The organism is Pseudovibrio ascidiaceicola, assembly GCF_900114245.1.
Taxonomy (GTDB): Bacteria; Pseudomonadota; Alphaproteobacteria; order Rhizobiales; family Stappiaceae; genus Pseudovibrio; species Pseudovibrio ascidiaceicola.
In genome coordinates this window covers 1-57,671 of the sequence record NZ_FOSK01000010.1, presented here as the reverse complement: position 1 = coordinate 57,671, position 57,671 = coordinate 1, and the positions used below count along the sequence as shown (strand labels likewise).

Sequence of the window (57,671 nt, the reverse complement as noted above, 5' to 3'; positions counted from 1 at the left end):
CCATGTTCGCCTGAAACTCAGTCCATTCACTCAATCAAAGGGCATGTCTCAGAGTTCAGCTCGCACAGGTATCCAGCCTTAAGATACGGCTGTATCTTGTCCCACTCCTCCAAAACCTCAGCTGCAAACTCTGGATGAGCAGGCCAGCCTGTCACGTCCACCGGGTACTTATTTGCAGGCGCAATCATCTTGATCACCTCTGGCCAATGCCGCTCCAACGTCATCAGATAGCGACGCGACGCACTCGCGCTACCAACGGCAATCACAGAACCAATGGCATCATAAAGCCCAAGCCCCTTCAAACGCTCAATTGAGAACTTCACATTTTCGCCCGTGTTGGTCGCACAGGTCTCCAAAATTATATGGCGCCTTGGCACACTGCCAGCAACAAGCGCCTCACACATCTCATGCGCCTCAAGCTGCCCTGACGCTGTGTACTCACCACCAGTAACCAAAACACGCCCAACAAGCCCATCACGCCATAGCCTCACCGTGACCTGAACCCGAGCCACAGCACTTCTGTGGGACCCAAACAGCAAACACAGATCAGCCTTTCGGATTTCAGTTCTGACAAGCAGGTAACGATTGATCTCGGCGATCAACTGAGGCGTAAGCTTTAAATGCGAATTGGCTGGACAAGTCATGACACAACCAGACTAACGGCCAAAACAACAACCAGCAACGCTGCACCGGGCGACACTCCTTCATTTCTTGCCCAAACAGGAAAGCTGGAAGACTGCACATAAAGCGAGTGAGTACGGCAAAGGTCCGCCCACCAACAAAAAAAGCCCCACTCATCCAAGCGGGGCTTTCCTGTATTCATCAGATCGGCGAAGCTAATCAGATCGGTGAGTAACCACCGTCGTCATCCTCATCACCGTCTTCTGAAGTCGGCTCCTCAGCCAGCTCCAGCCCGGTCACGAAGTACTTCGCGAAACGCTCACGCACGCGAGAGCGGTGAGCGTCTGGGACGCGGACAGACAAGCGGATGCCGTCCTCTGTATCGTCGCGCGAAAGGATCTCACAGTTCTGGTAGAGCCATGCATGGCCCTGCCCGTCACTATGTGGCAGAACCATCGTCACGGTATCCAGCTGCTCAGCCAGACGCGTCTCTATGCGAGCAATCAGATCGTCGATCCCGTCACCACTCAGCGCAGAAACCGCAACCGGCCCCTCATCAACCGAATTACTTTCCAGCAATTTGGCCCGATGTGCCTCGTCCAGCATGTCGATCTTGTTGTAGACCTCAATGACACGATCACTCTCAGACACTTTAAGACCAAGCATCTCAAGCGTTTCATTCACATCCTGAGACTGCGCCTTGGTGTCTTCATGAGCAATATCACGCACATGAAGCACAATATCAGCCTGAATAACCTCTTCCAGCGTCGCCCTGAAGGCAGCAACCAGATTGTGCGGCAACTCGGAAATGAAACCCACCGTGTCAGACAGAATGACCTCACGGCCATGCGGCAGCTTCAAACGGCGAAGCGTAGGATCAAGCGTCGCAAACAGCAGATCCTTGGCAAACACCTCCGCATTGGTCATGCGGTTGAACAGCGTAGACTTGCCAGCATTGGTGTAGCCAACAAAGGCAATAACCGGATGCGGCACTTTCTTACGTGCTTTACGGTGAAGCTTGCGGGTCCGTTGAACCTGCTCCAGGTGACCTTTCAGCAGCGTGATACGATCCTGAATAATACGCCTGTCGGCCTCAATCTGGGTCTCACCCGGACCACCAACAAAACCAAGACCGCCACGCTGACGCTCAAGGTGGGTCCAGGATCGCACCAGACGAGATTTCTGCCAACTCAGGTGAGCAAGCTCGACCTGCAGGCGACCTTCCTTGGTCTGAGCACGTTCACCAAAAATCTCCAGAATAAGACCCGTCCGGTCAATGACCTTGACGTTCCAGTCTCGCTCCAGATTTCTCTGCTGGATTGGGGTGAGCGGGTGATCAACAACAACCAGCTCAATATCTTCGACATCAATACGCAAGCGGATCTCTTCCACCTTGCCTGAGCCGAACAGACTTCCCGGTTTTACATTTGCCAATCGCACCAGACTTGAGGAGACAATCTCCAACTCGATTGCAGCTGCTAGACCAACAGCTTCTTCCAGTCTGGCTTGGGGGCTACGCTCGGCACCAAAGGGGCGCTCAGGAGCACCTTTCCCTCTCGCCAGAGCTCTGCTTTGAATGATCGGTACGATGACGAGTGACCGGGTTCCCCGGGTCACTTCGTCTTCGCCGGCCTCAACATTCGCATCGCGTTGCTTGCGGTTCAGACCGGCCTCTTTTTTAGATTGGGGCTTCATCAGCCTCCTGCTTTTTCGCCTTCTTCTTCAGCTGGTTCGAACAGCTGTATAGGGCTATTTGGCATGATTGTTGAAATAGCGTGTTTGTAAACGAGCTGGGAGTGCCCGTCACGACGCAATAATACGCAGAAATTATCGAACCAAGTAACTACACCTTGCAGTTTTACACCATTGATCAAAAAGATTGTCAGTGGCGTCTTCTGCTTCCTGACATGATTTAAAAATGTATCTTGAAGATTTTGAGCGCGGTCAGCCATAACTATTTTTTTCCTGTTCTCAGTGGACACGGCCGCGGCATCCACCATTTACTGTTCCCATCCTCGAAACGGCCAAGTGACACTCACAAACACAAGAGAGATGCCCCAACACTAATAAGGTGCGCCGTCTTTCCTAAGTTCCCTTCAGCAAACACCGGAGGCACTTAACCCCCGGCAACCGTCAGTTTAATCAACTCTGACGCTTCATGGAATGATTTTCTTAAGTCTTGAACGATTGGACCTGGCTTGCCATCACCTAAAATTGTTTCGTTTACTTTCACGACTGGCATGACAAGCCCCGATGCACTTGTTAAAAATGCCTCTTGTGCACTTTTTGCCTCTTCCAGAGAGAAACCGCGTTCTTCTACGGAAAATCCTTTCATTTCCGCCAGTTTTAGAACGCCCGCTCTGGTAATTCCTTTTAAGATTCCGTGAGTAGCAGGTCGCGTCACCAAAGTGCCGTTCTTTAGAATTATCCAAGCATTGGTTGAACCGCCTTCAGTTATAAGGCCTTTTTTATCCACAAACCATGCTTCGCGGGCACCAGACTCCTTAGCCTTTTGTTTAGCAAGGACATTAGGCAAAAGACCAACAGTCTTGATATCGACCCGATCCCAACGATTCTCTTCCACCGTAATAACGCCAACACCCTTGGCCGCAATTTGGTCCATTTTGTGTGACGGCACCGATTTTGCAGTCATCACCACAGATGGCGGCGTGTTAGCTGGCGGGAAATAATGATCACGTGAAGCCACGCCGCGCGTAACCTGCATGTAGATCAAACCGTTTTTCACCCGGTTGAGCGAAATCACTTCCTTCATCACCCGCATCAAGGCCCCTCGGGACATGGGGGAGGAAATTTGCAACTCACTCAGTGACCGATCCAGCCGGTCCAGATGCGCACTCATGTCAACGATCTGGCCTCTCCAGACCTCACAGACCTCATAAACGCCATCAGAGAACTGGTAGCCCCGGTCCTCCACATGCACGGCTGCATGAGAATGTGGCACATATTGTCCATTTACGTAGGCAACACGGCTCATCAGCCTCTCCTGTTCAGGATCATTCAACAGGTTATATCTAAGGGCATTTACTGAATACTATCAAGTGGCTAACAGCAGATAAAACTAGATTTTCCAAGCGGGATCACTGAGAAAACCTGAGTTTACGCTTTGGGAAGACAAAACCAACCCACCACCTGGTCGTTTAAGACCAGATATCTTTAAAATCACAGATTTAAGGGAGAGAGAAAAACAAAGGCTGCAGAGCCTTTATTGGACAGTCACGAACGCGTGCGCTGCAAACTTTGCAGTTTGATATTCCGGCACTTTCATATGCAAGCGCCGGAATTAATTGACATCAAAAAGCTCTAGAAGAACTCAAGTGACACGCGGAACATCTGTTCCACCTGACGCACTTTGTCCGCAATAGCAAAAATCACGACGCGGTCGTGCGCCTGAATGCGCTCGTCACCACACGGTGTCACCACTTTCCCATCACGCAAAATGCCGCCGATACGAATACCTTCCGCAAGCTCGACCTCACGCAGCGGACGCCCAACAAGCGGCGAAGTATCCAGCGCCTCGGCCTCAATCACTTCTGCAGCGCCATTTTGCAGCGCATGAACAGCCCGAATACGACCGCGGCGTACATGCTGCAAGATCTTGGAGATCGTCACCTGACGTGGGTTCACAAAGGCATCAATGCCCAAAGCATGCGCGAAGGCAGGATAGCTGGTGTTGTTCAACAGCGAGAGGTTCCGCTCACAGCCCATTTTCTTGGCCATCACGCAAGACAAGATATTGACCTCATCCTCGTTGGTCAGCGCAACCATCATATCGGAATCTTCAACATCCGCTTCCTGCAGCATCACCTGATCCAACGCACTACCGTGCAACACCACAGTTCTGCGCAGTTCATCAGCAATGCGAATAGCCCGATCGCGGGAATGTTCGATAATTTTTACTTTGGTTCTGCTTTGCTTTTCCTCAAGACGGCGAGCAACATAAGCACCAATGTTACCGCCACCAGCGATAAGAACACGTTTGGCTTCAGGCTCTTCGTGCCCAAAGATGCTCAATGTACGGCGCACCTGACCACGTTCACAACAAACGTAAACGAGATCCCCTTCCCGCATCATATCAGAGCTGTGCGGAACAAAGACCTTGCCTTCACGCGCGATACCAACAACCACAGCAGACAGATCCGGGAACAACTCCGTCAACTGGCGCAGCGGCGTATCCAGCACCGGACAATCACCACCACAGTCGATCCCGACAATGATCATGTTATCGTCGGCAAACCGCACGGTTTCCATAGCACCTGGCAACGACAAGCGCCGCAGGATCATTTCACCCACTTCGATTTCAGGAGAAATGATCACATCAATCGGCATGTTATCGCGCGAAAACAGGTTGCGATAATGAGATTGCAAATAGCTTTGCGCACGCACACGCGACACCTTGATAGGCACGTTAAACAAAGAGTGCGCCACCTGACACGCAACCATGTTGATCTCATCATACAAGGTCACGGCAATAATCATGTCAGCCTGATCAGCACCAGCCTGCGCCAGCACATCCGGATGCGCGCCATGGCCAATAAAGCCGCGCACATCCAGCGTATCACGAATGGCATGAACCAGCTGCGGGCTGGTATCAATCACAGAAACGTCGTTCTGCTCCGCCGCAAGCTTTTCGGCAATGCCGTACCCAACCTGCCCGGCGCCACAAATTACAACCTTCATAATTCAGTCCTTTGCTCCACCTCAAAGCTCACCAATCAGGTGAGACCAAGAGACTTGAGCTTTCGGTGCAATGCTGACCGTTCCATACCAATATATTCTGAGGTACGCGAGATATTACCGCCAAAACGCTTAACCTGTGCTTGCAAATATTCGCGTTCAAACTGTTCGCGCGCTTCACGAAGTGGCAAGGACATCAGCTCTTCGCCACCAGAAGACCCCGGCATACTCGGCACAGTAGATGCCACCTCAGCAGGCAGAAGGTCCGCAGTAATCACAGCATCTGAATCCGCTCTAGTCAGGATCATCAGGCGTTCAACATTGTTACGCAGCTGGCGCAGGTTACCCGGCCAATCATGCGTTTGCAGCACAGCCATCGCATCCTCACCAATCCGGCGCATTGGCAGACCAGTTGAGTTGGAAATCTGCTTCATGAAGAAATGTATCAACTGCGGAATATCCTCACGGCGCTCCTCAAGCGCAGGCACCCGCAGCGGCACAACAGCCAGACGGTGGTAAAGGTCTTCGCGGAACAAGCCTTCCGCAATCCGGTTTTCCAGATTGCAGGCACTGGAAGACAAAAGGCGCACATCCACCTTCACCTTGTTGTGCCCACCCAGACGGGTAAAGGTCTGATCTACCAGCACCCGCAGGATTTTATTCTGCGTTTCCAGCGGCATATCAGCAATCTCATCCAGATAGATGGTCCCGCCATGTGCCTCTTCAAAAGCGCCAACCTTACGCGGGGCGCTCTCGCTCTCTTCAATCCCGAAAAGCTCCTCCTCCATCCGCTCCGGCGTGATATTCGCCGCAGAAAGCACCACAAACGGAGACTTCGCCCGCGGAGACGCCTCGTGGATCGTTCGTGCCACCGTCTCCTTGCCAGAACCAGACGGCCCAGTGATCATCACACGGCTGTTGGTCAGGCAAATACGCTCAATCGTCATGCGTAGGTTATTGATGGAGGATGAACTGCCCACCAGATTGGAAACGTCTCCAGCCCGCTGCTTCAGTTCCTTGATCTCGCGCTTCATGGAAGAAGCTTCCAGCGCACGCTCGGTGATCAGAACCAGCTTATCAGCCTTAAACGGCTTCTCAATGTAATCGTAAGCGCCTTTTTTGATCGCAGAAACCGCTGTCTCCACGTTGCCGTGACCAGAAATGATCACAACAGGCAGATCAGGGTTTTCTTTCTTGATCACCTCAAGCACTTCAAGCCCGTCAAGCTTGCTGCCCATGAGCCAGATATCAAGAATAATCAGAGAAGGACGACGGTCCGCAATCGCAGCCAACGCTGCATCACTGTTACCAGCGGTGCGGGTATTATAGCCGTCATCCTCCAAAATTCCGGCGATCAGCTCACGAATATCTGCTTCATCATCAACAATCAGAATGTCACTTGCCACGGCTTATCACCACCATTCTTACGTTACATTTTCAGTGAAGGAAGGAACATCAAAACTGCGCAGCGTCAGCCGAACCATGGCACCATGTCCACCCTCAGCAACAGATGGCGCATCCAGCAGTTCAATTCCACCCCCATGATCTTCCATAATTTTCCGCACAATCGCGAGCCCAAGGCCGGTACCTTTTTCACGGGTCGTCATATACGGCTCCAAAAGCCGCGTGCGGTGCTCAGTTGGAAGGCCAATCCCGTTATCGATCACATCAATCGTGAGAACCGGACCTTCCCGATAAAGTTTCACCAGAACATTGCCCTGCTCCGGGATTTCTTCGCTCGTCAGATAAGCCTCAACAGCTTCCGACGCATTCTTGATCACATTACCAACAGCCTGCCCAACCAGACGACTGTCAAATGTTGCCCGTACAGCTTCATCCGGCACATCGGTTTCAAAATGAACCTGAGAATTGGCAACAGACACCATAAAGGTAGACTCGCGCACCACAGAGCGCAGATCGGCCTCTTCCATCTTTGGTTTTGGCATACGCGCAAACGAGGAGAACTCATCCACCATGCGGCCAATATCCCCCACCTGACGGATAATCGTGTCTACGCACTGGTCAAATACCTTACGGTCATCATCCTCAATACGCTTGCCATAGCGGCGGCGGATACGCTCTGCAGAGAGCTGGATCGGTGTCAGCGGGTTCTTGATCTCATGAGCAATACGGCGAGCAACATCCGCCCAGGCCGAGTTACGCTGGGCAGCCACAAGGTCCGTGATATCGTCCAGCGTCACCACAAAACCATGCTCAGAACGGGTCGCCTCTTCAGTCGTCACACGCACATTCACAGTCCGCTCACGCCCCTTGCGCATAATGGCAACCTGCGCCACCTGCGAGCCGCTGGAGCTTTCTTCAAGCGCTTTGGACACAACCTCTTGCACCTCTGGAATACTCTCGCAGATCGGCTTTTCCAGAAGCTCTTCTTCAGCCTGACTGAGCAGGTGTTTTGCAGAGCGGTTGACCATGGTCACATCGCCCTCATCATCAATCCCGATAACACCGGAAGACACGCCAGACAGCACCGCTTCACTGAAGCGGCGACGACGGTCAATCTGATCATTTGCAGCCAGTAGCGCATCCCGCTGCCCGCGCAACTGCCCCGTCATATTGTTAAAGGTCCGCCCAAGGCTCTCAAGGTCACCGCTCGCCTTCGCAGCTTCAACCTCAACATAATAGTTGCCTTTGGAAACCTGATCTGCTGCGCCAATAAGGTTACGGATCGGCAGCACAAGCTGATTGGCAAACCCGAAACCAACCCAGATGGAGGAAAGCAACAGCACAAGCGCAACGCCCACATAAACAAGCGCAAAGGCCAGCTGAACACCAAAGCGGCGCTGCTCCAGCTCCGCATATTCATTAACGCCAGCTTCCGCCAGACGCTGATATTCAACCACCCGAGGATCAAGCGCACGGGTCACATAAAGATAAAGATCATCAAAAGCAGAAAGCTTGATCACACCGCCCACAAGGTTAGAAACACCCGGCGCAATCAACACAGGAGCCCCGTCCTTCGCCTGGTTCATAGCCACTTGCGGCGGCAACAACGGCTCCACCTTCGGATCGCGCAACACACGCATCACAACGGTGCCGTCATTCTTTAAAACATATGCCCCCAGCAATCCGCGAACCCATGTCTGGGTCTCAAAAAAGCGGTCAAACCGAGTGGGATCGTAAAAATAAGAATTGCGGTTCAGATCCACATCACTGGCCATACCAATCAGCGTAGACCGCAGAGAATTTCCATGCTCCTGAACATAAGCGGCCGCAACCGACTGGGCATTGGTGATGATATTGCGCGTTCTTGTCTCAAACCAGCGATCAAGCCCCTGATCCAGCGTAATCGTAGCCACCACAGCAACAATAAACGCAGGCAGAGCCGCCACCAGCGAGAACATAGTCACAATGCGCACATGAAGCCGGGCCGCAGCACGCCCGCGCCGTCGCGCCTGCAACAGCTTCACAAGCTCAAAGATAATCAAGCCAATGAGCAGGAACACCAGTGCGCCATTAAATCCAAGCGCAATGTAAACAACCGTTTCAGAGGGAACGACAGGCGTCACGCCCATCAGCACCAGAAAGGACACCCCGATGGAACACAGCGCCAGCAACACCACGGAAAGGCCAAACATGCGAGACTTGCGGCCTTTCGCATCAAGTTTGCGGGTATGTTCTTCTGCTTTTGACTTGAAAATCATGAAACGCGAACCTGCGCACCTGTAATAACTTTATTAGTTTTGGAACCAGACTATTAGCACGAATTGTTGCCAAAATGCGACAATGGGTTTTATTAGTCACACTCTTGATGGGGAAAACTGGAGTGTCCGCATGTTAAAATAAGCGTGCAACGTGCAATCCATCGAGCCAGAGACCCCACCAAAACGCAAAATGGCGCAAGAGATCGCGCCATTTTGAAAGTTTCTGTTAGATAAAAATCGATTATCTGGAACTTCGGATCACCTGAACGTCCAGATCACGAATTTTCTTGCGCAGCGTGTTGCGGTTCACACCTAAAAGTTCAGCTGCTTTGATCTGGTTACCGCGCGTGGCTGCCAGCACGGCACTGATCAAAGGATACTCCACCTCACGCAGGATGCGGTGATAAAGGCCCGGAGGCGGCAAATCTTCACCAAACCCGCCAAAGTAATCCCCCAGATACCGCTCCACAGACCCACCAAGATCCTGAACCGACGGTGCATCCATGTCGTTCACGGCAGCGGAAGGCTGCGAGAGTTCCAGATCTATCAAACTGGCCGTAATGTCATCCTGCGGGTAAAGCGCAGCCAGACGGCGCACAAGGTTTTCCAGCTCACGCACGTTGCCTGGCCAGCGATAACGGCGCAGCTTATCAAGCGCTGCAACCTCAATCTGCTTTGCAGGCAAGCCTTCGCTCTCCGCTATGGAGAAGAAGTGACGTACAAGATCAGGAATATCCTCAGTCCGCTCCCGCAAAGGCGGAAGGCGGATCGGCACTACATTCAACCGGAAATACAAATCTTCACGGAACAGACCTTGATTGATCAGCTGGCGCAGATCTTTGTTGGTCGCCGCAATAATCCGCACATCTGTCTGGATCGGCGTCCGCCCACCCACTGATGTGTACTCACCCTGCTGCAAAACACGTAGCAAACGGGTTTGTGCTTCCATCGGCATATCACCGATTTCATCCAGCAACAGCGTACCGCCATCGGCCTGCTCAAACCGGCCAGAAGAACGCGCTTGAGCCCCGGTAAACGAGCCTTTTTCATGGCCAAACAGCTCAGATTCAATCAGATCTTTGGGGATCGCCGCCATGTTAACCGCAACAAACGGGCCATTCCGGCGCTTTCCGTAATCATGCAGCGCCCGCGCAACAACCTCTTTACCAGTCCCGCTCTCACCATTGATCATCACGGTCAGATCAGTCTGCATCAAACGAGCAAGCACGCGGTAGATTTCCTGCATGGCAGGAGAGCGGCCCACAAGTGGAATGTTGTCATTCCCCTCGCCGCTCATATCAAACTGCCGCCCCTTAGGTTCAGCAAGCGCTCGTCCGACAATGCCGGTCAGTTCTTTTAGATCAAACGGCTTGGGCAGATACTCATAGGCGCCTTGCTCAGAGGCCTTAATCGCGGTCATGAAGGTGTTTTGCGCACTCATGATGATCACAGGCAGCTCCGGACGCAGCTTGCGGATGCGCGGCAACACGTCAAACGCGTTCTCATCCGGCATCACCACATCGGAGATCACCAGATCCCCCTCGCCCGAGCTCACCCAGCGCCACAACGTGGTCGCGTTGGACGTCAACCGAACGGTATACCCCGCGCGGGACAGAGCCTGATTGAGAACGGTACGGATCGCAGAATCGTCGTCAGCAACAAGAATGGTTCCACTCGGCATACTCTTAGTCCTCAATTCCAGAATGTACGTCAGGCCCGGTAAAAGCAGGCATCAGAATACGGAAGGTCGTGCCCCGATTGCCACTCTCACACTCCACCACACCGCCATGATCACCTACGATCTTGGCAACCAGCGCCAGTCCAAGACCAGAGCCATTCGTCTTTGTCGTAATAAACGGATCAAACAGATGCGGCCGCAGATCTTCCGGCACCCCATAGCCGTTGTCGCGCACACAAAACTCAAGCGGTAGGCTCACACGCTCTTGAACGCCAGGCACAGACAAACGCACACCGGGACGGAAGGCCGTGGAGACAACAATCTCCGGCTCATTCACGCCGCTCAGCGCTTCGCTCGCGTTCTTGATCAGGTTGATAAAGATCTGCACCAGCTGGTCCCGATTGGCATAAACCGGGGGCAAGGAGGGGTCGTAATCTTCGACAATCTTCACCTTGGAGGCAAAGCCATTTTCTGCAACACGCTTCACATGATCAAGCACCACGTGAATGTTCACCGGCTCACGGTCAATCGGGCGCTCATCGGAAAACACCTCCATCCGGTCCACCAGCTTCACGATCCGGTCCGTCTCCTCCATGATGAGACGGGTCAGCGTGCGATCATCCTCACTGGCTGATTGTTCCAGCAGCTGAGCTGCACCGCGAATACCTGAGAGCGGATTTTTGATCTCATGGGCCAACATCGCTGCAAGGCCGGTCACTGTACGCGCTGCACCGCGGCTGGTCAGCTGCTTATCCAGCTTCTCCGCCATGGTGCGCTCCTGAAACAACAGCACAACACTGCCCGGAGCCTCACTTAAAGGAGACGCATGAATATCAACCAGTTTTTCCTGCCCAATGCGCGGCGTGCCAATGTCCACCTTATACTCATTGACCGCACCACCACGCTCACGAACCTGCGTAATCAAACCCAGCAGCGGACTACCAAACGGCACGAACCACGACACCTCACGGCGCTTCAGCATCGACAAACTAGCATGGAAAAAATCTTCCGCAGCACTGTTGGCGCCAGTGATTTTATCGTCGCCTCCAACCACCACAACTGGGTGCGGCAGGGAATCCAAAACGGCCTGTCCCGGCACACCTTCGCCCAAACCAGCATTAGCTTCCGTCAGAGTGTCTCCTCCCGTCTCCAACATCAGGCAGCACTCCTCATCGGTACTTGAACAAACCAGTCATAAAGGGTGTTTCGCACCAGGTCTGCATCCAGACTGGTCATAAGCCCTCGCATAAATCCTTGCGGCGCATCATCAAGCCGTCCCGCAGCTTCCAGATACCAGCCCATGTGCTTGCGGAAGGCTCGCACGCCGATCTCAAAGCCGTATTGCTCCAACATGGCGTCGTAGTGCTCCACAACAAGCGCGGCCAATTCTTCCCCATGCGGGTCAGCAAGCCGTTCACCAGTCTCCAGATAATGCGCGATCCGCCCCGGCACCCATGGGCGCCCATAAGCACCACGGCCAACCATCACCAGATCAGCTCCGGATTGCGCCAACATTTCATCTGCATCCTCAAACTTGCAGCAATCACCATTGGCCACCAACGGCACATCCGGAATAACATCCCGCACCTGCCGGATAGCCCGCCAGTCCGCTTTGCCCTTGTAAAACTGAGAGCGTGTGCGGCCATGTACGGTGATCATCTTCACGCCAGCATCTACCGCCCGCTTGGCAAGCTCTGGCGCGTTGATGGACGTTTCATCCCAGCCAAGGCGCATCTTCAACGTCACCGGAACAGACACAGCATCCAGCGTCGCCTCAACCAGCGTCATCGCATGGTCCAGATCTTTCATGAGAGCAGAACCGGAATAGCCAGAAGTCACCTTTTTCGCAGGACAGCCCATATTGATGTCGATCACATCCGCACCAGCTTTTTCAGCCATGCGCGCACCTTCTCCCATCCAATGAGGGTCTTTGCCTGCCAGCTGCACAATATGAGGATCAATGCCCTCACCTTCGGCCCGCATCAGCGATTCTGGGTGTCCGGTACACAGCGCTTCACTGGCCACCATTTCACTCACCACCAAACCCACACCATAGCGCAGGGCGATACGACGAAACGGCAAATCCGAAACGCCGGACATTGGCGCAAGAATAACTTTGTTTTTGAGAGGGATATTACCTATCGTAAGCATTACGCATATTTCTTGAAAGAGCCCAGTTGCACATTTGATAAGCAGCATATGAAGTTGCACATATTCTAACCAAACTAAAAATTTAGGCAAGGGAATATTAAAGAGAAGAGATTGAAGTGTTGAGCTTCGCTCTTAAATCGAGCAAAACCCTCACCAACACGGTTTCCACGCAGCTGCTCACGCCTCTTGGCATAAGGGAGCAGCTTCAACTCAATCAGGTGATCCAGTTTTGCAGTCCACTGAAAAAATTGCATGTATCATAGTTGCAGCCGGACGCGGTTCACGCATGTCGACGCAAAATAACAGCAGCCCAAAGCAATACCGGGACCTTGGCGGAAAGACTGTTCTGCAAAGAACACTGGAAGCAATTTTATCCGCCACACAGGTCGACCTTGTCCTCCCTGTCATCCACGCAGACGACGCTGAGGCCTATCAAGACGCCGCAAGCACGCTGACAGACAATCGCCTGATCAAACCTGTCACAGGCGGAGCTACACGACAGGCATCTGTAGCCTGCGGCCTCAAAGCACTGGAAGAGCACGCCCCGGACTACGTCCTGATCCATGACGCTGCCCGCCCCTTCATCACACCCACTGTGATTGAAGATGCCATCACAGCCCTGCAAAATGGCGCGCAAGCCGCGCTCCCAGCTGTGCCGGTGGCAGATACATTGAAGCGAGCGAACGCAGACCAGCAGGTTTTGGAAACCGTCGATCGCACCCATCTATGGGCAGCCCAAACACCGCAGGCCTTCCCTTATCCACTTATCTGGAAAGCTCATCAGCAAGCCATCAACCAAAATATCGACAGCTTCACCGATGATACGACCCTTATTGAATGGCAAGGCAAACCTGTCACCATCACGGCAGGCGACCCGCAAAACATCAAGCTCACCACACTCAAAGACATGACGAACGCACAGGAACAGATCGCCATGAAACAACTCGCAGACCTTGGCGACATTCGCGTTGGAACCGGCTACGACGTACACGCATTTGAAGACGGTGACGCCGTCATTCTCGGCGGCATTTCCATCCCGCACACCCAAAAACTCAAAGGCCATTCCGATGCTGACGTTGGCTTACACGCCTTGACGGATGCCATCTTCGGCGCCCTGGCAGACGGCGACATCGGCTCACACTTTCCGCCCTCTGATATGCAGTGGAAAGGTGCGGCGTCTGACCAGTTCCTAAAATACGCAATAGACCGGGTTCACAAGCGCGGCGGCATGGTCGCACACTTGGATTTAACGCTGATCTGTGAAGCTCCAAAAATCGGCCCGCACCGGGAAGAAATGCGCAAACAGATCGCGCAGATCTGCGACCTGCCCATTGGCCGTGTGGCTGTGAAAGCAACCACCTCCGAAAAGCTGGGTTTCACCGGTCGCCAAGAAGGCATTGCCGCGCAAGCCTGCGCAACCATCCGGCTTCCGTTCGAAGACTGAACGCCGCCAAAAATCAATGGGAGAGAACCATGACCGACATCCTCAGCCTTAAGGAAAGAGCACGCGTTCTCGTCTCCAGATACGCTGAAAAAAATATCAAAATCACCACAGCAGAAAGCTGCACTGGCGGCCTACTCGCAGGCCTGCTAACAGAAGTGCCCGGTTCTTCTGCTGTGCTTGATCGCGGCTTTGTCACTTATTCCAATGAAGCCAAGCACGAGATGATCGGCGTCCCGGTTGACCTGCTCATGAGCTATGGCGCGGTCAGCAGCGAAGTCGCCAAAGCCATGGCAAGCGGCGCCCTGTTTTGCTCCAGCGCCAACGTGGCCGTTTCCATCACTGGCATTGCTGGCCCGGACGGCGGCACCAAAGACAAACCCGTCGGACTTGTCCACTTTGGTTTTGCCGCTGACACCGAGGAAACCAAGCACGTGCAATGCCTCTTCGAGAACACCGGACGCGAGGGAATACGCTTCCAGGCACTGGTACAAGCATTAAAATTATTAGAAAATTTTATTGAAAACAGCTAATCGAAATTTACCTTCTCGTTAAAAGGGCACCAGGTAGGCACTACTACTTTAAGACATTCTAAGAAAACTTAGATAAAATCTGTTTTAAATTTACAACGGAATGTCACGGTATACCCATGAGAATTATTGCTAGTTTGTTTTTGGGCATGTGCTTGAGCACTTCAGCATTTGCGGCATCAGATGTATTCCTCATTTCAAGAGGGCTCGATGACGAGTTCATCGGCTCTCACGAAGTACAGAAAATGCCACGCGGCGGCTATAAGGAGCTGCGCCTGTGCGGCCAGTCCTATTGGGTACGCCCTTACTCCGTTGCCTGGACAAAGTGGGAAGAACAACTCGGCCACAAGATCCGCCTTGAAGTAAACCAGGGCTATGGCTGGGTGGTTCTGTGCACCAAACCAACAACACAGCTGAACCTCAAAGACGTTGGCATTTACGCTTCTCTTGAAAAGACCATGGAGCACGGTGACCCGGATAAGGAACTCACCAACCGTTTTCAGGCGATCAGACGCACCTTCGTTATGCGCAATGGCCTCACTCCAGAGCAAGCCGAAGCCGAAATCTCCAAAAACTACGAGAACAGAGGCTCCCGCCTGAGCCAGTTCCTGAACAATCGCGACAAGAATTAAGCGGCATTTCTGAGAAATCTCACGGTTCCAAGACAACGAGTGGGCTTAAATCATTACCCAAAGCCCGCTGTTCATACATGAAAGTATTGCATTTGAGCATGCTCAAATGCACACATGGCGACCTGCACAAACCATTAAGGTGAAGTCTCTCGGGCCCCACTGACGCAGCAAAAGACTTCTGACCGCAGAAGTTTATGATGATGCCAGCACCCTCAAAGGCGTCCGCAGACTCCTGAGGTCATCATTTCGATGGACCAAAAGCCAACCATGCATAAACTTTCTAATTTGGACCAATCAAGCGGCACAGGTCAGCAGGATACTAGCTTAAGCCTCCAACACCGCCCGCAATTCTAAAGGATTGTATTAGGCGCGCAATAATAATCAACTTGCACCTCTAAAGTTAAATTCAACCTTTGTGTGCCCTCGCTTGATCATAGAACTTAAAAAGCTGCTTCCTGTAACCATACCCCTCTCTTGGGAAACAACGTTTCGTGTGTTGGTCGCCTGTCCATTTGCTTTATTTATCAGCGGATGCACCTCCGCCCCCCAAAAGCATGCAGGATCATGTGATTATGAAAAGTTATTCGAAAATGCCATCAACCAATCAGGCTATAGTTTTTCCAGCAAAAACAAAGATCAGCTTAAAGTGATATTCGATCTGTTTTTTCATGAAATAGAAAAGAATAAATGCAAAAAGAGTAGTTCTTTTAATTATTGGGATGATCACGGGCTAACATTTTGGCAAAAATATAATGGCCTTAGAATTGGATATTTGCTTCGCTTAAAGTTACTTTCAAACAACGACATTTGCTTATCAGGCTTTAGGTTAACTAAAAGAACCGCTGCATCGTACCAAGTGTACTGCCAATACAAAGGATGGACTTGGTATAAGAAGGAGTAGGACAAATGAATGTGCAAAAGCATCGCATGATTTGAGGCGCACATATTATTAAACCAACCGCAGTAGTTCCTCTTGTTTCCGCTTCATCACACGTGGACATTGCTAGGGTTAACGCGTTTGGAAAAATTATGTGGCAAACCAACAGATTTTCCACCTGAGTCCTCACCGTTTCAAGCGCCCTCTGGTTATGGAAAACATTTATGAGCACGAAGGCCAGACAGGCCACGAGATCCTATTCATCGCAAATGTAACATTCCCGCCAGAGGCATTCACCACACAGGAAGCGATCACATTTCAGGAAGACAGCGGAACAGAAATCACCGCACGCTGGTTCGATCCCGAAGAGCTCACCCCAAACGGCGTTGACCTCTTCCCTGCAGGATTAAAGCAACACCTTAAGACCTTACGATAGCCCACACGAGAAAACGGATCACCCCAACAATTATGGAATATATTTAGATTATCCAGAAAAACGCAATTTTAGCCAGCATCAGATTTCAGATTTTTAGGTGCCGTAGATTTTATCGGCGCGGTCTTCAAAGGCGCTGGAGAATTTGCGGAAGGCGCGGTCGAACATAGCACCCATCATGGTGCCAAGTGTCCTGCTTTTGAACTCATAATTGATATAGAAGCTCACATCACATTCCTTTTCGGAAACCGGATCGAAGCTCCAGACATTTTCCAGATGGCGAAACGGGCCATCCAGATACTCAACCGTAATTTTACTCGCCTCACGATCAAGGGTTACGCGGCTGGCAAACGTCTCTTTAAAAACCTTGTAAGCCACAGTCATATCCGCCACCATCATTTCACGGTGATCATCAATCTTCCGGCGTCCGCGCACACGTAATGCTTGACATAAAGGCACAAACTGAGGGTACTGCTCCACATCTGCAACCAGATCAAACATATCATCAGCACTGTGCTGAACCCGGTGTGTGCTTTCAAAAGACGGCATATGCTCGCGTTCTTTTTCTTCTAGTTTTTCAAAAATTCTTCAGGATGCTCTAAGCGACCTTTTTCGATTTGCCAAGAAATTTTTCAGGTTTCCTTTCATCAAGTAGGCCGCTGTGAGCCAAAAGCATCATAAATTTTCACGTCGCAAATATACCGCGACGATCTAACGCAACCGTTTCATTCTCAAAACTCTGGTCAGTACTTAAAACTCAATTCTACACTATGCGCTAATACTTAGCTCCTTTTGAAAGCAGACCCAATGCTTAGTCCTTTTAAAATTCCCCGCTTCGCCAAGGAAGGCGGAAAAGAAGATTACCTCAAAACCACTAATACTCTTACAGACACCCCTGTACAGGTCATCAGCCGCGAAGAAACCGCTAAATATCATCAGATAACGGTGGTCGAAAACGGCATTGAACGCATCAGATACATTCCCCATCAAGCCAGGCACAAAACTCCGCTCATCTTCATTCACGGCATGTGGCATGGTGCATGGTGCTGGAAAAACTATCAGGAAAAACTCGCAGAATCCGGCTGGGAGAGTGTCGCCATCAGCCTGCCCGGCCACGGACATTCACCAGAGCAACGCCCCACAGCAGAAGCTACATTGGGCTACTACCTCCGTTTTGTGCACGAGGAGGTCGCTCATCACGACCAGCCAGCCGTCCTGATCGGCCACAGCATGGGCGGTGCTTTGGTGCAATGGTACCTGAAGCATGTCGGCGGCCTGAAAGCAGCCGTTTTTGTCGCCTCATGGACAGCCATTGATGTCATGCAAGACTGCTTGAAAAACGCCATGTCCATCGATTGGCTCGGAACAGCGCTGTCTCCGTTCCTGGGATACAAGTTCCAGTTCAGATCACCCAAAGTCGTGGCAAAATGGTTCCTTGCAGAACGCTCAAACCCGGTTGCGCAGTACATTCAGAGTCAGCTCGGGCCAGAATCCGACGTCGTGCTCTTCCAACACCGCCCACCGCAATGGTTTCCACCGCTGGATGACGAAACACCCAAACTGTGGCTCACAGCCAGCGAAGACGCCATCATCCCGTTCAACCGCTCCCTGCACTCTTCAGCACTCTATGAGGCAACGCATAAGATCGTACCTCATGCCGGACACGACATTATGCTGGAAGACAATTGGGAGGAAAGCCTGTCCTACATCACCACGTGGCTGCAAAACATGCGCACCACCAGAGCATTGGCAACCAACTGAACTGAAACAGATTCCTGAAGGAGCGCCTCACATCTTAAAGGGGGCGCTCATATGCCGATCCAACTAAGATGTCCCCTGCAACTCAACAAGGCACCTTGCCGTATCAGCCGCGTCCTCCGCATAAGCAGGATCACGATGGATAAGCATGGTTGAAAACGCCCCTTCCATCAGCAACACCACACGGCGCGCCAACACTTCAGGCTCCTTCACTCCAGCAAGCTCATATCGCTGCGCCAGCCAGGCCTCAAACTTCTTCTTGTGCTTTGCCCCCACCACAACAGCTGGATGTCCCGGCATATTGGCAAGTTCCGCAGCTGTGCGAATGAAACCACATCCCTTCCATTTTGGATGCCGGGCGTTTTCCGCAACACGCAGAAAAATCGCAGCCGTCTTGTCCGCAGTGCTTCCCTCCGCCTCATCAAACCACATCGCAAAGGCCTCCAGATTGGGTTGGTCTCGGGAGATAAGATACTCCGTCACCAGATCATCTTTGCTTTTGAAGTGATAGTAGAGCGTCTTCTTGGTGATACCCGCTTTCTCAGCAACAGCGTCCACACTGACGGCACGAATGCCCTCACCGTAAAACAGCCTGTTTGCAGCATCCAAAATGCGATCGCGGGTCCCCTGAGGAGTTTTCTGAGCCATGTATACTAACCAGTGAGTTTACTGAAGAGTGCGGCACTCCTACCCTAAAGTCAATCCATCGTGAACCAAGGGAAAGACCATGAAAAAGCTCGTTCTGTTTGAAGTCAGAGATCGCATCGCCCTGCTCACTCTCAACCGTCCGCAAAAGCTCAACGCACTGAACTACCAGACCAACGACCGCCTTCTGGAACTTCTGAACCGGATCGAAGATGACCCCAAAATCAGCGCAGTCATCCTGACAGGAGCCGGAGAACGGGCATTTTCCGCTGGAGGTGACATTCATGAGTTCTCCCAGAGTGTCACCAAGGGGACAGATGTGGCCGTCAAAGAGTTCGTAGGCCGCGGCCAGACCATGACCAGCCGCATCGAGAACTTCACCAAACCCATCATCGTCGCCGTTAACGGCATCGCGTTTGGTGGCGGCTGCGAAATCACAGAGGCCGCCCATCTGGCAATCGCCTCAGATCGCGCCGTCTTTGCCAAACCAGAGATCAACATCGGTATCCCACCCACCTTCGGAGGCACCCAGCGCCTGCCCCGTCTGGCAGGTCGCAAGCGCGCACTGGAATTGCTGCTCACAGGAGATCCCTTTGGCCCGGAACGCGCCTACCAACTTGGCCTCATCAACAAGGTTGTCCCTCACGGCGACCTGCTGCCAGAAGCCTTCGCTCTGGCAGAACGCATCCTGCGCCACTCCCCACTTGCTGCTGCCCGCATCCTCACCGCAGTCACCCGCGGCCTCAACACAACCATCTCCGAAGGCCTCCAAATCGAAGCCACTCAATTCGCCCAAATGGTCCCCACCAACGACATCCACGAAGGCCTCAACGCCTGGATAGAACGCCGCCCCCCAGCCTACTCAGGCGATTAGAAGGAGCGGAAGAAGATAGGCTTAAGCACGCAAATAATCATGGTCTTCGAAGTGAAGATGGAGGTCTGCCGTACAACTTCTGAAACACAGCATTAAAGCGTCGTATGCTCCCAAAGCCCGAAGCAAACGCGATCTCTGCCAACGTTAGGTCTGTGGTATCAATCAAACGCTTAGCACGCTGAAGTCTTACTGTGGCAGCAACCTGACTGGGTGTGGCCCCAAGATGCTGAGAAAATAAACGTGCTAGATGGCGGCTCCCTATGCCAAGAGTTTCAGCAAGTTGGTGGACAGTGCCATTATCAAGATACCCCGCATGGATGAGGCGCATCGCACGGCCGACTGTCGTTGCAGTCCCCATCCATGCGGGACTACCGGGCGCAGCCTCGGGCCTGCAGCGGAGGCATGGGCGATATCCTGCCTGTTCCGCTGCTGCAGCAGTCGGATAGAAACCAACATTTTCTGATTTTGCAGGCCGAACAGGACAAACAGGACGACAATAAATCCCGGTAGACTTAACTCCTGAGAAGAACACACCGTCATAACTGCGATCTCTTGCTAATCGCGCACGATCACACGTCTTCCAGTCTGGGAACTCTGCAACCACATCAATCATAGCAGCAGTAAATTCTCTTTATTTGAATCTGTCGATCCCAAATTGACGATGGAGTCCGTATCCAGCCAGTGTCACCAAATCATTTGTGGCAAGAAATAGTGGTTTTCTGAAAGGACAACTATGCCTCAAACATCTACCAAGCTCATGTCGGAGATCTGCCTTCTCATAATCCTGTCCTTCCTTTGGGGAGCTTCCTTCACCCTTATCGAAGTTGCAATCACCACCATTCCGCCAGCAACTACAGTTCTTTTCCGGCTACTGATTGGTGCCACGATCCTGATAGCCCTGGTCTTGATCTGCGGAATTCGTTTCCCAAATTCAGCCAAACGTTGGGGGGAACTTTTAGTACAGGGTATCCTGCAAAATGCGCTCCCTTTCACACTCATCAGTTGGGGGCAACTGCATACCTCCAGTGGTCTTGCTGGGCTCCTCAACACAACGCCGCCTCTATTTGTATTTCTGATCAGCTACTTTATTTTTCAGGACAAAGCCGCAGACATCAGAAAGTTCCTCGGCATACTAATTGGATTTGCTGGTGTTGGTGTCATCATAGGGCCTGCAGCCTTTGCAGGAGAGCAAAACTCGGTCCTCGGACAAGTCGCAATCACAGGCGCAAGCCTTTGTTATGCCTTAGCTGCCTTGAACGCAAAGCGCTTCTCTTATCAACCACCGCTGCTGACAGCAGCCTGCTCCATGACTCTCGCAGCTTGTCTTATGGCTCCGATTGCATTCATGCTCGACCAGCAAGTGAAGCTTTCACCATCAACTGAGTCTCTACTCTCGATATTTGCTCTGGGTGCATTCTCCACCGCATTCGCAATGGTGATCTACTTTCGCCTTGTGCGAACGCTCGGTCCTTTAGGAGTGACAACAGGAAGTTATCTCAGAGCCGGTTTCAGCGTATTGCTTGGCACATTGTTTCTTAACGAAGCCCTCACAACAAGCCTACTGACTGGCCTGCTCCTTATCTTCGCAGGCGTAGCATTCGCAACCGGACAGGTAAGAATTCCGCGGCAGAAGAAGAAACCAGCATGATCCAGTAATCCCCCCACAAACAAAAAAAGCGTCACACCTTCTAGTGTGACACTTTTAAAAATTCGTTGGTTGGAACCAGTGCTTAGTTGCCCTGTTTTGCCTTACGGGCTGCTTTCAGCTCGGCAAAGTCTTCGCCAGCGTGGTGGGAAGAGCGGGTCAGCGGGTTCGCGGAAACCTTCAGGAAGCCTTTTGCGTAAGCAATCTTCTCATAGGCCTTGAACTCGTCTGGTGTTGGGAAGTTCATCACCGGATGGTGCTTCTTGGTTGGCTGCAGGTACTGGCCAACGGTCAGGAAGTCCACATCAGCAACACGCAGATCATCCATCAACTGAAGCACTTCGTTGCGCTCCTCACCCAGACCAACCATGATGCCTGATTTGGTGAACATCTCAGGATCAATCTCCTTCACGCGCTGTAGCAGGCGGATGGAGTGGAAGTAGCGAGCGCCCGGACGAACCTTCAGATAGTTGGAAGGAACTGTTTCCATGTTGTGGTTAAACACGTCAGGCTTGGCCGCAACAACAATCTCAACCGCGCCTTCCTTACGAAGGAAATCAGGCGTCAGCACTTCAATAGTTGTTTTTGGAGAAGCTTTACGGATCGCAGCAATTACGTTGGCAAAGTGCGTCGCACCGCCATCGTCAAGATCATCACGGTCCACAGAGGTGATCACCACGTGTTCCAGACCCATGGACGCAACAGCTTTACCAATGCTTTCAGGCTCATTTTGATCAACTGGGCCAGGCATCCCGGTACGCACGTTACAAAACGCACAGGCACGGGTACAGGTATCACCCAGGATCATGAAGCTTGCGTGTTTCTTGGACCAGCACTCACCGATATTCGGGCAACCAGCTTCCTCACAAACCGTAACGAGGTTGTTCTTGCGAACCAGCTCGTGGGTCTCTTTGTAGACAGGAGAAGTGGGCGCCTTAACACGGATCCATTTTGGCTTGCGCTGAACAGGATTATCCGGGCGATGCGCTTTTTCCGGATGGCGCGGACGCTCTTTTTCCTGCATTGCAGACGCCGTTTGGCTTTTATGATTAGGATCGAGTGTATTTACCAGTGTAACCATATCAGTTCCGTCAGGTCCGAGACTTTGCTTCACACTTGCCTTAAGGGTCAGTGTCGCTGTCTCTTATAAGTTTAGTGGTCCATAACAGGAAATGAAGCATCTCTCAATGCCAGACACTGGTGTTCAGTCAGTTCCGCGCCTCAGGACCACGCCTATTCAAAGCCAATTGCATCCCCACCAATCAGTGAGGCAATCAGAGCAAACGCAATGGCGCCAACCATCGCAACGACCGCCTGGTCGAGATATTCATTCCCCAGGGAAACTTCCACATCCGCAAATTCGAACAGGTAAACCCCTGAAATACCACCGAGAAATCCGGCGATAATCAACACGGCGAACTCTCCGCCAACTGTAGCCATCACCAGCACAGTAGCTACAACGGCACAAACGGCTGATGTCACCAGCCATATGATCGATTTCATAAAGTCCACGGCTCTTCTCCTTTTTGATAAGAAGAGTACCCGGGAAAAATTAAGTCCCTCTCACTGGTAAAATTCCAGTGAGAGGGATTTGATTTACATATTTAGAGCGCGTCCGTAGGCGTCAAGAACACTTTCCTTCATCATTTCGGAAAGGGTCGGATGCGGGAAGACAGTGTGCATCAGCTCTTCTTCGGTGGTCTCAAGACCCATGGCAACGACGAAACCCTGAATGAGTTCGGTCACTTCAGCACCAACCATGTGGGCACCCAGCAGCTGACCGGTCTTCTTGTCAAAGATCGTCTTAACCAGACCTTCAGGCTCACCAAGAGCAATCGCCTTACCGTTACCCATGAACGGGAAACGACCAACACGCAGCTCATAACCAGCATCTTTCGCACGCTGTTCGGTCAGACCGACAGAAGCCACCTGCGGGTTACAGTAGGTACAGCCCGGAATCTGCTCGCTCTTCATCGGGTGAACATCAAGGCCGGAGATCTTCTCAATGCAGATCACGCCTTCATGCTCAGCCTTGTGCGCCAGCATTGGAGGACCAGCAACATCACCAATCGCGTAAACGCCAGGAACGTTGGTGCGGCTAAAGCCGTCAGTCACGATGCAGCCACGATCTGTCTTGATGCCAAGCGCTTCAAGACCAAGGTTTTCAATGTTACCAACAACGCCAACAGCGGAGATCAGCTTCTCAGCGGTGATTTCCTGCGTCTTGCCGTCTTTGGTCTCTACAGTCGCAGTCACCTGACCGCCACCCTTAACAACCTTGGAGACCTTCGCTTCCATCACAAACTTGATGCCCTGCTTCTCCATCTGCTTTTTCGCAATCGCGGAGATTTCAGGATCTTCAACCGGCATAATGGTCGACATCATTTCAACAACGGTCACATCAACGCCCATTGTCTTATAGAAAGATGCAAACTCGATGCCGATCGCGCCAGAACCCATCACAACAATGGATTTAGGCATTTTTTCTGGGACCATCGCTTCAAAATAGGTCCAGATGTTTTCTTTGTCAGGCTCAAGACCTGGAATAACGCGCGGCTTCGCACCAGTTGCAACAATAACGTGCTTGGCGGAGTAAGTGCCGTGGCCCTTCACACCCTTAGGTGTTGGGTGCTGTGGCTGCATAGCGTCTTTGGAAGAAGGCCCAACAGAGATCTCACCCGGCTTGGTGAGCTTAGCTTCACCCCAGATGATGTCGACCTTGTTCTTCTTCATCAAGAAGCCGATACCGCCATTGAGCTGACCGGAAACACCACGGGAGCGCTTCACAACAGCAGAAGCGTCAAAGCTCACGTTTTCAGCAGAAAGACCGTAGTCCTTGCCGTGCTGCATGTAATGGTAGATCTCAGCAGAACGCAGCAGCGCTTTGGTTGGGATACAGCCCCAGTTCAGGCAGATACCGCCCATATGTTCACGCTCGACAATCGCGGTCTTGAAACCAAGCTGCGCGGAGCGGATTGCGGTTACATAGCCACCAGGACCAGAACCAATGATAATCACGTCGTAGGCGTTGCCACTCATCTCTTTAACCTCGCCAAATCGGCATCAAGGAGCTTGAGGCTCCACATAAAGGTGGGAGAACTTGGAAAAGTTCTCCAAAACGTAGTCGGGCAGTTCTCCGCTGTCCTTAGCGACCAGCTTTCCTCTGCCATCGCCCGCATCCAGACGGTCCAGCGTTCTTTGCGCACGGCCCAGATAGGCATCATTCATGTGTTCGGTGTGCGAGTAAGCCTCGAGTTTTGTCACCACCTTGTCCATGTCCCCCAAAAAGCTGAAGTGCCAGCTGGAAGACCTGATCAATTGACGTCGCATAAGCCGGCTATGCCGTGTAAGAGCTTTCCATTGCCACAAAGCAGCCTCGAGAACAGGAGAGAGACTTTTGCTTTGATAAGCTCGCTCACGCCGCAAAGCCTGAGCACCTTTGAAAAACATCGCGCTGATCATTCGCGGGCACGAGGTAAAATCCGAGACATCATCTTTGAAATTCAGTCTGTATCGGAAAATATCAGCGCCAAAGAATGTCAGGCTTTTACAGCTCCTGGGGTCATTTTTCGCTCTGAGCAGCGCTTCCGGCTTTGGAATTTCATCCACGTCGGAAACAAGGATCAGATCTTTCACCGCAAGATCTTTAAGGCCGCGTTCTATGCAATCGCGTTGGTGATACTCCCTCGACCAGGCGTTCTGCGGTGTCTCCGGCATGTCCTCGACAATGATATGTCGGATCTTGCTCAAAAACGGTGCAAACCGCGACTTGTTATCAGCAAAAAAGAGAGGCTTTTCGTGTCCCGTAAAGGTCTTGGTGGCCTCTACAAGAATGAACTCATCCACCACATCGAAAAGTTCGCCCAAACGAATTTCCAGGGTATCGAGTTCGTTGAAAAACGTGAAGCCATCGACAACTTTGACCATATCATACGGTCTCCTTGCTCAAACGGTCTTCAGTTTACTCCACTCTATTTGCTCACACCTACCACTTGGATCTACCGGCAGAAAAGCAGGGGTTCCTGTTTCCTGCCGGTAAGTCCTGATTAAACCAGCATGGACATCGGGTTTTCGATGTAGCCTTTGAAGGCCTGCAGAAGTTCTGCACCCAGCGCACCATCCACCGCACGGTGGTCAGTGGAAAGGGTCACAGACATCACAGTCGCAGGAACGATCTCATCGCCCTTCACAACCGGACGCTTCTGACCAGCACCAACAGCAAGGATGGTTGCGTGCGGAGGATTGATCACCGCAGCAAATTCCTTGATGCCGAACATGCCAAGGTTGGAAACAGAGGTTGTTCCGCCCTGGAATTCGGTTGGAGCCAGCTTGCGCTCACGAGCACGCTTTGCCAGATCTTTCATCTCGATGGAGATCGTGGAGAGCGTTTTCTCTTCAGCGCGGCGAATGATCGGAGTGATCAGGCCACCATCAATGGAAACAGCAACACCAACGTCAGCATGCTTATGCATAACCATGCCGCTCTCAAGGTAAGATGCGTTGGCAGCCGGAATTGCTTTCAGTGCCAATGCATGCGCCTTGATGATCATATCGTTGACAGACAGCTTGTAAGCTGGCTTGCCGTCGCCGTCCTTCGGTGCAGAAGCATTGAGCTGCGCACGCAGAGCCAACAGAGCATCCAGTTCACACTCCAGCGTCAGGTAGAAGTGTGGAACAGTCTGTTTGGACTCTGTCAGGCGCTTTGCAATGATCTTACGCATGCCATCGTGAGGAACCAGCTCGTAGCTGTCTTCATCAAACAGCTTGAGGGTCTGTTCATCAGATGGGCCAGACGCCAGCGCAGCTTTTGGAGCCTCAGCAGCCTTCGGTGCGTCCGCAGCTTTAGGCGCGGCCTCAGCCTTGCCAGTGCCAGCAGCAATCGCAGCATCAACGTCACGCTTCACAACGCGGCCATGCGGGCCAGAGCCGTTGATCAGGGCAATGTCCAGACCATTCTGCTTCGCCAGACGGCGCGCCAGAGGAGATGAGAACACGCGCTCACCAGAAGCAGCCACCGGAGCAGCTGGTGCAGGTGCCACCGCTGCTGGAGCAGCAGGAGCTTCAGGCGTTGCCGGAGCCTGAGGAGCTGGCGCAGGAGCAGCAGGAGCTGCGTCCATTGCAGAAGCGTCTTCGCCCTCTTCCAGAAGGATCGCGATCGGTGCATTCACCTTCACGCCCTCTGTGCCTTCAGCAACCACGATTTTACCAATGGTGCCTTCATCGACAGCTTCCACTTCCATGGTCGCTTTATCGGTTTCAATCTCTGCAATCACGTCGCCAGCAGAAATTGCGTCACCTTCTTTAACCAGCCATTTGGCCAGATTGCCTTCTTCCATTGTCGGAGAAAGCGCAGGCATCAGAATGTTGATTGGCATACCACTTTTCTCCAATTAGGCGGTGTAGGTCACAGCCTTAACAGCGTCGATAACTTCCTTGGTGTTTGGCAGAGCCAGTTTCTCAAGGTTTGCTGCATATGGCATTGGAACATCTTTACCGGTTACGCGCAGAACTGGCGCATCCAGCCAATCGAAGGCTTCGCTCTGAACCTGATAAGCAATTTCAGAGGAAACGGAACAGATTGGGAAGGCTTCTTCTACAGTTACCAGACGACCGGTTTTGCGAACGGAGGCCAGAACAGTCTCCATGTCCAACGGACGAATGGTACGCAGATCGATCAGCTCAACAGAAATGCCCTGCTTTGCCAGCTCATCAACAGCCTGTAGCGCGTAGGTCATGCCGATGCTCCAGGAAACCATGGTCACATCAGTACCTTCGCGAACAATCTTCGCTTTGCCGATTGGCAGAACCAGATCTTCAACATCCGGCACGTCGAAGTGCTGACCGTAAAGGATCTCGTTTTCAAGGAACACAACCGGGTTCGGGTCGCGGATAGCCGCTTTCAAAAGACCCTTCGCATCAGCTGCGGTGTAAGGCTGAACAACCTTAAGGCCTGGAATGGAAGCATACCATGCTGCAAAGTCCTGAGAGTGCTGCGCACCCACACGAGCAGCCGCACCGTTTGCACCGCGGAACACCATTGGTGCGCCCATCTGACCGCCAGACATATAAAGCGTCTTACCGGCAGAGTTGATGATGTGGTCAATCGCCTGCATTGCGAAGTTGAAGGTCATGAACTCAACAATTGGGTTCAAACCTGCCATCGCAGCGCCAACAGCAAGGCCAGTAAAGCCATGCTCGGTGATTGGTGTGTCGATCACGCGCTTTTCGCCGAACTCATCCAGAAGACCCTGGGAGATCTTATAGGCGCCCTGATACTGAGCAACTTCTTCGCCCATCAGGAACACGTTCTCATTGCGGCGCATTTCTTCGGCCATCGCGTCGCGAAGAGCTTCACGAACGGTCATGCTCACCATTTTGGTGCCCGCAGGAATTTCCGGATCAGCAGGTGCAACGCTTACAACCGGTGCAGCAGGAGCCGCTGGTGCAGCAGGCGCGACTGGTGCTTCAGCAGCCACAGGTGCAGCCGGCGCAACAGGAGCAGCGCCCAGGTTGTCAGCAGCAGATGCATCTTCGCCTTCTTCCAGCAAAACTGCAATCGGCGCGTTCACTTTTACTTCTTCGGTGCCTTCAGCAACGAGGATCTTGCCAAGCACGCCCTCGTCTACCGCTTCCACTTCCATGGTTGCTTTGTCGGTCTCGATTTCAGCAATCACGTCACCTGCAGCAACGGTGTCGCCTTCTTTCTTAAGCCACTTAGCAAGTTTGCCTTCTTCCATGGTCGGAGAAAGCGCAGGCATTAAAATTTCAACAGCCATAATGTATTATCCCGACCTTAGAGCACGATATCTGTGTAGAGCTCAGATGGATCCGGCTCAGGATCGTTCTGTGCAAACTCAGCAGAAGCAGCAACAACAGCGCGTACTTCCTTATCGATAGCCTTCAGATCGTCCTCACTTGCCCATTCTTTTTCAAGAAGGCGAGCACGAACCTGTTCAATCGGGTCATGCTCAGAGCGCATTTTCTGGACTTCGTCTTTACTGCGGTATTTTGCAGGGTCAGACATGGAGTGGCCACGGTAGCGGTAGGTGATCATCTCAAGGATGTAAGGACCATTGCCTTCACGGCACCATTCCATCGCATAGTCGGTCGCAGCTTTCACCGCGCGCACGTCCATACCATCAACCTGAACACCTGGAATGCCGAAGGAAGCACCGCGCTGGCTAAGGTCTGTCGTGGAAGAAGCACGTTCAATGGAGGTACCCATGCCGTACTTGTTGTTCTCAATGACGTAGATCACTGGCAAGTTCCAAAGCTTCGCCATGTTGAAGCTCTCGTAAACCTGACCCTGGTTGGCTGCACCATCGCCGAAGAACGCCATGGAAACTTTGCCGTTCTCTTTATAGCGGTTCGCAAACGCAAGACCGGTACCAAGTGAGACCTGAGCACCCACGATGCCGTGTCCGCCATAGAACTCCTGTTCTTTGGAGAACATGTGCATGGAACCGCCCTTACCTTTGGACAGACCACCGCGGCGACCAGTCAGTTCGGCCATCACGCCGTTCGGGTCCATGCCGCAAGCGAGCATGTGAGCATGGTCACGGTAAGAAGTGATCATCTGATCACCTTTTTCCTTGGCCATCTCCATTCCAACGACAACAGCTTCCTGGCCGATGTAAAGGTGACAGAAGCCACCAATCAGACCCATACCGTAAAGCTGACCCGCCTTTTCTTCGAAGCGACGGATAAAAAGCATTTCGCGATAAGCGTTTAGCTCTTCATCTTTGGAGAATTCTACTAGTGCAGGTACGTTTTTCATCGCACCGCGGGCTTTGGTAGCACTTTTAGCGCGACCGCCTGAAGACTTGGATTGAGTTCCAGCCATGAGCCTCGTCTCTTTGTGACGTGAATTGGTGAAAGCACACTATCGCCCACAGCGCAGAATGCCAATATGAGCAGAAACACTTGGGGATTTATCTAAGATGCTGATTTTATTGATATTTTCAAGTTAACTTAAATTAGGTTAATTCAACCAAATCAACCCAATTCAAGTTAATACACGCTGATGTTTCAGTTGCGCATGATTGCAACTTCATTCACGTGCGCCAGATTAAGGGAAGCGCGAGCCCGCTCATCCACCATGTCTGGATCAAGGCTCTCCGGGTCAAGCAACATGACACGGCGTTGTAATTGCAGGCGTTCTTCCCGCAACTCATCAAGCTCCAATTCGAGCGCAAGAATCTCATGCTCAATCTGTGGTCGACCCACAAGACCCAGCTTACCGTTGAGCGCATGAAATGCAAAGTAGCAAAGCGCACCAATGGCAATACCCGGCACAAGGAGATTCTTTAGATAGGAGTGTTTTCGCTGACGTGTGGTAGCTAGCACTGACTGACCTACTCATTACAAAAATGGTCACATGCCCAGCACTATTTCACAACGCCCTTAACCAAGAGTTTCCGTAACAATTGAAAACTGTCTTTATCTGTTATTTTTTCTAAAACAGAGCAGTACCGTGTGCCCCCCCAAAAAAGGGCATAACTTTTGGCATCTCATTAAAGTCAACCAGACTGCGCCCCACGAATGGGGCGCTCATCCATTTCAAACCAGTCGGTTCAATCACTCTATGGAGTGAAATTACAGCGTATCGCCGAAAAGTGGGAACCGATTTTCGGACAAAGAGACGCAAAAACAAAGGCTAAAGCAGTTCATTGCTTCAACTTAAATGCGAGCTGTTTTAGGCCATCTCAACACGATGTTCATGTGACACCAGTAGATCTTCTTTTGGACCAAAGAACTCGAAATTGAGCTGTTTCTCAGGTACGCCGCGATCCTGAAGACTAGAGTAGAGACCAGCCATAAACGGCTTTGGCCCACAAAAGTAATAGTCCGCCTCAAGACCAGCAGACAGATTCTCCAGAAAACTATGATCGACTAAACCTGTTGAACTATTACCCGTGCGGAACTGGCCATCAGCCTCTTCGTCACTATAGCGATAATAGACTTTCAGGTTCTGGTTCTGGTGCGCAAGCTCATTTATTTCACCTTTAAAAGCCTGGACAGTCTCGTTCTGACTGGCATGAACCAGAATAACCTCTCTGTCTCCATCTCGCACAAGCGCTGCTTTCAAAATGCTCAGGATTGGGGTAAAGCACCTTTGTCTGCTGGTTTGAGGTAGAATGACGTTATGTTGCTGCTCTCAGCCTGTTTCTTAACAACCTCGAAGTCTCGGAAACCATCCCAGCCACCCGGTTGATCAGCTTTTTCCTTGTAAATCGTGCTTTCTCGCTCAATCAAAATACTAGAGAGAAAACCATAAGCCTCTGCCCATGCATTGATGATGCTATCTGTTGCCGCATCTCCCAAAACTTCTTGAATGGATGCAAGCAGGTTCTCACCGACAATAGGGTAATGTTCAGCCTTGATTTGCAAAGCAGCGTGCTTTTGCGCGATCAACTCGACCGCACCAGCCAAAACTTCCAAATTATCAATATGCAGCGCAAATGCAGTTACAGCACCAGCCAAAGCTCTTTGCTGAGTACCCTGCTCCTGATTGGATGTATTGAAGAAAGAGGCAACCTCTGGATTGCGCGAAAGCATACGCTTATAAAAATGCTGTGTTAATACCTCTCCATGCTCCTGAAGAATAGGTGCTGTAGATTTAACAATTTCAATGGTAGTTTGGCTGATCATTTGATGGGCCTCTTAAATGTGCATTTCAAATGCTAATTATTAACGAGAGCATACGGCGTCAAGATGCAATTGACAAAATTTACGGATTACGGCCTGAGAACACTCATGTATCTCGCCTCAAATCCTCAGCGTTTATGTAGTGTTAAAGAGGTTTCGGAATACCATGACATCTCCCGTAACCATTTAGTGAAGATTGTGTTACGCCTTGTTGAAGCGGGGTATGTTTCATCTTTCAAAGGCAAAGGGGGCGGTATGCAGCTGGCCAAGCCAAGCAACGAAATCCAGTTGGGCGATGTCATCAAATTACTGGAACCAAACATGACAATGGTGGAGTGCTTCGATCCAGCAACAAACACGTGCAGAATAACCGGTTCCTGCAACGTCAAGCACTACCTCTACGAGGCCTCTCAATCATTCATTGAAACCATGAATAAGCATACATTGGAAGACGCCATATCAACCCAATAATGCTCTTTAAGAAGCTGCATTGCTCCCATCGTCAGTTGAAGCGACAGAACTCAAGCAAAATTAATCAGCTCACAAAACCTTTCATCTTAACGCTAAAAACGCAAATCCGCGCACATAGCGACGCAACGCTGGGATTTCATAAAAACCCCAGCAAATGAGCCATTTAAGACGAAAAATCAGGCATTTTCAGCCAGCCGCGAGAGCTTAATCAACACAGCAGCGGTTCCCTTCAACCGATCATCCGCAGACGGCCAGTCACGGGTCAGCACCACCTTCTGATCAGGACGGATCTTGGCGAGGATAGTTTGCTCCGCGATGTAGGATACCAGCCCCGCTGGATTGTTGAACTCGCCATTGCGGAAAGCAATCACGATGCCCTTCGGCCCAGCGTCAATCTTTTCAACGTTCGCTTTGCGGCACAGCCCCTTGATGTAGACAATCTTCAGAAGGTGTTGAACTTCCTCAGGAAGTGGCCCAAAGCGGTCAATCATCTCCGCCCCAAAGCCATCGATGTCTTCAAGCTCCATGAGATCCGCCAAGCGGCGATAAAGCTCAAGGCGCAACTGAAGGTCCGGCACATACGTATCGGGGATAAGAACAGGCGTACCGATAGCAATTTGCGGGGACCACTTGTCTTCCTGGAAGTCCTCACCACCAGATTTGAGCTGCGCAACCGCCTCCTCCAGCATCTGCTGGTAAAGCTCAAACCCAACCTCTTTAATATGCCCGGACTGCTCTTCCCCAAGCAAGTTACCAGCTCCACGAATATCCAGATCATGCGACGCAAGCTGGAAGCCCGCCCCCAAATTCTCAAGACTTTGCAGCACCTTAAGGCGGCGCTCAGCAGTAGGCGTCAGCGTCTTATTGGCAGGAACCGTAAACAGAGCGTAAGCCCGTGTCTTGGAACGCCCCACACGCCCACGGATCTGATAAAGCTGCGCCAGACCAAACATATCTGAGCGATGCACAATCAAAGTGTTCGCGTTTGGTATGTCCAATCCGGACTCAACAATAGTCGTCGCCAAAAGCACATCAAACTTGCCCTCATAAAAGGCATTCATGATGTCATCCAGCTCTCCCGGAGGCATCTGCCCGTGAGCAGAAACCACTTTAACTTCAGGCACATTCTCTTCTAGGAACGCCCTCACCTCTGCCAAATCAGACACGCGCGGACACACATAAAAACTCTGACCCCCACGATAGTGCTCACGAAGCAAACTCTCGCGGATAACCATCGGGTCAAACGGGGATATAAACGAGCGCACAGCCAAACGATCCACCGGCGGTGTTGCGATAAGGGAAAGCTCCCGAACGCCCGTCAGTGCCAATTGTAGGGTACGAGGAATCGGGGTCGCAGATAGGGTCAGAACGTGAACATCACTTTTCAGCTCTTTCAACCGCTCTTTATGCTTCACCCCAAAATGCTGTTCCTCATCGATAATGAGAAGTCCCAGATCCCTGAAACCAATGGCTTTTCCCAGGAGCGCATGCGTCCCGATCACAACATCGACGGAGCCTTCTTTCAGTCCCTTCTTGGTCTCAGACAGTTCCTTACCGGGGACAAGTCGCGATGCCTGACGCACTTCAATCGGCAATCCATTGAAACGATCCGCAAAAGTCCGGTAATGCTGACGCGCCAACAACGTGGTCGGAACCACAATCGCCACCTGCCTCCCAGACATCGCTGCCAAAAACGCAGCTCTTAGAGCAACTTCCGTCTTACCAAAGCCCACGTCACCACAGATGAGCCGATCCATAGGACGCCCTGAAGCCATATCATCAAACACAGCTTCAATGGCACTCATCTGGTCATCGGTCTCATCATAGACAAACCGCGCAGAGAACTCGTCATAAGCCCCTTCAGGAGCCGTAATCGCCGGAGCTGTTCGTAATGCACGCTCAGCCGCAATCTTGATCAGGCCGTCGGCAATCTCAAGAATGCGCTTTTTCATCTTGGCTTTACGGGCCTGCCATGCCCCGCCGCCAAGCTTATCTAACTGAACTTCCTGATCTTCTGAGCCGTAGCGCGTCAGCAGCTCAATGTTTTCGACAGGAAGGTAAAGCTTGTCCGACCCCGCATATTGCAGCTCCAGACAATCATGCGGCGCCCCAACAGCTTCAATGGTCTTCAGCCCAATAAAGCGCCCAATACCATGCTCCACATGCACCACAAGATCGCCGGGCGCCAGAGCCGAGGCCTCAGTAAGAACATTCGCACCTTTGGACTTACGCCGACGCTGACGCACCAAGCGATCACCGAGGATATCTTGCTCCCCAATGAAGGCCAGATCATCAATCTCAAAGCCATGCTCCAGTCCAAGAAGGATCAATGCGGTCAGCCCAGCGGGTACCTTGCCCAACTCAGCAGAATTGCCCGCATATCCAGTGCGGTCCAATCCATGATCACTAAGAACTTGGGTTAACCGTTCTCGAGAACCCTCACTCCAACAAGAAAGAACCGCCCTCTTCCCATCCTTGGCAAGAGCAGCCACATGCTTGGAAAGCGCATCAAAGATATTTACATCACCAGCAGCACGTTCAGCCGCAAAGTTACGTCCCTGACGGCCACCCATATCAATCGCAGTCTTGCCTGTGCCCGGAGGCATCGCGAACGGGGATAATTGGGCGGAGGCTCTGTCTGCCACAAATGTGCTGAACTGCGTTTCCTGAAGATAAATAGCAACTGGTGGAATAGGCTTATACGGCACACCAGAAGAAAGCGCTTTGTTGTGAAGCCCGTCCTGACGCGCACCAAAATGCTCCTCAATCTGCTCAAGGCGCTCCTTGATCATGTCCTCAGCACTGGCATCCAGCACAACCGGCGTTTCACCAATATAATCAAACAGAGTAGAGAGGTTATCATGGAACAGAGGCAGCCAATGCTCCATCCCCGCATAACGCCGCCCCTCACTGATGGACTGGTAGAGAACATCCTCAGGCCCAGCGGCCCCAAAAGCAGTCACATAGTTACGACGGAACCGCGAAATCGTTTCAGGATCAAGAATGATCTCGCTCATAGGAACAAGCGTTAGCCCCTTCTTCTGGGCCAGCGTTCTCTGACTATCCGTATCAAAGGAACGAATGGACTCCAGTGTATCTCCGAAGAAATCCAGACGCACAGGCTCTTTGGTTGCCGGAGAAAACAAGTCAATAATGCCACCGCGTACCGCATACTCCCCGGTTTCTCGCACAGTTGGCGTGCGGGCAAAGCCGTTGACTTCCAGCCACTTAACGATTTTGTCGGGATTGATACGGTTGCCCGGCATAAACGAGAGAATATGATTGGCCGTCCACTCACGAATTGGCATCCGCTGCAAAGCCGCGTTCACTGTTGTGATCAGAACAAACTTCTTTTTCTTCGGCAGCCCCTTTGCCAACCGAAGCAATGTCAGCAACCTGCGCGCGACAATCGCTCCATGAGGTGAAACACGGTCATACGGCAAGCAATCCCATGCAGGCAGCTGAAGCACTTCCACATCAGGCGCAAAGAACCCCAGAGCTTCCGTCAGCGCCGCCATACGGGTTGCATCCCGCGCAACATAAGTCATCGCAAGGCCGCCCTCCTCAACTTCAGCAAGCACCTTTGAAAGCACGTAAGCCTCTGCTCCATCAGGAACGGAAGCAAGCGTGATGTTTTCACTTTTTTTGAGCAAACTTTCAAACACGGGAGGGGCAACCTTATTATTTCAAATCGTCGGCGGGCAATAAAAGGCACCTGATCTACAGCAAACCAAATACCACAGCGCAATTAGCTTCCAGCCTTGTCCTTGTAGTAATCAAGGATCTTGCGGAACAGATCTGTGTTTGCTTCATCAGGGACTGGCTTCGTACCAATAAACCATGAGAAGAGATCCTGATCATGATGTTGCAGGAACACTTCCAGCTCATCCAGCTCATCATCATTCATCTGCACAATATGCTTTTCAACGTAGCCGCCCAGCATGATGTCCATTTCCTTCATGCCACGATGGTGACAGCGGAAAATGATACGTTTGCGGCGGTTATCCAGTCCTGTGTTCTCGTTTTGATCTTCGCTCTGCGCACTCTGATCCATCGTCGTTTCCTTAGAAGGTCGCTTATCCTTGTCACTATCTGCAAATAGATAGGGCCAAAATGTTTCGCCTGTATACAACCCTTATTTTCATCTGTCAGTGTTTTCTTAAGGGCGTTGCACAAATCACAGGAACATGGCACAGATCAGATCTGCTGTTCACGTTCTGGTCTATATGGTATGCGCCCTACTCGCCTTGATCCTCTTTTCGCTTCGGTCACCAAACTTCCGGGTATCGGCCCCAAGATTGCGAAGACCATAACAAACCTGCTTGTCGGCAGCCCGGACCGCGACGCCCGCATTTCCGATTTGCTCTTCCATGTTCCGGTAAATGTTATCGACCGACGCTTGCGCCCAGGTGTCTCCGGCTCCCCCGAGGGGGAAATCGTGACGCTTGTGCTCCACATAGACCAGCATCGCGCACCTCCACGAGGCAGCCGTGCGCCCTACAAGGTTCTGGCGCATGATGAGACCGGAGCCATTGAGCTGGTATTCTTCCACGCACGCGGAGATTTCTTGCATCGCACACTGCCCGAGGGCGAGAAGCGCATAGTCTCTGGCAAGGTGGAATGGTTTAACGACCGCGCCCAAATGGTGCACCCAGATCATATGGTTTCTGAGGAAGAAGCTGAAAATCTGCCGCTCGTAGAGCCTGTTTACCCAATGACAGCGGGCCTTGCCTCCAAAACACTCCAACGAGCTATGGGCACCGCTCTTGAGTTCCTCCCGCAAATGCCTGAGTGGCAAAACCAACCCTTCATAGAGCAACGCGATTTCCCACCGTTTGATGTTGCCTTGCGGTCCATACATAAACCGGAGGATGCCAGAGATCTGGCACCAGAAGGCAAAGCCCGCGAACGTCTCGCTTACGATGAGTTTCTGGCAAACCAGCTAGCCCTAGCTCTTGTGCGCAACTCTCTGCGCCACATGGGCGGCAAAGCCCGCAAAGGGGACGGCTCCCTGCGCCGAAAGATCCTTACAGCCCTCCCGTTCGAACTCACAGACGGCCAGGAAGAAGCGCTGAAAGAAATCTTTGCAGACCTGGAAGAGCCAACCCGCATGTTACGCCTGCTTCAGGGCGATGTTGGCTCAGGTAAAACAGTCGTCGGCCTCATGGCAATGGCAGCTGTTATTGAGACAGGCGCTCAAGCCGCTATGATGGCTCCAACGGACATTCTGGCCCGCCAGCACTATGCTTCCATGAAACCTCTGTGCGATGCAGCAGGCATCCGCACCGCTGTTCTGTCAGGTAAAGACACGGCCAAAACTAAACGCGAGATTGGTGAAGCGTTGGAAGCAGGTGAAATCGACTTAATTGTCGGCACCCATGCGCTCTTCCAATCAACGGTCAATTTCAAAGACCTTGGTATCACGATCGTAGACGAGCAACACCGCTTTGGTGTCCACCAACGATTAGCTCTGTCCTCCAAAGGCGCCCACGTGGATGTACTTGTGATGACCGCAACTCCAATCCCACGCACGCTGGTCCTCTCTTACTTCGGCGATATGGACGTCTCCCGCCTGACTGATAAGCCCAAGGGCCGACAGGAAATCAAAACCGTCTCCATATCACTGGACCGCATTGGTGAGGTTGTTGACCGCCTGAAAGCAATGATTGCACAAGGGCAAAAGATCTATTGGGTCTGCCCGCTCGTGGAAGAGTCGGAAAAGATCGACCTTGCCGCTGCTGAAGAACGCTTCAACGATTTGCAAAACGCCCTAGGCCCGGTTGTTGCTCTCGTTCATGGACGTCAGAAGGCTGATGAGAAACAAGTCGCCATGGACGCCTTCAAAAATGGTGACGCCCGAGTGCTTGTAGCGACAACCGTGATTGAGGTCGGCGTAGACGTCCCGGATGCAACCATCATTGTTATTGAACATGCCGAGCGCTTTGGACTTGCTCAGCTGCACCAGCTCAGAGGACGTGTTGGCCGTGGAAGTCTAGCATCATCCTGCCTGCTCCTTTTCAAAGCCCCTCTTAATGAGACTGCAGCATCCCGCCTCAACATCCTGCGTCAAACCAATGACGGCTTTCTCATCTCAGAGGAAGATCTGCGCCTGCGCGGTGAAGGTGAACTCCTGGGCACCCGTCAGTCCGGCACACCCGGTTTCAGGCTTGCCTCCATTGAAGATCATGCAGACTTGATGGAAATCGCACGTGATGATGCAAAACTCATCATGGCCACGGATCCAGAGTTAGAAACAGAAAGAGGCGACGCCTTGCGCCACCTCTTGTATCTCTTCGCCAGAGACGAAGCTATCAAACTGCTTAGAGCGGGCTAATCTATTCAGCCGCGACGGTCTCGGGACCATCACCGCCTTTGCCAGCTTTCTTGCGTTGATGCGCCTCAACAGCCTTTTTATCCTCGCCCTCTAAAAGCTTCGGATACTCTGGGCTGACAAGACCAGCTGAAATAACCAGCTTTGCGGCATCTTCAACGCTCATGGAAAGCTCGATGATGTCCTCGCGCGGCACAAACAGCAAAAAGCCAGAGGTCGGGTTCGGTGTAGTTGGCAAGAAGACAGAAACCGTATCCGCTTGCTCTTCCAGATGCGCAGCAACTTCGCCCTTGGTGTCCGTGGCAAGAAACACAATCGCCCACAAACCTTTACGCGGATATTCAACCAAACCTGCTTTGGTAAAGTTGCGGCCGCTGTCATTCAAAACAGTTTCAAAGATCTGTTTCAATGCAGAATAAAGGTTACGCACCAATGGCATGCGGCCAAGAATGGATTCGCCAACGCTGATGAGCGAGCGCCCAGCAATGTTAGCTGTCAGGAAACCAATCACCGTTATTGCCAACAATGCAGCAAACAATCCAAAACCCGGAACTTCCACCGGCAGATAGTTATCTGGATTGTAGATAGATGGCAGGAAGGGCTTTACCCAACCATCAATCAATTGGATCAATGACCAACTCAGATAAAGCGTAATACCAACCGGACCCGTGATCACAAGGCCAGTAAAGAAATAGTTCCGCAGTCGCGTCATAAACCCAACGCGCTTCGGCTTTTTATCCCCGTCAGATCCCATCGGCCAAACTTTCCTAATTCGGGAACCCTCCGCTTTATATCAGCGACAAGGTGCAGGTATATCCGTGCTTCTTTACGAACTAGTGTATTTTGTCGGTTTTGCAAGTTCCCCTTGAAAAAGAATTCATGCTTCTCATCTAAGAGGGTGGATATGTTAGCCATGGTCGCCAGTTGATGCGCCAATAGCCAAACTCCCCCTATTGTCAGCACTCACCAACACGGCGTATAAGGCATATCATGCTTGCCGGAAGTGGAGCTCTCTGTGAAGAAGCTATTCTATATGACGCTTGGATTAGCCCTAGTGGCCACAGGGATCGTTGGCATCTTTTTACCGTTGCTGCCGACAACAATTTTCTTCATTCTTGCAGCAGGTTGCTTTGCAAAATCCAACCCACGTCTGGAAAACTGGATCCTGACACATCCAAAGATTGGACCAAGTGTCATCCAATGGCAGGAACATAAGGTCATCCCAAAAAGAGCAAAATTCTTTGCCTTCACAGGCCTGATCTTTGGCTACCTAATGTTCCTCAAAATGTCCCACCCCACAATCCTGCTGGCCGTTGCCGTCGCCCTCATGATGTGCGCCATAGCCGCCTACATAGCCAGCCGCCCCTCCAAACCACTGGCGACATGAAAGTGTGATTGGATAATCACACCTACTCCCCCTTCCCGTCACTCAGGTTATCCAGGATTGGGCAGTCGGGGCGGTGGTCGCCGGCGCAGGCGGTTATGAGGTGGGTTAGGGTATCGCGCATGGCGATGAGGTCGGCGATTTTGGCTTCGATTTCCTGCACGTGTTGTTGCGCGATTTTTTTGACATCAGAACTGCCGCGTTCTTTGTCCTCGTAAAGTGCCAGCAAGGCCCGGCACTCTTCAATGTTGAACCCAAGGGAACGGGCACGACCGATGAATGTTAGCTTGTGCAGTTCTGTTTCTTCAAAGATCCGGTATCCGTTTTCATTCCGTTTAGGATGAAGAAAGCCGATATCTTCATAATAACGGATAGTCTTGGTCGGGATGCCGGAGCGCTCTGCTACTTCACCAATATTCATCGTCGTTCCATCCCTTTTAGTGGGCCGTTGTCGCTTTGATCCAGCGTAACCGCAAAGCGTTGGTTAAGACAAACACGCTTGAAAGTGCCATAGCACCGGCTGCCAGAACGGGAGACAGAAGCGGGCCGCCGAATGGATATAACACGCCTGCAGCAACCGGAATCAGCAGTGTATTATAACTGAATGCCCAGAACAGGTTCTGACGGATGTTGCGCATGGTTTTCTGGCTGATGTGGAACGCATTGACCACACCGTTCAGGTCTCCAGCCATCAGGACAACATCCGCAGCTTCAATTGCCACATCAGTGCCCGTGCCGATGGCGATGCCAACGTCTGCTGCGGCAAGTGCAGGCGCATCATTGATGCCATCGCCCACGAAGGCCAGTTTGCCGGAAGCGCTCTTCCGCAGGTCTTCCAATGCATGGACTTTGCCGTCAGGCAGAACCTCGGCAATCACGCTATCGATACCAAGCTCGGCTGCAATGGCGTTTGCGGTCTTCTGATTATCGCCTGTGATCATCACAACCTTCAAGCCAAGCCCATGAAGGGATTTGATTGCATCTGGAGTTGTTTTCTTGATTGGGTCAGCAACTGCAATTACCGCTGCAACTTTCCCATCAATTGCAACGTAAAGTGGGGTTTTACCACGCGTTGCAAGTACCGTTGCATCGACAGAAAGCTGTTCCAATGCAATACCTTCACGATCCATCAGACGGTCGGCACCAACCAGAACATCTTGCCCCTGCACAACTGCACTGACACCAAATCCTGTCAGGGAGTTAAAGCTCTCTGGTTTTGGAAGTGCTATGCCACGTTCATGTGAAGCCTGCACGATTGCCTTTGCAATGGGGTGTTCGGAGTTTTGCTCAACGGCTGCAACCATTCGCAAGACATCTTCCTCCTCAAACCCCTCGCTCAGGATGATATCTGTCAGTTCTGGATGTCCGGCTGTGAGCGTGCCAGTCTTATCCAAAGCAACCACCTTGGTTTCCTGAAGCATCTGCAACGCGTCACCTTTGCGGAACAGAACGCCCAGTTCAGCTGCGCGGCCTGTACCAACCATAATGGAGGTTGGTGTTGCCAACCCCATGGCACAGGGACAAGCGATGATAAGCACAGCAACGCCGGCTACTAAAGCAAGACTAAGCGCAGGATCGGGACCAAACAGGAACCACACAGCGACGGTGAGGATTGCAACGGTAATCACAGCTGGCACAAACCACGACGTGATTTTGTCGACCAATCCCTGGATTGGCAGTTTGGCACCTTGAGCCTGTTCCACCATCTGAATGATTTGCGAGAGAACCGTATCATTGCCAACTTTGCTGGCCTGAACACTCAAGGCTCCCGTGCCATTGATCGTCGCGCCAACAACCTCATCACCTGACGTTTTTTCAACCGGGATTGGCTCACCTGTAATCATGCTTTCGTCCACGAAGGAAGAACCTGAGATAACGGCACCGTCGACGGCGATCTTCTCACCCGGACGGACCTGAATGACATCGCCGACAATGATCTCTTCAATCGGAACTTCTACCGTGACACCATCACGCTCAACGCGCGCAGTTTTAGCCTGCATGCCAACGAGCTTTTGGATAGCTTCTCCAGTCCGCCCTTTAGCGCGAGCCTCCAGAAAGCGGCCTAGCAAGATGAGGACGACAATCACTGCGGCGGCCTCATAATAGACGTTAACAGTCCCCGCCGGGAGCAATTGTGGCGCGAAGGTTGAAACGAGGGAGAAAACATATGCGGCGGAGGTTCCAAGCGCGACCAGTGAGTTCATGTCCGGCGCGCCTTTCAAGAGCGACGGGAAGCCCTTGGTGTAGAAATGTCGACCCGGTCCAAAGAGTACGACAGTCGTCAGGACGAACTGCAGATAGTAACTGTTCTGCAAACCAAGAGAGTTCTCAATCAGCATATGGACGCCGGGGATGAAGTGACTTCCCATTTCGATCAGAAAAACCGGAAGTGCCAGCGCAGCGGCGAGCAACACTTTGCTTTTGAGCTGCCGGATTTCATCTGTTTTGCGGTGAGCTGTTTCAGCAGGCTCGGTCTTTTCCAATGTAGCGGGATACCCTGCTGCAGTGACCAGTTCAGCAATCGCAGATGGTGTTGTTGCCCCGGCTGCGTAGCGCACTGTCGCGCTTTCTGTTGCCAGATTAACATTGGCTTCCAGAACACCATTTCCGGCTCGCAACGCTTTTTCAGCTCGTCCCACACAAGACGCGCAGTTCAGGTTCCCGACACCAAAAGTGATGCTTTCTGAAACCGCTGGATAGCCAGCCGTCTGAAGCGCATTGGCCACATCTTGCGTCGTGAGGGTCTCATCGTAATTGACCAGCACGCTTTCCGTTGCAAGGTTGACCGAAGCGCTGGCCACACCGGAAATACTCTTTAGGGCCTTCTCGACACGACCGACACAAGACGCACAATTCATGCCTTCGACTTGCATTTTCAGTGTTGAACTGTGGGACATAATTTCACCATTTCATTGTCTGTTGAAGGCACCCTAAGGGTTCCAGCCACTGGAAGGTCAAGACTAAAATCAACAAGGAAATGAAAAGAGTTTGGCCATCAGGTAATCGACAATCAAACATCACTTAGGCTTTGTTATCTCCTGACTTTCACAGGCCTCTTCTTCTCCGGTGATTTTATTCAATGCAGATAATCGGGCTTTCTTCCAAAGCACATAAATGGCGGGGATGACAAAGAGTGTAAGCAGGGTCGCGGTGATCATACCGCCAACCATTGGGGCTGCAATCCGTTTCATGATTTCTGAACCCGTTGCACTACCCAGCATGATTGGTATCAACCCGGCAAAGATGGTTGCCACGGTCATCACCTTTGGCCGCAATCGTAACAGGGCACCCTCGATAACAGCATCAAGGATATCTTTTGTGGTGAGGACCTTGTGTTCTTTCCGGGCAAACGCCACACGCTTGTCCCAGGAAAGGTTCAGGTAGAGCAACATGACAATAGCCGTTTCAACAGCAACACCTGCCAAGGCGATGAAGCCAACCAGCACGGCAACCGACAAGTCAAACCCTAAGGTGTAGACAAACCAGACGCCACCTGTCAGCGCGACTGGCAGGGACGTTAGAATAATCGCGACCTCTCCTACGCGGTTGAACGCAAGAAAGAGCATCAGAGTGATGATTAGCAATGTTACCGGCGCAACCAACTGCAAGCGTTCCTGAACACGCTCGATATACTCATACTGTCCTGACCATGTGATCGAATAACCAGCAGGGATTTGAACTTCGGAAGCGACCAGTTTTTGTGCTTCGCTGACATAACCACCAAGGTCTCGTCCCTCGATATCGATGAAAACAAAACCAGTTGGGCGTGCATTTTCTGAGCGGATCATACCGGGGCCGTCAACAATGTTGATATTTGAGACGGCTCCAAGCGGAATATGCGCACCGGATGGCGTCACAACGGGGAGTTTTTCAAGTTGATCCGGGCTGCTTCTCCAATCCTGAGGATAGCGTAAGTTGATGGGGTATCGCTCCAGTCCCTCAACGCTTTCGGCGATATCCATTCCACCAATTGCGGTTTGCACTACATCCTGAACATCCTTAATATTTAGGATATAGCGAGCCGCGGCATTACGATCGATATCAATCTCGATAAAGCGCGCACCTCTTGGGCGCTCTGCGTAGGAGGATAGCGTCCCCTCAACGCCTTTCACGAGGCCCTCAATCTTCACTGCAAGATCTTGAATGACCTGTAAGTCCGGCCCCGACACTTTGACACCAACAGGTGTTTTCATGCCAGTCGCAAGCATATCAATGCGGTTCTTGATTGGTTGAATCCAGACGTTCGTCAGGCCGGGAACCTGGACTGACTTATCCAGTTCCTGCCGAATTTTCTCAAGCGTCATCCCTTCACGCCACTGATCTTGCGGCTTCAGCTGAATGGTGGTTTCAAACATGGTCAGTGGAGCTGGATCTGTTGCTGTTTCGGCGCGGCCAAGCTTGCCGTGAACGGTCTTTACCTCAGGCACCTGCATGATCATTCGATCCGTCTGCTGAAGCACCTCACGCGCTTTGCCAATGGAGACACCGGTGTACAGCGACGGCATGTAAAGGAAATCACCTTCCTTCAACTCCGGCATAAACTCAGATCCAATCCAGTTCAACGGCACAAGAATGGACGCGACCAGAACCAGCGCAAAGATGATCGTTGTTTTGGGCCAGGCAATAACGCCTGCAAGTGCGGGCCGATACAAAGCGATGCATAACCGATTGACCGGGTTTTTAGCTTCAGGATGAATGCGTCCGCGCACAAAGTAACCCATCAGCACTGGCACAAGCGTGATGCTGAGAATGGACGCAGCCGCCATGGCATAGGTTTTAGTGAACGCAAGCGGCTTGAACAGGCGCCCTTCCTGCGCTTCCAGCACAAACACCGGCAGAAAGCTGATGGTGATGATCGCAAGCGAATAGAACAGTGCTGGCCCAACCTCGGAACAGCATTCGGCGACAATTTTCCAGCGGTTCTTATCGGGATTCGGTTCCTTCTCAAGTCGTCGATGCATGGCCTCGATCATCACAATGGCTGCGTCAACCATCGCACCAATGGCGATGGCGATCCCGCCAAGGGACATGATGTTCGCATTCACCCCTTGCAGGCGCATCACCAGTAATGCCGTCAATATGCCAAGAGGAAGGGAGATCAAAATGACCAAGGAAGACCTGAGGTGCAGGAGGAACACTGCACACACCAGAACCACAACCAGAAACTCCTCTGAGAGTTTGGTGGTCAGGTTGTCAATTGCTCGCTCAATCACTCCAGACCGATCATAGGTGGTTATAATCTCCACGCCTTCTGGCAGGTTCGGTTTCAACTCGTCCAGCTTGGCATGCACACCCTCAAGTGTTCTCAGCGGGTTTTCACCCCAGCGCATGATGACAACGGCACCAACGGAGTCGCCTTCCCCATTCAGATCTGCCACACCACGGCGCATTTGGGGCCCAAGGCGGATGTCTGCCACATCGCTCAAAGTGAGAGCTGCACCGCGCTCATTCACCTTGAGAGGGATTTGCTCCAGGTCCTCAATAGATTGGATATAGCCCGTCGCACGGACCATGTACTCCGCTTCTGCCATCTCAATCACACTGCCGCTGGTCTCGCGGTTTGCATTTTGGATCGTGCTCATGAGAGCAGGCAATGTCACGCCATAGGCCCGTAGCTTGTTAGGGTCGACGACCACCTGATACTGCTTAACCATACCGCCGATGGTTGCCACTTCCGATACGCCGCTGACAGTTTGAAGTTCGTACTTCAGCCACCAGTCCTGTAAAGAGCGCAACTGCGCCAGATCATGTTGGCCGCTTCGGTCAATCAAAGCGTACTGAAAAATCCAGCCAACCCCAGTCGCATCTGGCCCCAGCTCTGGCGTGACCCCATCAGGCAGTTTGGCTCCAACCTGCGCGAGGTATTCCAGCACCCGGCTTCTGGCCCAATAAAGGTCCGTGCCGTCCTTAAAAACCACGTAAACATAGGAGTCGCCATAAAACGAGAACCCGCGCACGTCGATCACGTCTGGCACCGACAACATGGCCGTGGCGATAGGATAGGTTACCTGATCCTCAATGACCTGAGGGGCCTGTCCGTCGTATGGCGTTTTGATAATGACCTGTACATCAGACAAGTCTGGAATCGCATCAACCGGAGTTTCTTTCAGCGCCCAGATGCCGCCAAGCGTCAGCATCACAGCCGCCATAAGCACGATCACCCGGTTCTTGATGGATGCACGTATGATGGAGCCAATCATTTTTCATCGGCCCCCACCGTATCAGCAGGTGTTGATGTTGAACCCTGATCTTTGGTATCTCGCAGTTCGACAAGGCTAAAGCGCTTGTCAGATCCTTTGGTGATGGCAAATTCAACAGGCTTTTCAAACTGGAAAGCATGGTTCTTCAGGTTTGCACGAACTGCAAACGTCGTTTCCATCGCCGGCCACTGCAGTTCTTCTATGGCGTCATGACGAATGGTGATGGAGTTTGTCTTTGCGTCGAATTTTGTCACTGTACCATCGCCCCATATGGGACCATCTTGCGCAGAAGACATGCGAGCCAAACCGGCTGAAAGTGAACTCTCACTATCAATCAGAAACTGAGCAGAGGTTACAACTTCCTCCCCTGCTTCAAGGCCCTGTAAAATCTCAGTCCTACTTCCTCCTCCAAAGCGGCCCGTTAGACCCGGAGTAACCATGCGTGGCTGAAACGTGCCATCCTCGGTCTGCAAGATAACTCTGTCAGACGATCCTGTTCGTATCAACGCGCTGGCTGGAACTGTTACCGCACTTCGCGTTTCAGACGGAATAATGGTCACACGCCCAAACATATTCGGACGCAAAACACCCTTAGAGTTGTCAAAATGCAATCGCACCGGCAGTGTGCGCGTCACCGCATCCAGTTCCGGATAGATGTAGTCGATACGACCCTCAAGCACTTGACCGGGCAGATGCTCAAAGCTTGCAAGCACGTCGCTGTTCTTGCTCAGGCGTGCAATGTCCTGCTCAAACACATCCACCATCAACCAAACAGAAGACATGTCAGACAAAGTCAGGGCTATGGAATCAGGCTGCAGATACATGCCATCTGCTGCTTCCAACGTGGTCACAACACCAGATTGAGGTGCATAGACCTTGAACACCTTAGCCGGAGAACTCGCCCGGGCCATTTCATCTATCTGAGCACTATCAATGCCGTAGTTCTGAAGCTGGATCCGGATGTTTTGCTCGACTTGCTTATCATTCCGGCGCACGGCCCGGATCAGGTCAGCACTCGCCACCGTCACCTCTGGCGCATAGACAGTGAAAAGCAGATCTCCTTTCTCAACCGGATCACCAACTGCACGGATATTGAGCTCCTTGATCCATCCTTCCGTACGCAAGTGAACCTGACTGGAACGATGCTCGTCATAGCCAACGAACCCAACGCTTTCGATTTTCTCTGAGATAGGCTCAACGCTGGCAGTCGCAGTGCGTACACCGATGCTGTTAATCACACCAGGCGACAGCACGATAGCATTCCCGGTTTGCGTCGCGTCCTGCCCTGCATAAACAGGAACGAGATCCATCCCCATGGGAGATTTTCCAGGTGCATCACGTCGGAAACTTGGGTCCATCGGCGCAACCCAGTATAAGATTTCATTTTCAGCACTGCCTGATCCAGCAGAAGTCCAGTCCATCGAACTTCCAACAAAGATCCCTAGCCCAGCCGAAACACTCGCCACAATCGCAAGCCCAGCCACAACCGCGTATCCACGACGCATCGGTCCTGTCCTGATTTACCAAACACCATTCAGACTTGAGGTTGCTCTACGACCGCTGAGATACTCACCATCCCAACCACATCCCTCCAAGCCCTAACAACAGCACCACTTTTCTTTACTTCTTCCGGCACTGCTCAACTTAGTATCCGACATACTAATCCTTCCAGTTACTGGAAGGTCAAGTGTGTATGAAGGGGGCAACTTTTGCTAGGATTACTGCTTCATAACCAGTATCTTCGCTCTAGATTTTCAATCACCCGCGCATATTCCAACACTTCTTTATACTTCGTTTGGAGGGAAAATCTGAGTGTCTGTTCATCACTCGTATTACCAAGAAATCCGCAGACATATACTGGTCAACACCAGTTAGATTGAGGTGCTTGACCCCGGCTTCAAACGCGAGCATGCGCGTATTAGTTCTTTTAAGAGGAAACGGATCACGGATTTGAGTAACTTGACTATGTCATTCAAGCAACAGGAACAAGGAGAGTTCTAAGTCAGACAGCGGATGATGAGTTCGCTTCGATTTATGACCAAAGACGTGATACTGCCTCCCAAGAGACAGCAAATCTCGAACCATTAGCCAGGGCTTGTATTCAGAATACTCAACGCTGCCTCGTCCTTCTTCGATAATTTTTGCAAATTTGGCGTCAGAAAACGCCTTATTCTTACCAGCCATGACAAAACCACTGGTTTAATGCTCCCCGTGCAAGCATTAAACCAGTGCTTTCTGTATGCAATACTGACTGCAGATCATAAACCGGAAATTCTTTTTAAGATTGGCGGACAACACCTCCAAACATCATTCAGAGATTTCGAATAAGTTTAAGTCTGGCTGGGCCAAAAGCTGCAATTCTCTAACCAGCCATTCGAGTAGCATGGCGTTTTGCCTCATTTCTCACTCCAGTAAGCAAGATCTCGGGCCAAAAAACAAAATTGGAAGGCGGGGGCTGAACACCGGTTACAATAGAGCCATACAACATAGGCAATGATTTGAAGCAGAAACCGGTGGTGCTTGTAACTGATCGGAACTGAGGTCATAGTCCTCGCTTACTCATTAAAACTGGGGCCAGAGTTAAGTTGATGGCGCTCCGTAAGGTCCCTTCCAGAACGGTATTTGAGGCCATATCAGACCTTCTGGGGTCAATTGACCAAAAGGAAAGAAGTTATCGAGAACCTGCAGCCGCGACAGGACAAAAAACATACCACTAAACATTCCAAAGCTGTTCAGTTTCGACATACGTACGGCTATTCGCGAAGAAGCATCAGCACCGAAAAGAGTGTGATCGAAAGGAAAGGTATAGCGTGTCTTATCGTCGGTTCTGAGCAGCACCCCATTCATACAAGGTAGACACGAAACCGGTTCATTATCCAGCATCATAAACCAGCGATGTCCTGCAGCATAATAAGGGCTACAGAAGCGTCGTGTTCCCCCGATTTCCTTTATTTTGACATCGCAAATCTGACCCGTAAGAGTATAATTCAGATCTACCTCATCATGAAGATTACTTGCCCTTGAGTTTTGCAAAAATCCTGGAAGCAAGTTGGAAAATCGAATGGACTTAACCCTACCAACAACATCACGATCAAATTCGTAGCATAGAATATCCCGGTCATCCGCAACGAGCGTCACGGTTTGAACAGCCCCAGCAGGATTATGCTGAGTATTAAATGCCACTTCTCGACCTTTGGACTCCAGAGCAAACCGGTCACCATGATCTATGATCAGCAGTTCCTGACCATTCAAGTCAATCCTCAAATAATCATCCACTTGGTTCACATTTAGGTAGAAACCTGCACTTTCGCAGACAAACCCATTTGCTCTTAATGTGTAGCGATCTGTTCCTGAAGCGTCGATGCATTCGCCTTCCTTGTCGGAAAATCTCCTTGAAAAACTGGTTTGAATGCCATGCTGATTATCAATAGTCCCCGATTGGACAATTCCGGTTACATAGTCAGTTTCGGTATTGAATCGAAAAATCGCGTGGTCAGGATCGTCGATAACTTGCCAGCTTTGATCTGAATAGCATTTAAATTTTTGCCCATTCAGTTTTAGGATGTCGCAACCCTCGTCCCTCTCAAACTGAGCAAAAAAGTGATCACTTGTAACAGCACTTAACCGACCAGTATCATCATAGGTGTAGCGAAAAACCCTGTCGTCAATCTGTTCCGTATCAAGAAGTGTACCCAAATAATTTCTTTTGAGAACCTGCTGACCATCGGTCAAATTGCAAAGGCGACCAACGCCATCAAACGCAGCATCCAGCGATTGCTGAGGTTGGTCAGTCAAGTTTGCATCCCATTGATGGACACTGGTTTTGATGTTTCCATCAGATTGTTCAGATCTTGCCAAATGAGCTGTTCGGGCAATGTCAAACACATCAGCACCCGTTGAGGAAAAGGTCCATTCCTCGGAACTACCTGCAACTGCAAGATCATTTATAAACCCGGAACGACTGAAACCCACTTCGACGGAGCGATCCTCCAAACCGACCGGTCGACCAAAGACATCCCGACCAATAACTTCGGTTCCAATCTCGACAAAATCAGAGTGATTATCAGCATGGTAAAACTGAAGATGCGATACAGGCACCACATTGGAGGAAAAAGGAGACAACAAAGGCTCGGATACCCCCAGAAAAGCCGCATGAAACAAACTGGACATACGGTCCAGAAGATTATGAGGCAAATCTACATGAATACAAGAAGAATCCCCGGAAAGAGCTGCCCGCCAGGTGGTTCTTTCAACAGGAGCCGAAAGAATATCATGCATATGGGCAAGCAATATCTCAGCTCTACCCTCTTTAACAGACTGCGGCAATTCAATGAGACCAGCTACCGACAAAGACCTTTTTCGTACAATCTCAGCTAAAGAACCGAATAACTCTGATGGAGAATATGGGGCTAATCGAGGTGTTTGTATCACCCCGTCAGTGAAGCTGAAGCTGGTATCTGGCGTTATAAGTTCCGACAGGGCTTTCGTATCTTGATCATACTTCAGCAACCATTCCAGACCCCGGAAATTCATCGAAAGCGGATTTCCGGCATCGTCATAACCAATTCTCAAAAGCTCCTGATCACCATCCCCTATTGACGCAAGCAGGCCCCATTCATCCTCATACGAGAATTCCAGACTTGTATCTTCACCTGCCTCCACCCTATGCAAGCGGCCATCTTGCCAGTGATAGGTAACGGTTCGCCCATCTGCCAACTTGAAAGAGGAAAGAACTGCTTGGTCACAATCAATGCTGAATTCGGTTATTGCGTCTCCACCACGGCGGATTACCGTCTTGTCAGTGGCTGGATAGGCACACTCCAACGGTGCCATGCCATGCCTGAAGCGCCTGTTCAAAAGCCGGTTATCACTATCTAGCTGCAAGGCTTCAAACGCACCTGAAGGTCTCACCCGGTGGGTAAGCTTCCCGTCTTCATTATACATATAGGCCCACTCTCCGGCATATTCCGAGCGAACCTGTACAAGCCTGCCATCATCATCATATCGATAGGAACCAACATCCTTTAGTTGACCGGTTACCCGATCCCGTTTGCTTATCCGATTGATCTGCAAATCATCACAATGAGTATCAAGATGCAGCCCGTCGCTGCGGGAAACACTGGTCAAATTTCCATATGCTGATCGTTTGAAACGGATTTCATCGCCAGCTTCATTATATAGCCTGCGCAGAAAAACTTTTTTACCGTCCGACAAACCAAACTCGTAAAACAATCCCCCTGCTACCCGAAAGGTCGGGCGCATATTCAGGATTTCAAGTTTCCAGTCCTTTACAACAGGATTGGTGGAAATTCCCCCAGACCAGGGTATCTGGAAGCGTGCGATCTCACCCGTTGGCAGGTGAAGGCTCAACCATTCCGGGCCCGGCAGAACATACAGGCTCCAGTTATCAATCCATCCCTCGCCAGTCTGTCCGCTGAAAAGTGACATGGACTGCCAGGTTGAGGTCAGAAAGAGGGGAATTTTTCCCGGATAATAAAGATCAGTTCTGGAAAAGGTCGCTTCACCGGAGACAGGATTGAAAATTGAATCCACAAGCCGGGTGCTTCCAGGCCTCTGCCCTCGATAATCATAAAGGTCATAAAGTACGGACATATGTCAGCCCTGAAAGCTGAAGAGACGTTCAAGGAAATGATCCAAGTTTTTCCCGATATAATTCAGATTGCTGTAATCAGCGTCCCCTTCATTTTCATGATCCCAGAAATATATCGCGCCTGCATCATCTCCAGACAAGGACAGCAGGATCAGATTACCGAACGGATCATGCGCAATGGGAAGCATATGGGATGGAACACGCTCGTCCTCGACATACATGGAACAATAATCCAGTAAATCTGACGGATCATCAGTTCCCACTGACAAAAACCAGTCCACCAAAGAGTCGCTATAGGGACCATCATCATCAAGAAACGAGAAGCATTCTGGTACCGGCCTACCGCCATTGTGCTGAGACAAAAACGACCGGTAATCTGCTGGCAGAGCAAACCCTAGTTTCTTTTCCAAAGATGCAAGAGCTGCTTCATCAAGCCCGGTGGAAGCGTCCAATATCACTGCCTTAGCCATTCTTCAGTTGCTCCTTGATTACCGAAACACCACCGGAGTGAGGAAAGGCGTTATGCATGCTGGAATCGACAAGTTGCAATGTACCCGGATTGGCGCCATCATGGTGCCAGGTAAACCCCTTTGGAGTTCTGACATGCCCTGCATGCTGGTTTGCCATGTAACAGTCACGTACCCGACTGGGTTTAGCTGTCTTTGATACAGTCATATTTTTCTCTTTTAATCTCGCTTTGACAGATCCAATCCGACCTGTTTCTTGCATGCATGTTCGTGTCTGCACCCTTAAAATCAATTTGTGAAGGCGTGAAGACCGATTAAACTTCAACTACGTTCGGGTAAACTCAGAGACCACAGGCATTTGCCATGAGCTTTACACACATATCCGAGGCCTGCGGACGCAATACAGAATCCAGCTTTGCCGGGTTTCCGGATTGGGCCAGATCATGCAATCCCGCCACTAACGGATTATCGGGAATATTCGGTATAGTCGCAGACAATGGCTCCCCCAGTGATGTCTCAGACGACACGGCATCGGAAAAATTCTGCGAAACACGGGAGACAGCCTGAGAGGTAACTTCCGGCACCTTGCCTTTCAGGGCACCGATCAGGGCGTCGCTGTGTAATGCCTTGGTTTTGAGCGTATCAAGAGCTTTATTCGTCAGGCTATCCAGCCCAACTTTGGGAAGATGCGAGGCAACATGGTGGGAAAGGATGTCTTGAATTCCACTTTCAAGAATTGAAGTGAGCTGATCCTGCACGAATGCACCTAGCTCAGGCACTGGCATAGACAGAGCCTCCTTGAAGGCGAGTAATTCGACCGACGCAGGATCTTCCAGCCTGCTCAAACCCGGATCCAGCAAGGGCGATGCATTATCCTTTGCGCCTTTCATGCAGCTCTTCAGAGGACCACCCATTCCCACATCACCAATAAAGGTATCACCGGAGCCGGCTGAAACAGAGCCGCCACAGCCGATACTATCCCCCACACGTCCTGCTTTTTTGCCGTTGATGAATACGGTAGCAGACCCGGCAGACAGAGAACGTGGATGAGGAGGGCATTGGGGGCAGCCATGCGGAGCAAACGCATCACCTAGCCTTACGGCCTTTCTGCCATTAATGAAGGTATCGCCTGAACCGCTAATAGCCGGTGTCGGAGGAAAACAGCCATGGCCTGCTCCAATATCTCCCAATCGTGCTGCTTTTGGCATTTCGCCTCTCCTTCAAAATCAAAAAATCAAAATCCGATGAAGCCCGCAACGAGCCCTGACAAAACCAAATCTAACGGGCCTGAATTCTCTCAAAATTTCTGGTTCAAGCTTAAATCACCGCGAAAGAACACGTCACTTATATTGCCCTTCTCGTGCTGGTATCCCCAGCTCCCCATACCCCCTGTTTGAACAGAAGGTTACTCACCGTGATCCTCTTTCCATTCCTCAATATCATCCTCATCTGCTGTAAGGGCATCGATAAATTCTTCAAAACTATCGCCGAGTTTGGTTATGCCTTCAATATCAGAGGGTATGTCATCCATATCATCATCAAGAACTAGAGGCTTGATATCCTCAAGCGCAAACACCTTACCAATACACTTGCCCCTGATAACCAATCCAATCGATAAATGAGTGCCATACGCAATAATAAGAGCATCATTGACATTGCCTCGTATCATTGAACCTTCAAGCTGTTTTGTACAAGAAACAACCGTGGTCGCAGACTCAAATCCATACTCTGGATGCGGAGCAATACGCGCAAAAAAATCAATATAAAGAGATTCATTATCTTTCTCAAAACAGCAGGGAAGAGGATCAGATCCTGTTCCATTTTCCTTGCAAAAGTCCAGATATTGCTTCAGGCTTTCATGATCCTGAAAGCTGAACTCGAATGCCTTTTCATGATAGGCAATCCCTATGTCCAGCTGCTCGTTTGAATCCGGATATCCAAATTTTATAGTCTGCATTATTACTCACATTATTTTTTATGTTCAGCCCTACCACCCGAATGGCCAAATAATTTATGAACCCAATAGTCCACCAGCAACATAGACGTCCCATCTTCATGATGATGCCATGTATACACTGGTTTTTTGTCATCGGGATCCTTTTTATCCAACTTACGTCTTCTAGCCTTTCCATCTTTTTTTATAGCTCCAGCTTTTTCCGCCAATTCAGTATCTTCGTCTACAAGCTCTTTGTTCGCTCTGGTGAAGTCTTCCGCCCTATCCTTACCATAATCAATTTTTACATCCCCACTTTCTGGAGCCTTTACTGCATCCAAAGTTTCGCCACCTGGTTCTTTGCGAACAGACTTGAAGTCTGGATAGCCATTATCATCATATTTAATGCTGACATTCTCACCCTCTTTTAGACCAAATCGTTTCTTGAGTTCAGGTGGAGGTGTCATCTCCATACGCATCCCACCGGGCACTCTCGTAACTTTGCGAACTCCAGTTGTTTTCACTGGGTCCCAAATCTCCCCTTTCGGCTTCCCGGCCGGCCATGGAATTTCCTCACCATTTTTGTATTTTTTGAAAGGGCTTGTACTAGTCGCTTTTTTTGCCGCGCCAGACGATGAAGTATTAAGAACATCGGGAGCTTTTCCCTCCATCATGTGATTGGTCACTGCGGGCTGTTCGGAAGCTTTTTTGCCACCTCTTCTAAGAGCGGCCGTTCTAGGCTTCAATCCCATATCAACCTCCCCTATTCAGGTGCTATAATGGCCGGTAATGCGGTCGCAGTTGTAGCTGCCGTCCCACCACTAGCCGCAGCATTTTTGAAAATCTTCGCCACCTCTTTTGTTAGGGCCTTGATCGTGTCTTCATCATGCAGATTGCCAACCACGAATTTGATGATCTTGCGAACGAACTCCTGAAACACTTCGTCAAGCTTTCCGAGTGCTTTCTCAACCATACCAACTGCCTTGGATGCGAATTCTACAATCTTGCTAACTGCCAGTTCCGCTGCCTTGATCAACCCAGAGGTGTCACGCAATCCCCACAAGGTCCAGCTTGCCCGTGCTTCTGCCAGCGCCTTGCTGGCTTGTTGCTGCATGGTAGCCAGAAACTTTTTGAAGAGGCCCATAGCCTCCTTGATCAGTTTCTGAAAATCGGCCGCCAGGTCCTGAAGCCATTTGACGGCATTGCCGGAAGAAAAGAAGCGTGCCACAGCCATGACAGAATTGATCATTTCTGGTGATGCGGCCTTCTTGAAGGATTTCAGGAAATCGCCTGTCGCCTTCAAAAACGGTTTGCAGGCATTGAAAATGGTTTTTAAAACCCCCTTGACGACCGATCCAACAGTAGGGACCAGCCCGATGGTGCAAATACCTAGCGATAGCCACAGCAACCAGCCTTCTTCCTCCCGCACCTTGCTGTCACAAAGCTTGAGCACAATCGCAGAAACATCCCTGAGATCGCCAACCTGATCGATAATAGGAATTGCCGTCAGCGCTGCATCGAAGATAATCTGCCCGGTTGTCGGATTGTCATTCCACTCTCCTTGCAGCGCACCCCATATCCAACCAAACCAACTTTCATCATCAGCATCCAGTTTCCGTAGGGTATTTCTCGCGTTTTCCTCAATCCGTTTATATTCATTGACTTTTCGCTGTGTATCATCGTCCAGCCCACCAAACAGGCGACCAAGCGCAGTACCGTCAATCTCGTCGCGCATGCGCTCCGCTTCATCCCGCGCAAGACGCGCACGAACAATATCCTGGTTTTTCAGATAATCCGGATTCCGCTTCTGTTGGTTTTCCGGCTTGTATTCAATGGCATCCTCGCCGACCAGCACCAGAGCCGCCTCGTTTGGCAGGCCATGAATCGCCACAAAACCATTGTCACCACAGGTGCCGTTGGTCTCGGCGCCCCCCTCCATAATCAAATGAAACGGAGCCCCTGGAGACGGGAAAAAATCTTCATAATGAACAAAAAGGGCCATTGCATTCGGACAATGGTCACAAATCCGATCTGGGTGCTCTTTGACCGTTGAAAAATCAAGATCAGCCAGGTCAATCACATCTCCGGTTGGCTGACCGCCTGCTGTTTCTGCCTGTGTCATTGCCCCTGTCCTATGCTGCACCCAGCCTGGACGCATCCTTGCGCCTGGCCACCTGCGTCAATCGTTCGATTTTTGATTGCCCGGACATAAAATCTGGCCCGGAAAGAATGGACTTCGCCTCTGGCAGTACGCCATTTTCGTGGAAGCCCTCACCAAAAGCAGTCGTCAGGACAATGAACTTCACCTTGTCCCGTTCCATTTCAAATCCAAGCTTTTTGGCGGTTTTCTCCGATCTTGCAACGAGTGCCAGCAAGTCCTTATCACCGCGGTCAGTCAACTTTTCACCAAAGCCCTTACGCAGAAAATCCAAAATGCGTTCATGCCGAAGCTCAGTCTGCTTGCCCCGCAATGCCTCGAACTGCCTGGCACCTACCCGGTAGGGCGGAAGGCTGGCAATCCCGGCTTCTTCGGTGTGATTGATGCGATAGGTATAAAAGCGTTTGTCCTTGCTGTTCGGTGCGATATGGAAAGCCCCTAAATCACCACAGAAGGCTTGGGCCATTTCTGGTGTCATTGAGCTCAAAAATGTTTCGAGAAGGCGCGGGTCGTAGAAACGGAAGAGAACAGTTGTGTTCCCTTTGGGCGGATAGACATTTACCCAATTCCGCCAATGCTGAACGAGATGGGACGTAGCAACCCTCTCAGATGTCTCGAGAAAGAAGCCCCAAGCATCATCACTTTGCGTCAGGCTAACAATATGCTCCCACATCTCGTCCTTGGGTCGGACAAGATGGGGCGCTTCCGTATTGTAATAATCCTCAGCCAGCTCCTCATAGAGACAAAAGCCATCCTCTTTCAGATCAGCCACATGTCCAGGAACATCCTTGTTCCCGCAGGCATCGACAAGAGCAAACAATCTGCCGTCATCACGAAGAGATGCCAGATCATCCCAGCTGACATGGTCAGGGATATTGGTATAGGACAACGCCATATCACCTGTATCCTCGGTCGGTTGCAAGCTCAGCAGCTTTCGGGTCCGTTGGCTCTTCAGGCGGTGGTGGGGCGGCATCCGCCGCCGTCCCCGGGCTACCACCCTGGTTGATCTTCACTTTGTTGCCGACAATCGTAACCCCGCCGGAATCAATCTTGACGAAACCACCCGGCCCTTTGATGGTCAGTTCTTCGGTGCCTTCCAGAACAATATTAGGTGCCTTGACCGTGGTCTTGCCCAAAATGGTCGTCGTCGAGCCTCCTTCAACCTTGAGACTGTCCGATCCCTTGATCATGGTGGACCGGTTGGCACGAAAACTGTTTACGACAGCTCCGTAAACCGTTGTATGCAGGGCGTTATAGACCTTGAAAAGCAGTTTGCCGCCGAAGATCCAGTTCGTCTCATTATCAATGCGACGATATTCATCTTTTGCTATGTGCTGATAATGGTTGTTCTTGACCAGCAGGTGTCGGTTGTTCTCGACAATCTGATGCCGGTCATGCCGAATATGTTCACGCCGGTCATTCTCGACAATGATGTCCTGATCTTTTTGGGCATGGACATATACTTGCTCCATCCCGGCCTGATCTTCAAACCGCAACTCGTTCGAACCCACACCCTTGTGAGTATCCGACTTGATTGTCATAACCGTTTTAAAGTCCGGCAGGCTGTAGGGACTCTTGTTGTTGTTGTGGTAGGTCCGCCCTGTGATGATGGGTTGATCAGGGTCGCCTTCGAGGAAGTCTACGATGACTTCGTGGCCGATGCGGGGGATGGCGATGTGGCCCCAGCTGGCGCCAGCCCAGTTGGAGGACACGCGGATCCAGCAAGATGAAGTGTCGTTCTTGGCGCCGTGGCGATCCCACGGGAACCAGACTTTGACCCGGCCATGCTCATCACAGTAGATCTCTTCGCCCTCAGGGCCGGTCAC

At 51.3% G+C, this 57,671-nt stretch carries 51 protein-coding genes; 11 read left to right on the top strand and 40 right to left on the bottom strand.

Annotation, left to right across the window (positions count from 1 at the left end; all coding sequences use genetic code 11):
* Window positions 1-26: 26 nt before the first annotated feature.
* The 10 genes from BM231_RS18390 to dusB all read right to left on the bottom strand — a co-directional run bounded on the left by BM231_RS18390 (window position 27) and on the right by dusB (window position 12,807).
* Complete coding sequence (locus tag BM231_RS18390) at window positions 27-644, bottom strand: YdcF family protein (protein WP_093521637.1); 618 nt, start codon at window positions 642-644, stop codon at window positions 27-29.
* 196 nt (window positions 645-840) lie between these two features.
* Entirely contained in the window at window positions 841-2,316 is a 1,476-nt protein-coding gene (gene hflX, locus BM231_RS18385) for a GTPase HflX (RefSeq protein WP_093521635.1), read from the bottom strand.
* Entirely contained in the window at window positions 2,316-2,573 is a 258-nt protein-coding gene (gene hfq, locus BM231_RS18380; RefSeq protein WP_008546823.1) for an RNA chaperone Hfq, read from the bottom strand. The genes hflX and hfq overlap by 1 nt, the downstream gene beginning before the upstream one ends.
* A 164-nt stretch (window positions 2,574-2,737) precedes the next feature.
* Entirely contained in the window at window positions 2,738-3,616 is an 879-nt protein-coding gene (locus BM231_RS18375; RefSeq protein ID WP_093521633.1) for a D-amino-acid transaminase, read from the bottom strand.
* Window positions 3,617-3,942: 326 nt separating this feature from the next.
* The gene (gene trkA / locus BM231_RS18370; protein WP_057466224.1) at window positions 3,943-5,319 is read right to left on the bottom strand and encodes a Trk system potassium transporter TrkA; all 1,377 of its coding nucleotides are present in this window, start codon (window positions 5,317-5,319) and stop codon (window positions 3,943-3,945) included.
* A 35-nt stretch (window positions 5,320-5,354) separates the two neighbouring features.
* Window positions 5,355-6,722 (bottom strand): nitrogen assimilation response regulator NtrX, encoded by a 1,368-nt coding sequence (ntrX, locus tag BM231_RS18365; protein WP_093521631.1) that lies wholly within the window; start codon window positions 6,720-6,722, stop codon window positions 5,355-5,357.
* 18 nt (window positions 6,723-6,740) lie between these two features.
* Entirely contained in the window at window positions 6,741-8,978 is a 2,238-nt protein-coding gene (locus BM231_RS18360) for a sensor histidine kinase NtrY-like (RefSeq protein ID WP_093521629.1), read from the bottom strand.
* 241 nt (window positions 8,979-9,219) lie between these two features.
* Window positions 9,220-10,659 carry a nitrogen regulation protein NR(I) gene (ntrC, locus tag BM231_RS18355; RefSeq protein ID WP_093521627.1) on the bottom strand — a complete coding sequence of 480 codons (1,440 nt, stop codon included), beginning with the start codon at window positions 10,657-10,659 and terminating at the stop codon, window positions 9,220-9,222.
* 4 nt (window positions 10,660-10,663) lie between these two features.
* Entirely contained in the window at window positions 10,664-11,812 is a 1,149-nt protein-coding gene (locus BM231_RS18350) for a two-component system sensor histidine kinase NtrB (protein WP_208860487.1), read from the bottom strand.
* The gene (dusB, locus tag BM231_RS18345; RefSeq protein ID WP_093521625.1) at window positions 11,812-12,807 is read right to left on the bottom strand and encodes a tRNA dihydrouridine synthase DusB; all 996 of its coding nucleotides are present in this window, start codon (window positions 12,805-12,807) and stop codon (window positions 11,812-11,814) included. Before dusB ends, BM231_RS18350 begins: the two co-directional genes overlap by 1 nt.
* A gap of 229 nt (window positions 12,808-13,036) precedes the next feature.
* Here dusB and BM231_RS18340 point away from each other — a divergent pair, with 229 nt between their 5' ends.
* The 5 genes from BM231_RS18340 to BM231_RS18320 all read left to right on the top strand — a co-directional run bounded on the left by BM231_RS18340 (window position 13,037) and on the right by BM231_RS18320 (window position 16,723).
* Window positions 13,037-14,251 (top strand): bifunctional 2-C-methyl-D-erythritol 4-phosphate cytidylyltransferase/2-C-methyl-D-erythritol 2,4-cyclodiphosphate synthase, encoded by a 1,215-nt coding sequence (locus BM231_RS18340; protein WP_167550315.1) that lies wholly within the window; start codon window positions 13,037-13,039, stop codon window positions 14,249-14,251.
* A 29-nt stretch (window positions 14,252-14,280) separates the two neighbouring features.
* Complete coding sequence (locus tag BM231_RS18335) at window positions 14,281-14,781, top strand: CinA family protein (RefSeq protein WP_063311271.1); 501 nt, start codon at window positions 14,281-14,283, stop codon at window positions 14,779-14,781.
* A gap of 152 nt (window positions 14,782-14,933) precedes the next feature.
* Complete coding sequence (locus tag BM231_RS18330) at window positions 14,934-15,410, top strand: hypothetical protein (protein ID WP_063311320.1); 477 nt, start codon at window positions 14,934-14,936, stop codon at window positions 15,408-15,410.
* Window positions 15,411-15,837: 427 nt separating this feature from the next.
* Window positions 15,838-16,311, top strand: a complete 474-nt coding sequence (locus BM231_RS18325) for a hypothetical protein (RefSeq protein ID WP_139226367.1) — start codon at window positions 15,838-15,840, stop codon at window positions 16,309-16,311.
* Between the two features lie 187 nt (window positions 16,312-16,498).
* Entirely contained in the window at window positions 16,499-16,723 is a 225-nt protein-coding gene (locus BM231_RS18320; RefSeq protein ID WP_208860486.1) for an NUDIX hydrolase, read from the top strand.
* 93 nt (window positions 16,724-16,816) lie between these two features.
* Here BM231_RS18320 and BM231_RS18315 read toward each other — a convergent pair whose 3' ends face one another.
* Window positions 16,817-17,269 (bottom strand): type II toxin-antitoxin system RatA family toxin, encoded by a 453-nt coding sequence (locus BM231_RS18315; protein ID WP_082597188.1) that lies wholly within the window; start codon window positions 17,267-17,269, stop codon window positions 16,817-16,819.
* A 258-nt stretch (window positions 17,270-17,527) separates the two neighbouring features.
* Here BM231_RS18315 and BM231_RS18310 point away from each other — a divergent pair, with 258 nt between their 5' ends.
* A complete protein-coding gene (locus BM231_RS18310; protein ID WP_093521621.1) occupies window positions 17,528-18,481 on the top strand; it encodes an alpha/beta hydrolase in 954 nt (317 codons plus the stop codon).
* A 63-nt stretch (window positions 18,482-18,544) separates the two neighbouring features.
* Here the strand turns inward: BM231_RS18310 and BM231_RS18305 are convergent, their stop codons facing one another.
* Window positions 18,545-19,126, bottom strand: a complete 582-nt coding sequence (locus BM231_RS18305) for a TetR/AcrR family transcriptional regulator (RefSeq protein WP_093521619.1) — start codon at window positions 19,124-19,126, stop codon at window positions 18,545-18,547.
* Between the two features lie 79 nt (window positions 19,127-19,205).
* Between BM231_RS18305 and BM231_RS18300 the strand changes: the two genes are divergently transcribed.
* Window positions 19,206-19,997: a crotonase/enoyl-CoA hydratase family protein gene (locus tag BM231_RS18300; RefSeq protein WP_093521617.1), complete on the top strand. Its 792-nt coding sequence runs from the start codon at window positions 19,206-19,208 to the stop codon at window positions 19,995-19,997.
* 37 nt (window positions 19,998-20,034) lie between these two features.
* On the opposite strand, the gene BM231_RS18295 is transcribed toward BM231_RS18300, so the two are convergent.
* On the bottom strand, window positions 20,035-20,610 hold the full coding sequence (locus BM231_RS18295) for a bifunctional transcriptional activator/DNA repair enzyme AdaA (RefSeq protein WP_093521615.1): 576 nt from the start codon (window positions 20,608-20,610) through the stop codon (window positions 20,035-20,037).
* Between the two features lie 120 nt (window positions 20,611-20,730).
* On the opposite strand from BM231_RS18295, the gene BM231_RS18290 reads away from it, so the two are divergent.
* Window positions 20,731-21,645, top strand: coding sequence for a DMT family transporter (locus BM231_RS18290; RefSeq protein WP_093521613.1), 915 nt, complete (start codon window positions 20,731-20,733; stop codon window positions 21,643-21,645).
* An 82-nt stretch (window positions 21,646-21,727) separates the two neighbouring features.
* Here the strand turns inward: BM231_RS18290 and lipA are convergent, their stop codons facing one another.
* The 10 genes from lipA to BM231_RS27200 all read right to left on the bottom strand — a co-directional run bounded on the left by lipA (window position 21,728) and on the right by BM231_RS27200 (window position 31,293).
* Window positions 21,728-22,723, bottom strand: coding sequence for a lipoyl synthase (gene lipA, locus BM231_RS18285; protein ID WP_063311276.1), 996 nt, complete (start codon window positions 22,721-22,723; stop codon window positions 21,728-21,730).
* Window positions 22,724-22,875: 152 nt separating this feature from the next.
* Window positions 22,876-23,145, bottom strand: coding sequence for a hypothetical protein (locus tag BM231_RS18280; protein WP_244278253.1), 270 nt, complete (start codon window positions 23,143-23,145; stop codon window positions 22,876-22,878).
* 93 nt (window positions 23,146-23,238) lie between these two features.
* Complete coding sequence (gene lpdA / locus BM231_RS18275; RefSeq protein ID WP_093521611.1) at window positions 23,239-24,681, bottom strand: dihydrolipoyl dehydrogenase; 1,443 nt, start codon at window positions 24,679-24,681, stop codon at window positions 23,239-23,241.
* A 24-nt stretch (window positions 24,682-24,705) separates the two neighbouring features.
* A complete protein-coding gene (locus tag BM231_RS18270; RefSeq protein ID WP_093521609.1) occupies window positions 24,706-25,569 on the bottom strand; it encodes a glycosyltransferase family 17 protein in 864 nt (287 codons plus the stop codon).
* 119 nt (window positions 25,570-25,688) lie between these two features.
* Entirely contained in the window at window positions 25,689-27,017 is a 1,329-nt protein-coding gene (locus tag BM231_RS18265; RefSeq protein WP_093521607.1) for a pyruvate dehydrogenase complex dihydrolipoamide acetyltransferase, read from the bottom strand.
* 15 nt (window positions 27,018-27,032) lie between these two features.
* On the bottom strand, window positions 27,033-28,418 hold the full coding sequence (locus BM231_RS18260) for a pyruvate dehydrogenase complex E1 component subunit beta (RefSeq protein ID WP_093521605.1): 1,386 nt from the start codon (window positions 28,416-28,418) through the stop codon (window positions 27,033-27,035).
* A 17-nt stretch (window positions 28,419-28,435) separates the two neighbouring features.
* Window positions 28,436-29,419, bottom strand: a complete 984-nt coding sequence (pdhA, locus tag BM231_RS18255; RefSeq protein ID WP_425287824.1) for a pyruvate dehydrogenase (acetyl-transferring) E1 component subunit alpha — start codon at window positions 29,417-29,419, stop codon at window positions 28,436-28,438.
* Window positions 29,420-29,670: 251 nt separating this feature from the next.
* Window positions 29,671-29,988, bottom strand: a complete 318-nt coding sequence (locus BM231_RS18250) for an FtsB family cell division protein (protein WP_208860485.1) — start codon at window positions 29,986-29,988, stop codon at window positions 29,671-29,673.
* A gap of 349 nt (window positions 29,989-30,337) precedes the next feature.
* Window positions 30,338-30,715 carry a ferredoxin reductase domain-containing protein gene (locus BM231_RS27205; protein ID WP_208860484.1) on the bottom strand — a complete coding sequence of 126 codons (378 nt, stop codon included), beginning with the start codon at window positions 30,713-30,715 and terminating at the stop codon, window positions 30,338-30,340.
* Window positions 30,716-30,735: 20 nt separating this feature from the next.
* Complete coding sequence (locus tag BM231_RS27200) at window positions 30,736-31,293, bottom strand: globin domain-containing protein (RefSeq protein WP_208860483.1); 558 nt, start codon at window positions 31,291-31,293, stop codon at window positions 30,736-30,738.
* A 63-nt stretch (window positions 31,294-31,356) separates the two neighbouring features.
* Here BM231_RS27200 and BM231_RS18240 point away from each other — a divergent pair, with 63 nt between their 5' ends.
* Window positions 31,357-31,761 (top strand): Rrf2 family transcriptional regulator, encoded by a 405-nt coding sequence (locus tag BM231_RS18240; RefSeq protein WP_093521601.1) that lies wholly within the window; start codon window positions 31,357-31,359, stop codon window positions 31,759-31,761.
* Window positions 31,762-31,937: 176 nt separating this feature from the next.
* Here BM231_RS18240 and mfd read toward each other — a convergent pair whose 3' ends face one another.
* Window positions 31,938-35,426 carry a transcription-repair coupling factor gene (mfd, locus tag BM231_RS18235; RefSeq protein WP_093521599.1) on the bottom strand — a complete coding sequence of 1,163 codons (3,489 nt, stop codon included), beginning with the start codon at window positions 35,424-35,426 and terminating at the stop codon, window positions 31,938-31,940.
* An 83-nt stretch (window positions 35,427-35,509) separates the two neighbouring features.
* Window positions 35,510-35,815, bottom strand: a complete 306-nt coding sequence (locus tag BM231_RS18230; RefSeq protein WP_093521597.1) for an FAD assembly factor SdhE — start codon at window positions 35,813-35,815, stop codon at window positions 35,510-35,512.
* A 177-nt stretch (window positions 35,816-35,992) separates the two neighbouring features.
* On the opposite strand from BM231_RS18230, the gene recG reads away from it, so the two are divergent.
* The gene (gene recG / locus BM231_RS18225; RefSeq protein ID WP_093521595.1) at window positions 35,993-38,095 is read left to right on the top strand and encodes an ATP-dependent DNA helicase RecG; all 2,103 of its coding nucleotides are present in this window, start codon (window positions 35,993-35,995) and stop codon (window positions 38,093-38,095) included.
* A 1-nt stretch (window position 38,096) separates the two neighbouring features.
* On the opposite strand, the gene BM231_RS18220 is transcribed toward recG, so the two are convergent.
* A complete protein-coding gene (locus BM231_RS18220; RefSeq protein ID WP_093521593.1) occupies window positions 38,097-38,846 on the bottom strand; it encodes a DUF502 domain-containing protein in 750 nt (249 codons plus the stop codon).
* 279 nt (window positions 38,847-39,125) lie between these two features.
* Here BM231_RS18220 and BM231_RS18215 point away from each other — a divergent pair, with 279 nt between their 5' ends.
* Window positions 39,126-39,479: a YbaN family protein gene (locus BM231_RS18215; RefSeq protein WP_057466196.1), complete on the top strand. Its 354-nt coding sequence runs from the start codon at window positions 39,126-39,128 to the stop codon at window positions 39,477-39,479.
* Window positions 39,480-39,501: 22 nt separating this feature from the next.
* Here BM231_RS18215 and cueR read toward each other — a convergent pair whose 3' ends face one another.
* From cueR to BM231_RS18145, 14 genes are all read right to left on the bottom strand, one after another.
* Window positions 39,502-39,897 carry a Cu(I)-responsive transcriptional regulator gene (gene cueR, locus BM231_RS18210; RefSeq protein ID WP_093521591.1) on the bottom strand — a complete coding sequence of 132 codons (396 nt, stop codon included), beginning with the start codon at window positions 39,895-39,897 and terminating at the stop codon, window positions 39,502-39,504.
* Window positions 39,898-39,913: 16 nt separating this feature from the next.
* Entirely contained in the window at window positions 39,914-42,373 is a 2,460-nt protein-coding gene (locus BM231_RS18205; protein WP_208860482.1) for a heavy metal translocating P-type ATPase, read from the bottom strand.
* A 120-nt stretch (window positions 42,374-42,493) separates the two neighbouring features.
* Window positions 42,494-45,676 carry an efflux RND transporter permease subunit gene (locus BM231_RS18200; RefSeq protein WP_093521589.1) on the bottom strand — a complete coding sequence of 1,061 codons (3,183 nt, stop codon included), beginning with the start codon at window positions 45,674-45,676 and terminating at the stop codon, window positions 42,494-42,496.
* Window positions 45,673-47,181, bottom strand: coding sequence for an efflux RND transporter periplasmic adaptor subunit (locus tag BM231_RS18195; protein ID WP_093521587.1), 1,509 nt, complete (start codon window positions 47,179-47,181; stop codon window positions 45,673-45,675). The genes BM231_RS18200 and BM231_RS18195 overlap by 4 nt, the downstream gene beginning before the upstream one ends.
* Window positions 47,182-47,644: 463 nt before the next feature.
* Window positions 47,645-47,860 carry a hypothetical protein gene (locus tag BM231_RS18190; RefSeq protein ID WP_093521585.1) on the bottom strand — a complete coding sequence of 72 codons (216 nt, stop codon included), beginning with the start codon at window positions 47,858-47,860 and terminating at the stop codon, window positions 47,645-47,647.
* Between the two features lie 396 nt (window positions 47,861-48,256).
* The gene (locus BM231_RS18185; protein WP_093521583.1) at window positions 48,257-51,289 is read right to left on the bottom strand and encodes a DUF6531 domain-containing protein; all 3,033 of its coding nucleotides are present in this window, start codon (window positions 51,287-51,289) and stop codon (window positions 48,257-48,259) included.
* A gap of 3 nt (window positions 51,290-51,292) precedes the next feature.
* A complete protein-coding gene (locus BM231_RS18180) occupies window positions 51,293-51,757 on the bottom strand; it encodes an SMI1/KNR4 family protein (RefSeq protein ID WP_063292568.1) in 465 nt (154 codons plus the stop codon).
* Window positions 51,750-51,962, bottom strand: coding sequence for an HNH endonuclease signature motif containing protein (locus BM231_RS18175; protein WP_109314613.1), 213 nt, complete (start codon window positions 51,960-51,962; stop codon window positions 51,750-51,752). The genes BM231_RS18180 and BM231_RS18175 overlap by 8 nt, the downstream gene beginning before the upstream one ends.
* A 133-nt stretch (window positions 51,963-52,095) precedes the next feature.
* Window positions 52,096-52,962, bottom strand: a complete 867-nt coding sequence (locus BM231_RS18170; RefSeq protein WP_093521581.1) for a PAAR domain-containing protein — start codon at window positions 52,960-52,962, stop codon at window positions 52,096-52,098.
* A gap of 197 nt (window positions 52,963-53,159) precedes the next feature.
* Complete coding sequence (locus BM231_RS18165; RefSeq protein ID WP_093521579.1) at window positions 53,160-53,711, bottom strand: hypothetical protein; 552 nt, start codon at window positions 53,709-53,711, stop codon at window positions 53,160-53,162.
* A gap of 11 nt (window positions 53,712-53,722) precedes the next feature.
* Complete coding sequence (locus BM231_RS18160; protein WP_093521577.1) at window positions 53,723-54,439, bottom strand: HNH endonuclease; 717 nt, start codon at window positions 54,437-54,439, stop codon at window positions 53,723-53,725.
* Between the two features lie 11 nt (window positions 54,440-54,450).
* Complete coding sequence (locus BM231_RS18155; protein ID WP_093521575.1) at window positions 54,451-55,809, bottom strand: hypothetical protein; 1,359 nt, start codon at window positions 55,807-55,809, stop codon at window positions 54,451-54,453.
* 10 nt (window positions 55,810-55,819) lie between these two features.
* Window positions 55,820-56,740: a DUF4123 domain-containing protein gene (locus BM231_RS18150; protein ID WP_159437972.1), complete on the bottom strand. Its 921-nt coding sequence runs from the start codon at window positions 56,738-56,740 to the stop codon at window positions 55,820-55,822.
* A 1-nt stretch (window position 56,741) separates the two neighbouring features.
* Window positions 56,742-57,671 (bottom strand): type VI secretion system Vgr family protein (locus BM231_RS18145; RefSeq protein WP_139226366.1); only part of this gene is annotated, 930 nt, incomplete at its 5' end.

Coding starts and splice junctions, on each gene's coding strand:
- BM231_RS18390 (WP_093521637.1), bottom strand. CDS start 644: ATGACTTGTCCAGCCAATTCGCATTTAAAGCTTACGCCTCAGTTGATC.
- hflX (WP_093521635.1), bottom strand. CDS start 2,316: ATGAAGCCCCAATCTAAAAAAGAGGCCGGTCTGAACCGCAAGCAACGC.
- hfq (WP_008546823.1), bottom strand. CDS start 2,573: ATGGCTGACCGCGCTCAAAATCTTCAAGATACATTTTTAAATCATGTC.
- BM231_RS18375 (WP_093521633.1), bottom strand. CDS start 3,616: ATGAGCCGTGTTGCCTACGTAAATGGACAATATGTGCCACATTCTCAT.
- trkA (WP_057466224.1), bottom strand. CDS start 5,319: ATGAAGGTTGTAATTTGTGGCGCCGGGCAGGTTGGGTACGGCATTGCC.
- BM231_RS18360 (WP_093521629.1), bottom strand. CDS start 8,978: ATGATTTTCAAGTCAAAAGCAGAAGAACATACCCGCAAACTTGATGCG.
- ntrC (WP_093521627.1), bottom strand. CDS start 10,659: ATGCCGAGTGGAACCATTCTTGTTGCTGACGACGATTCTGCGATCCGT.
- BM231_RS18350 (WP_208860487.1), bottom strand. CDS start 11,812: ATGTTGGAGACGGGAGGAGACACTCTGACGGAAGCTAATGCTGGTTTG.
- dusB (WP_093521625.1), bottom strand. CDS start 12,807: ATGCTTACGATAGGTAATATCCCTCTCAAAAACAAAGTTATTCTTGCG.
- BM231_RS18335 (WP_063311271.1), top strand. CDS start 14,281: ATGACCGACATCCTCAGCCTTAAGGAAAGAGCACGCGTTCTCGTCTCC.
- BM231_RS18320 (WP_208860486.1), top strand. CDS start 16,499: ATGGAAAACATTTATGAGCACGAAGGCCAGACAGGCCACGAGATCCTA.
- BM231_RS18315 (WP_082597188.1), bottom strand. CDS start 17,269: ATGCCGTCTTTTGAAAGCACACACCGGGTTCAGCACAGTGCTGATGAT.
- BM231_RS18310 (WP_093521621.1), top strand. CDS start 17,528: ATGCTTAGTCCTTTTAAAATTCCCCGCTTCGCCAAGGAAGGCGGAAAA.
- BM231_RS18305 (WP_093521619.1), bottom strand. CDS start 19,126: ATGGCTCAGAAAACTCCTCAGGGGACCCGCGATCGCATTTTGGATGCT.
- BM231_RS18300 (WP_093521617.1), top strand. CDS start 19,206: ATGAAAAAGCTCGTTCTGTTTGAAGTCAGAGATCGCATCGCCCTGCTC.
- BM231_RS18295 (WP_093521615.1), bottom strand. CDS start 20,610: ATGATTGATGTGGTTGCAGAGTTCCCAGACTGGAAGACGTGTGATCGT.
- BM231_RS18290 (WP_093521613.1), top strand. CDS start 20,731: ATGCCTCAAACATCTACCAAGCTCATGTCGGAGATCTGCCTTCTCATA.
- lipA (WP_063311276.1), bottom strand. CDS start 22,723: ATGGTTACACTGGTAAATACACTCGATCCTAATCATAAAAGCCAAACG.
- BM231_RS18280 (WP_244278253.1), bottom strand. CDS start 23,145: ATGAAATCGATCATATGGCTGGTGACATCAGCCGTTTGTGCCGTTGTA.
- lpdA (WP_093521611.1), bottom strand. CDS start 24,681: ATGAGTGGCAACGCCTACGACGTGATTATCATTGGTTCTGGTCCTGGT.
- BM231_RS18270 (WP_093521609.1), bottom strand. CDS start 25,569: ATGGTCAAAGTTGTCGATGGCTTCACGTTTTTCAACGAACTCGATACC.
- BM231_RS18265 (WP_093521607.1), bottom strand. CDS start 27,017: ATGCCAATCAACATTCTGATGCCTGCGCTTTCTCCGACAATGGAAGAA.
- BM231_RS18260 (WP_093521605.1), bottom strand. CDS start 28,418: ATGGCTGTTGAAATTTTAATGCCTGCGCTTTCTCCGACCATGGAAGAA.
- pdhA (WP_425287824.1), bottom strand. CDS start 29,419: ATGAAAAACGTACCTGCACTAGTAGAATTCTCCAAAGATGAAGAGCTA.
- BM231_RS27200 (WP_208860483.1), bottom strand. CDS start 31,293: ATGATCAGCCAAACTACCATTGAAATTGTTAAATCTACAGCACCTATT.
- BM231_RS18240 (WP_093521601.1), top strand. CDS start 31,357: ATGCAATTGACAAAATTTACGGATTACGGCCTGAGAACACTCATGTAT.
- BM231_RS18230 (WP_093521597.1), bottom strand. CDS start 35,815: ATGGATCAGAGTGCGCAGAGCGAAGATCAAAACGAGAACACAGGACTG.
- recG (WP_093521595.1), top strand. CDS start 35,993: ATGCGCCCTACTCGCCTTGATCCTCTTTTCGCTTCGGTCACCAAACTT.
- BM231_RS18220 (WP_093521593.1), bottom strand. CDS start 38,846: ATGGGATCTGACGGGGATAAAAAGCCGAAGCGCGTTGGGTTTATGACG.
- BM231_RS18215 (WP_057466196.1), top strand. CDS start 39,126: ATGACGCTTGGATTAGCCCTAGTGGCCACAGGGATCGTTGGCATCTTT.
- cueR (WP_093521591.1), bottom strand. CDS start 39,897: ATGAATATTGGTGAAGTAGCAGAGCGCTCCGGCATCCCGACCAAGACT.
- BM231_RS18205 (WP_208860482.1), bottom strand. CDS start 42,373: ATGTCCCACAGTTCAACACTGAAAATGCAAGTCGAAGGCATGAATTGT.
- BM231_RS18200 (WP_093521589.1), bottom strand. CDS start 45,676: ATGATTGGCTCCATCATACGTGCATCCATCAAGAACCGGGTGATCGTG.
- BM231_RS18195 (WP_093521587.1), bottom strand. CDS start 47,181: ATGCGTCGTGGATACGCGGTTGTGGCTGGGCTTGCGATTGTGGCGAGT.
- BM231_RS18190 (WP_093521585.1), bottom strand. CDS start 47,860: ATGGCTGGTAAGAATAAGGCGTTTTCTGACGCCAAATTTGCAAAAATT.
- BM231_RS18185 (WP_093521583.1), bottom strand. CDS start 51,289: ATGTCCGTACTTTATGACCTTTATGATTATCGAGGGCAGAGGCCTGGA.
- BM231_RS18180 (WP_063292568.1), bottom strand. CDS start 51,757: ATGGCTAAGGCAGTGATATTGGACGCTTCCACCGGGCTTGATGAAGCA.
- BM231_RS18175 (WP_109314613.1), bottom strand. CDS start 51,962: ATGACTGTATCAAAGACAGCTAAACCCAGTCGGGTACGTGACTGTTAC.
- BM231_RS18170 (WP_093521581.1), bottom strand. CDS start 52,962: ATGCCAAAAGCAGCACGATTGGGAGATATTGGAGCAGGCCATGGCTGT.
- BM231_RS18165 (WP_093521579.1), bottom strand. CDS start 53,711: ATGCAGACTATAAAATTTGGATATCCGGATTCAAACGAGCAGCTGGAC.
- BM231_RS18160 (WP_093521577.1), bottom strand. CDS start 54,439: ATGGGATTGAAGCCTAGAACGGCCGCTCTTAGAAGAGGTGGCAAAAAA.
- BM231_RS18155 (WP_093521575.1), bottom strand. CDS start 55,809: ATGACACAGGCAGAAACAGCAGGCGGTCAGCCAACCGGAGATGTGATT.
- BM231_RS18150 (WP_159437972.1), bottom strand. CDS start 56,740: ATGGCGTTGTCCTATACCAATATCCCTGACCATGTCAGCTGGGATGAT.